Origin of the sequence: Stackebrandtia sp., assembly GCF_035643755.1 — a bacterium.
Classification (GTDB): Bacteria; Actinomycetota; Actinomycetes; order Mycobacteriales; family Micromonosporaceae; genus Stackebrandtia.
The window spans coordinates 1-54802 of record NZ_DASQPW010000186.1 but is presented as its reverse complement, the minus strand read 5'-3'; the positions used below and the strand labels follow the sequence as shown (position 1 = coordinate 54802).

The window sequence follows — 54802 nt, the reverse complement described above, 5'->3', positions numbered from 1 at the left end:
GGCCGACCGGAGGTCTGGTCCTGGTGCGCGACGCCGTGAAGGCGGCCACGTCCAAGGGTGATGCGTAATGACTCTGGAAATCGACGTCACCGACGCCTCCGGCAAGAAGACCGGGACGGTCACGCTTCCCGCCGAGCTGTTCGAGCGCGAGGTGAACATCCCGCTGATGCACCAGGTGGTGACCGCCCAGCGGGCCGCCGCGCGTCAGGGAACGCACTCGACCAAGACCCGCGGCCTGGTGGCCGGCGGTGGCACCAAGCCTTACCGCCAGAAGGGAACCGGCCGGGCCCGTCAGGGCTCGATCCGCGCGCCGCAGTACGCCGGCGGTGGCACCGTTCACGGTCCCCAGCCGCGCGACTACTCGCAGCGGACGCCCAAGAAGATGATCGCCGCCGCCCTGGCGAGCGCGCTGTCGGACCGGGCCGCCAACAACGTGGTTCACGTCGTCACCGAGTTCATCGACGACGAGACCCCGAAGACCAAGACCGCGCTGGCCGCGCTGCACGCCAACACCGACGCCAAGCGCGTCCTGGTGGTGCTGGGCCGCGACCAGGAGGTCGCCTGGAAGAGCCTGCGCAACGAGCCGTCGGTCGACCTGATCCACCCGGATCAGCTCAACACCTACGACGTGCTGGTCAACGACGCGCTGGTCTTCTCCAAGTCCGCGTTTGACGCCTTTGTGAACAGCAAGGCGGGCAAGAAAGAGGAGGCCGCGGCATGAGCAAGGTGCGCATCCCCGACCCGCGTGATGTGATCATCAAGCCGGTCATCTCCGAGAAGAGCTACGGCCTTCTCGATCAGAGCAAGTACACCTTCGAGGTCCGCCCGGACGCGAACAAGTCGCACATCAAGCTCGCCGTCGCCGAGATCTTCGGCGTCAAGGTGACGAGTGTGAACACGCTGAACCGGCAGGGCAAGCGCCGCCGCACCCGTCAGGGCTGGGGCAAGCGCAAAGACGTCAAGCACGCGATCGTGACAGTGGAAGGCGACGCGTCCCGGCTGAGCGACATCTTCGGCGGCTCGGTCGCATAGCGGCAGACGGGATATAGGAACAAATGGGTATTCGCAAACACAAGCCGACGACCCCGGGTCGTCGCGGGTCGAGCGGCTCCGACTTCTCCGAGGTCACCCGCTCCACGCCCGAGAAGTCGCTGCTGCGTCCGCTCACCAAGACCGGTGGCCGTAACTCGCGGGGCAAGATCACCTCGCGGCGTCGCGGTGGCGGACACAAGCGGGCCTACCGGCTCATCGACTTCCGGCGTCACGACAAGGACGGCGTGCCGGCCAAGGTCGCTCACATCGAGTACGACCCGAACCGCACCTCCCGGATCGCGCTGCTGCACTACGCCGACGGCGAGAAGCGGTACATCCTGTGCCCGAAGGACCTGGCGCAGGGCGCCCGGATCGAGAACGGGCCGCACGCCGACATCAAGCCCGGCAACAACCTGCCGCTGCGCAACATCCCCGTGGGCACGATCATCCACGCCGTGGAGCTGCGTCCCGGCGGCGGAGCCAAGCTGGCCCGCTCGGCCGGTTCCGGCATCCAGCTGCTGGCTCGCGAGGGCAAGTACGCGCACCTGCGCATGCCCTCGGGCGAGATCCGGCTGGTGGAGACCAAGTGCCGCGCCACGGTCGGCGAGGTCGGCAACGCCGAACAGTCGAACATCAACTGGGGCAAGGCCGGCCGGATGCGCTGGAAGGGACGTCGTCCCAAGGTGCGTGGTGTCGTCATGAACCCGGTCGACCACCCGCACGGTGGTGGTGAGGGTAAGACCTCCGGCGGTCGCCACCCGGTGAACCCGCAGGGTAAGCCCGAAGGCCGCACACGTACCAAGGGCAAAGCCAGCGACCGGCTCATCGTCCGGCGCCGTTACGCCAACCGGAAGAGGGGTTAAGGCATGCCACGCAGTTTGAAGAAGGGGCCCTTCGTCGACGACCACCTGATGAAGAAGGTGGAGAAGGCCGTCGAGTCGAAGAGCCGCAACGTGATCAAGACGTGGTCGCGGCGTTCGACGATCACCCCGGAGATGATCAACCTGACGATTGCCGTCCACGATGGACGCAAGCACGTCCCGGTCTTCATCTCCGAGAACATGGTCGGTCACAAGCTGGGCGAGTTCTCGATCACCCGGACGTTCCGCAGCCACGACAAAGACGACCGTAAGAGCCGCCGGCGCTAGCCGCGGGTGACGAAACGAGATAGGACAAACGATGGCAAGCAACGAGGCCGTAGCGGCCCCGGGCGCGAGGGCGGTGGCGCGGTTCGTTCGCGTCTCGCCGATGAAGGCGCGCCGTGTCGTCAACCTCGTTCGTGGCCTGACCGCGGACGAGGCGCTGACGGTGCTCCAGTTCGCCCCGCAGGCGGCGAGCGAGCCGGTGTACAAGGTGGTCGCCTCCGCGATCGCCAACGCCGAGAACAACGAGAAGCTCGACCGGGAGTCGCTGCTGGTCTCCGAGGCCTACGTGGACGAGGGACCGACCATGAAGCGCTACCGGCCGCGCGCGCATGGACGTGCGTACCGGATCCGCAAGCGCACCAGCCACATCACCGTGGTTCTGGAGAGCGTGCAGGCGGGCGCCCAGGCGTCCAGCGGACCGACGATGCGTCGTCCCAAGCGCCGCACCCAGGCCGCCGAGGAGGCCCCGGCTGCCGCCGAGACCACCACGGAGACCACCACCGAGGAGGAGACCGAGTAATGGGTCAAAAGATTCACCCGCACGGGTACCGGCTCGGCATCAGCTCCGCCTGGACCTCGCGCTGGTATGCCGACAAGAACTACTCCGAGTACGTCGGCGAGGACGTCAAGATCCGCAACCTCATGTCCAAGGGCATGGAGCGGGCCGGCATCGCCGAGGTGGACATCGAGCGCACCCGTGACCGGGTCCGCGTCGACATCCACACCGCCCGCCCGGGCATCGTCATCGGACGCAAGGGCGCCGAGGCGGAGCGGTTGCGCGGCAAGCTGGAGAAGCTCACCGGCAAGCAGGTGCAGTTCAACATCATCGAGGTGAAGAACCCCGAGTCGAACGCTCAGCTGGTGGCCCAGGGCATCGCCGAGCAGCTCGCCAGCCGCGTGAACTTCCGTCGCGCCATGCGCAAGTCGATCCAGTCGGCGATGCGCAACCCGACGGTCAAGGGCATCAAGGTGGCCTGCAGCGGACGACTCGGCGGCGCCGAGATGTCCCGCTCCGAGTTCTACCTCGAGGGCCAGGTGCCGCTGCACACGCTGCGCGCCAACATCGACTACGGCCTCTTCGAGGCCCGCACATCCTTCGGCCGCATCGGCGTGAAGGTGTGGATCTACCGGGACGAGGAGCGCGCCGGGCGTGCCCCTCAGGAGAACGTGCAGCGTCGTCGCGACGACCGCGACCGCGGTGGACGCGGCGAGCGCCGCGGCCGGGTGCGCTCGGGCGCCTCCGGCACCACGACCACCGGCACCGACGCGGGACGCGCCGCCTCGAGCGCCGCGGCCCAAAACACTGGTCAGGAGGGCTGAGCACAATGCTTATGCCGCGTAAGCCCCCGAAGGGCTTCCGTAAGCCGCACCACCCCAAACGTGGGGGCAAGGCCAAGGGCGGAACCCGCGTGACGTTCGGCGAGTTCGGCATCCAGGCGCTGGAGTCGGCCTACGTCACCAACCGCCAGATCGAGGCGGCTCGTATCGCCATGACCCGTCACATCAAGCGTGGCGGCAAGGTGTGGATCAACATCTTCCCCGACCAGGCACTGACCAAGAAGCCCGCCGAGACCCGGATGGGTTCCGGCAAGGGCTCGCCGGAATGGTGGATCGCCAACGTCAAGCCAGGGCGCGTGATGTTCGAGCTGTCGTTCCCCAACGAGACGACGGCGCGGGAAGCGATGCGCCGTGCCATACACAAACTTCCGATGAAATGCCGCATCGTGACACGCGAGGTGGGTGACTGATGGCCGCTGGTATCGAAGCCGCCGAGCTGCGCGAAACGTCCGATGAGGAACTGCGTACTCGGCTGCGGGAAAGCAAGGAAGAACTGTTCAATTTGCGGGTGCAGTCGGCGACCAGTCAGCTGGACAACAACCGGCGGCTGCAAACCGTCCGCCGGGACATCGCCCGGATCTACACGATCATGCGCGAGCGCGAGCTGGGTCTGTCCGCCGCGCCGACGGAGGTGGCCTGATGAGCACGCAGACGCGTACCAGCAGCCGCAAGGTCCGCGAGGGCCTGGTGGTGAGCGACAAGATGGACAAGACCGTGGTGGTCGAGGTCGAGGACCGGGTGAAGCACCCGCTCTACGGCAAGGTCCTGCGCCGTACGAAGAAGTACAAGGCGCACGACGAGCAGAACGACTGCGGCGTCGGAGACCGGGTCCAGATCATGGAGACTCGTCCGCTGTCGGCGACGAAGCGCTGGCGGATCGTCGAGATCCTCGAGAAAGCCAAGTAAGGAGATCGCGACGTGATTCAGCAAGAGTCGCGGCTGCGGGTCGCCGACAACACCGGAGCGCGGGAAGTCCTGTGTATCCGGGTGCTCGGCGGTTCCGGCCGTCGTTACGCCGGCATCGGCGATTTGTTCGTGGGAACGGTCAAGGACGCGATCCCCGGCGCCGGTGTCAAGAAGGGCGATGTGGTCAAGGCCGTGGTCGTGCGCTCCGCCAAGGAGCGCCGCCGTCCGGACGGGTCCTACATCAAGTTCGACGAGAACGCCGCCGTCCTGATCCGGGACGACGGCGAGCCGCGCGGGACCCGCATCTTCGGACCGGTCGGTCGCGAGCTGCGCGACAAGCGGTTCATGAAGATCATCTCCCTCGCGCCGGAGGTGCTGTAACCAATGAAGATCAAGAAGAACGACCGCGTGCGGATCGTCAGCGGCAAGGACAAGGGCTCCGAGGGCCGGGTCATCGAGACCCTGCCCGAGCGCGGCAAGATCATTGTCGAGGGCGTCAACCAGATCACCAAGCACACCAAGGTGGGTCAGAGCAACCGCGGGTCCAAGACCGGCGGCATCGTGACCCAGGAGGCGCCGATCGACGTCTCCAACGTGATGGTGCTGGACGCCGACAACCAGCCGACCCGCGTGGGTTACAAGTTCGACGACGAGGGCCGCAAGGTGCGCGTCTCTCGGCGTACGGGTAAGGAACTGTGATGGCGACCGCTACTGAAACCAAAGTCGCGCCCCGGCTCAAGGAGCGCTTCAGGTCGGAGATCGCTCCGGCCATGAAGGAGCGCTTCAGCTACGGCAACCCGATGGAGATCCCGACCGTTCAGAAGGTCGTGGTCAACATGGGTGTCGGCGATGCCGCGCGGGACTCCAAGCTGATCAACGGCGCGCTGAGCGACCTGGCCCAGATCACGGGCCAGAAGCCGCAGATGCGCCGGGCCAAGAAGTCCATCGCCCAGTTCAAGCTGCGCGAGGGCATGCCGATCGGCGCCAAGGCGACGCTGCGCGGCGACCGGATGTGGGAGTTCCTCGACCGGTTGCTGTCGCTGGCGCTGCCCCGCATCCGCGACTTCCGCGGCCTGTCGGACAAGCAGTTCGACGGCAGCGGCAACTACACCTTCGGTCTGACCGAGCAGTCGGTGTTCCTGGAGATCGACCAGGACAAGATCGACCGGGTGCGCGGCATGGACATCACCGTGGTCACCACCGCCAAGACCGACGACGAGGGCCGGGCGCTACTGAAGCTGCTGGGCTTCCCGTACAAGGAGAACTGACATGGCCAAGAAAGCACTGATCCACAAGGCGCAGCAGAAGCCGAAGTTCTCCTCGCGTGCCTACACCCGCTGCCAGAAGTGCGGGCGGCCCAAGGCCGTCTACCGCAAGTTCGGGCTGTGCCGCGTGTGCATCCGGTCGATGGCGCACCGGGGCGAGCTGCCCGGCGTGACCAAGGCTTCCTGGTAACAACTCAAACGGTATCGCCACAGGCCGTCCGAAAAGGACGGAACCGGGGCGAGAAGGGTATCAACAGCTATGACAATGACGGACCCCATCGCGGATATGTTGACGCGACTGCGGAACGCCAACCGCGCGTTCCACGAGGTCGTGTCCATGCCGCACTCGAAACTGAAGGCGAATGTCGCCGAGGTTTTGAAGCAGGAGGGCTACCTCTCCAACTGGCGCGTCGAGGAACCGGGTGAGGGCGAGGTCGGCAAGAAGCTGGTCATCGACCTGAAGTTCGGTGCCAACCGGGAGCGCAGCCTGGCGGGCATCCGCCGGGTGTCGAAGCCGGGTCTTCGGGTGTACGCCAAGTCCACCGAGCTGCCGCGAGTGCTGGGCGGCCTGGGAGTGGCGATTATTTCCACATCGCAGGGACTGCTGACCGATCGGCAGGCTCGCAAGCGCGGAGTGGGCGGGGAAGTCCTCGCCTACGTCTGGTAAGGGAGGTATCAGAACATGTCTCGTATCGGACGTAAAATCATCACGGTGCCCAGCGGCGTCGAGGTCTCGATCGACGGGCAGGACGTGAAGGTCAAGGGTCCCAAGGGAGAGCTCTCCCAGACCCTGGTCGACCCGATCACGGTGTCCAAGAACGACGACGGCACCCTGCAGGTCCACCGGCCGGACGACGAGCGGCGCAACCGCGCCATGCACGGCCTGTTCCGCTCGCTGGTCAACAACATGGTGGTCGGCGTCTCCGAGGGCTACAAGAAGAGCCTGGAGATCAACGGCACCGGTTACCGCTGCCAGCTGAAGGGTTCCAACCTGGAGCTGGCCCTCGGGTTCTCGCACCCGGTGGTGGTGACCCCGCCGGACGGCATCAAGTTCATCGTCGAAAGGCCCACGCTGTTCCACGTCGAGGGCATCGACAAGCAGGCCGTCGGCGAGATCGCCGCGAAGATCCGCAAGATTCGTCCGCCGGAGCCCTACAAGGGCAAGGGCGTGAAGTACGTGGACGAGCACATCCGCCGCAAGGCGGGGAAGGCAGGTAAGTAAATGTCGGCCACGCTCTCCAAGCGGCGCAAGTCGGCCAACGCGTCGCAGGCCCGTCGGGTCGCGCGCGGACGCCGCCACTTCCGGGTCCGCAAGAACATCTTCGGCACGCAGGAGCGCCCCCGTCTGGTGGTGACCCGCTCGCTGAAGCACATCGTGGCGCAGTTGGTGGACGACGACAAGGGCCACACGCTGGCCTCGGCGTCGTCCATGGACACCACGATTCGCGGTCTCGAGGGTGACAAGAAGGCCAAGGCCACCGCCGTCGGCAAGCTCATCGCCGAGCGCGGCAAGGCCGCGGGCATCGACGCGGTCATCTTCGACCGGGGCGGAAACGCCTACCACGGACGGATCGCGGCCCTGGCCGACGCCGCCCGCGACGGCGGACTGTCCTTCTAGGATGGTTCGCCAGCGAGTCGGCGCACCGCTTCATTCGTGGGGCGGCGCGCCGGCGTTATAGCCAACAAACAGAAAGAGGTAGTACCTGATGGCGGAGAGGCGCCAGGGCGGGAACACCGAGGGCGGCGGTCGCGAAGGCGGCCGCGGTCGCCGGGACCGCCGCGAGGGTGGACGGGGCGGTAAGGACGCCGCGGACAAGACCCCGCACATTGAGAAGGTCGTCACGATCAACCGTGTCGCCAAGGTCGTCAAGGGCGGTCGCCGCTTCAGCTTCACCGCGCTGGTCGTGGTGGGCGACGGCAACGGCCAGGTCGGCGTCGGCTACGGCAAGGCCAAGGAGGTGCCCGCGGCGATCGCCAAGGGCGTCGAGGAGGCCAAGAAGAACTACTTCACCGTGCCGCGCATCGGCGGGACGATCCCGCACCCGGTGATCGGCCGCGAGGCCGCCGGCGAGGTGCTGCTGAAGCCGGCCAGCGCCGGTACCGGTGTCATCGCGGGTGGTTCGGTGCGTGCCGTGCTGGAGTGCGCGGGCATACACGACGTGCTGTCCAAGAGCCTCGGCTCGGACAACGCCATCAACATCGTGCACGCCACGGTGACGGCCCTGAAGTCCCTGGAGGGACCGGAGAAGGTCGCCGCCCGCCGTGGGCTTCCCATTGAGGACGTCGCGCCGGCCGCCATGCTGCGGGCCCGTGCGGGCGTCGAGGCGTGAGGGGGTCGGTGACATGGCACGTTTGAAGGTCACGCAGACCCGGTCCAAGATCGGCACCAAGCCGAACCAGCGCGAGACGCTGCGCAGCTTGGGCCTCAAGCGCATCAACGACATAGCGATCAAAGAGGACCGTCCAGAGATCCGCGGCATGATTCACACCGTGCGGCACCTGGTCGCGGTCGAGGAGGTGGAGTAGTCGATGACTATCAAGATTCACCACCTGCGCCCGGCGCCCGGATCCAACACCCCCAAGACCCGGGTGGGTCGCGGTGAGGGTTCCAAGGGCAAGACCGCCGGTCGCGGTACCAAGGGAACCAAGGCCCGCAAGAACGTCCCGATGTTCCTGGAGGGCGGCGGCGTGCCGCTGCACATGCGGCTGCCGAAGTTGAAGGGGTTCAAGAACCGCTTCAAGGTCTACTACCAGGTCGTGAACCTGGACAAGCTGGCCGAGCTGTTCCCGAAGGGCGGCAGCGTCGGCCCCGCCGAACTGGTGCGCGCCGGTGCCGTCCGCAAGGGGCAGCTGGTGAAGGTGCTGGGCTCGGGAGACCTCGCCGGCGTGAAGCTGGAGATCTCGGCGCACGCCTTCTCCCGCAACGCCAAGGACGAGATCCTCGCGGCCGGTGGCACCGCCACCGTGCTGGACAAGCGGAACTGACTCCACAGTGGTGGGCCGGTCGCCTGACATGGCGGCCGGCCCACTGCCATATGGGTCAAACCGGGCATACGCGCTCCGCCAACGGCTCGCGAACGGCGGGTGCTGTGTCCTCACATAGCCGGACTGTTAAAGTCCACCACGCGGCTCGTATGTGCGGGTCGGCACAATACGACGCCCAAGGCCACTGACCCCGGTGGCGGCAGTTGCTGGAGGAACCTTAAGTTGCTCACCGCATTCTTCAGTGCGTTCCGCACGCCTGATCTGCGCAAAAAACTCCTCTTCACCTTGTTCATCCTGGTGCTGTATCGGCTGGGGGCGTCGATCCCGAGCCCGGGCGTCGCGTACGGCAAGGTCGAGGAGTGCATCCAGCTGGAGAAGGAGAGCAGCGTCTTCACGCTGCTGAACCTGTTCTCCGGCGGCGCGCTGCTGAAGTTGTCGGTGCTGGCGTTGGGCATCATGCCCTACATCACCTCCAGCATCATCCTGCAGCTGTTGACCGTGGTGATTCCGCGGCTGGAGCAGCTGAAGAAGGAAGGCCCCGCGGGGCAGCAGAAGATCACCCAGTACACGCGGTACCTGACCCTGGGACTGGGCGTCCTTCAGGCCTCGGGCTACATCGCGCTGGCGCGTTCCGGTCAGCTGTTCAGCCCCGGTAACGCGGGCAACGCGCCGCAGTCGTGTAAGGAGATCATCGCCGACACCAGTTCCAAGAGCGTCGGTCTGCCCATGCCGATCACCCTGATCATGATCGTGGTCGTCATGACCGCCGGAACCGCGATGATCATGTGGTTCGGTGAGCTGATCACCGACAAGGGCATCGGTAACGGCATGTCCGTGGTCATCTTCTCGTCGATCGCCGCGCAGCTGCCCGGCCAGATCTGGAACATCAAGCAGTCGGAGAAGGGCTCGGGCTGGTTCATCTTCGCCGCCATCATCGTGGTGGGTATCGCGATCATGGCCGCGGTGGTCTTCATCGAACAGTCGCAGCGCCGGATTCCGGTGCAGTACGCCAAGAAACAGGTGGGGCGGCGGATGTACGGGGGCTCGTCCACCTACATCCCGCTGAAGGTCAACCAGGCGGGCGTCATCCCCGTGATCTTCGGTTCCTCGCTGCTGTACATCCCGACGCTGATCTCGCAGTTCTACCGGTCGGACGCCAAGCCGCCGGCCTGGGTCGTGTTCATCAACACCTACCTGGCGAATCAGAGCAGCTGGGTCTATACAGTCTGCTATTTCCTGCTTATCATCTTTTTCACATACTTCTACGTTTCGATCAACTTCAACCCGAATGAAGTCGCCGATAACATGAAGAAGTTCGGCGGTTTCATTCCCGGTCGGCGTCCAGGCAAGCCCACTGCCCAGTACCTCGAGCACGTGTTGTCGCGTCTGACATTGCCCGGAGCGGTCTATCTTGGTCTGATCGCGGTACTTCCCAACCTCGCGATCATCGCCTTCGGCGGTGCTCAGGTGTTCCAGAAGTTCCCGTTCGGCGGTACCTCGGTGCTGATCATGGTCGGTGTCGGCCTGGAGAGCGTCAAGCAGATCGAAAGCCAGCTGATGCAGCGAAACTATGAGGGTTTCCTTAAAAAATAGGGAGGCTGGTGTTTATGAGGTTGGTACTTGTAGGGCCGCCTGGGGCGGGCAAGGGCACGCAGGCGGAGTACATCGCCACCCAGCTCTCCGTGCCCAAGATCTCGACGGGCGACATCTTCCGGGCCAACGTCACCGGAGGGACGCCGCTGGGCCTGGAGGCCAAGCGGTACATGGACGCCGGAGACCTGGTGCCCGACAAGGTCACCATCGACATGGTGCGCGACCGGCTGGCCGAGCCGGACGCCGCCGACGGTTTTCTGCTGGACGGCTTCCCGCGCACCGTGCCGCAGGCACAGGCGCTGGACAAGCTGCTGGCCGACATGGGCAGCGGGCTCGACCTGGTGCTGGAGCTGGTCGTCGACAACGACGAGGTGGTCCGGCGGCTGTCGGGGCGGCGCACCTGCCACGGCTGCGGCAAGATCTGGCACGTCGAGTTCGACCGCACCCAGGTGGAGGGGCGCTGCGACCGCTGCGGCGGCGAGCTCTACCAGCGCGACGACGACAAGCCCGAGACCATCACCAAGCGGCTCGAGGTGTACGCCAACGAGACCGCGCCGCTGATCGGCTTCTACGGCAAGGCCGGGAAGCTCGTCGGCATCGACGCCACCGGCCCGGTGGAGGACGTCACCGCCCGAGCCCTGGACGCCCTGTCGTCCTACGAGACCTGATGTTCTCCCGCGACCGCATTCAATACAAGACGCCCGAGCAGTTTCGCCGGATGCGCGCCGCCGGCCTGGTGGTGGCCGCCGTGCACGACGCGATGCGCGAGGCCGTCAAGCCCGGCGTCTCCACCAAGGACCTCGACGTGCTGGCCGAGAAGGTGATCCGCTCCAGCGGCGGCGTCCCGTCGTTCCTGGGCTACGACATCGGCAACGGGCCGTACCCGGGCTCGATCTGCTCGTCCGTCAACGACCAGGTGGTGCACGCGATCCCTTCGCCCACACAGGTTCTGGAAGACGGCGACCTGATCTCCATCGACGTCGGCGCGATCGTCGACGGCTGGCACGGAGACGCCGCCATCACCCTGGGGGTGGGCGAGGTCGCCAAGGAGCTCACCGCGTTGGTGAGCGCCTGCGAGGAGGCGATGTGGGCCGGCATCCGGGCCGCCGCCACCGCGCGCCGGCTCGGCGACATCTCCTTCGCCATCCAGACCTCGATCCAGGACGCCGGAGACTACGGCATCGTGACCGGCTTCGGCGGGCACGGCATCGGCACCGAGATGCACCAGGACCCGCACGTGCTGAACTACGGGCGCAGCGGGGTCGGCCCGAAGATCCGGCCCGGCATGGCGCTGGCCCTGGAGCCGATGATCACCCTGGGCGAGGCCGAGATCGTCGAGGACGACGACGGCTGGACCGTCTCCACCGCCGACGGCACCCCCGCCGCCCACACCGAGCACTCCATCGCCGTCTGCGACGACGGCATCTGGGTGCTGACGGCCCCCGACGGGGGAGCCGAGCGCCTGGGTGAGTCCCTGGCGTCCCTGGCGCGGCAGTGACGATGGCGGCCGCGAGAATTGTGTGGCCGTACGGATATCGACGCCGCCTCGCGGTAATGGCAGGATGATTTCATGTCCAGCGAGGAGCCACTGCCCGATGTCCGGCCGGGGGATAAGCGTGCGTCGGATGCCGACCGTCAAGCCGTCGCCGATCGGCTGCGCGTCGCCCAGAACGAGGGCCGCCTCGACCTGTCCGAGTACGACGAGCGCCTGCAGCAGGCATACGGTGCCAAGACCTACGCCGAACTCGACGCGCTGATCGCCGACATCCCCGGGGTCGCCTCGGTCAGCAAGTCGCAGGTGGAGCCCGCGCCGCCTCCCACGCCGCCGAGCGAGGGCCGCGGAGACCGCTGGGAGCGCCGCCGCGACCGGCGCCGCGATCGTCGGCGCACCCTGACGGGCATCTGGTCGGGCTTCGGCTCGATATTCATCATCACCAACGGCATCTGGCTGCTGCAGTGGGTCACCTCCGACCACCTGCGTCCGCCGGGCTACTGGCCGATCTGGGTCTGGGGCATCATCGCCGTGTTGAGCTTCGCCGGCTCCTGGGACCGCCACGGCAGACGCTGATCCGCTTTAATGGACGCGACCGTGTAGTGGCAGCCCCCGACATGAGAGAACCCTGGTGAACGACAAAGACAAGCTGCGCATCGGCGATTCCGACCGCGAGTTGGTGTCGCGACTGCTGAAGTCGGCCGTGGACGAGGGGCGGCTGAGCCTGGCCGAATACGACGACCGCCTCCAGCAGGTGTACGAGGCCAAGACGGTCGGCGACCTCGACCCGATCACCGGCGACCTGATGGGGGCCGGACGCGGCGTCCTGGCGGTCACCGAGTCCGGTGATCTGGCGCCCCGGGTGGAACGGCCGCAAGGCTCGCCCCCGCCGCAGCGGCGCCGGCGCCCCCGCCACGACCGCACCCCCGACTGGATCAAGTGGATGTGGTTCGGCGGCGTCGTGCCCATGGTGATCTGCACCGTGATCTGGGTGATCAGCCAGGTGGCCGGCAGCGGCGACCCGGACTTCTGGCCCATCTGGGTGATCGGGACGGTCGCGGCGCCGATGCTGTGCGTCACGGGCATGGAGCGCTTCCTGATCCGCCCGTCGCTGCAACAGCGTGACGGGAATCGCGCGCCCGGCACCGAATAATCGGCCGCCGCACCGTGTAGATAAATACCGTGGACTCCCTCGTCGAATCCGGGCTCACGATCGCCGGACAGCACGTCTCCTGGGCGGAGCTGTTCGGGCAGATCGCCGCCGTCACCGTGGTGTTGTTGGCGGCCAAGCGGACCCTGTGGGTGTGGCCGGTGCAGATCCTGGCGACGGTGCTGCTGTTCGTGGTGTACACCGACGCCCACCTGGGCGGCCTGCGCGACCGCCAGGTCGCGATCCTGCTGATCTCGCTGTACGGCTGGTGGGTGTGGTGGCGGCACCGCCGCGACGTCTTCGGCATGCCGGTGCGGCGCGCCACCCGCGGGGAGTGGTTCCTGGTGACCGGCGCGATGGTCCTGGGCACCGTCGGCTACGCCCTGTACCTCACCTGGGCGGGCGGCTCCTGGTCGCCGTGGCCCGACGCGTGGATCTTCATCGGCACCGTCGTGGCCTTCGCCGCGCAGGGGCGCGGGCTGGTGGAGTTCTGGTTCGTGTGGCTGGCGGTGGACGCCGTCGCCGTGCCGCTGCAACTGGCCAGCGGGCTGTGGTTCTCCGCGCTGATCTACGTGGTGTTCGCCGTGCTGGTGATCCGCGGCTACGTCGCCTGGTCGCGCAGCGCGCGCAAGCTCGAGGCGCTGGCGGGTCAGGGGACACCCTGAGTTCCCACCTATTCCACCGGCACGATCCCCTGCCGGCCGGCTTTGTCCTGTAACTTCGTCCGGAATGACTCCCGGAACCCCTGAACCCCGACCGCCGAGTTACATGCGTGACACCGCGGTATTCGTCGGCTCCTGGCTCCGCGCCCCCGGCAAGACCGGGGCCGTGTGGCCGTCCTCGCGCTTCCTGGCCCGCCGGCTCGCCTCCGTGCTGGAGGGCCACGCCGAGCCCACCGTCGCCGAGCTGGGGCCGGGAACGGGGCCCACCACCGCGCAGATCCAGCACCGCCTGCGCGGCAAGGGAAGGCACGTCGCCATCGACCTGAACGAGGAGTTCGTCACCCGCTTGCGAACCCGCTTCCCCGATGTGGAGGTGGTGTGCGAATCCGCGGCTGAACTGCCGCGCATCCTCAAGGATCGCGACATCGGCGCGGTCGACGCGGTGATCAGCGGCCTGCCGTTCGCGGCCTTCCCCGAGGGCCTGCAGCGCGACATCCTGGACGCGGTGGTGGCGGCGCTGCACCCCCGGCACGGGGTCTTCACGACGTTCAACTACGTCGGCTCGTACGCGTTCCCCCCGGGGGAGCGGTTTCGCAGGCTACTGGGCGAGCGATTCAGCGACGTGTGCGTCCGCGGCCCGGAGATGCGCAACTTCCCGCCCGCGCACGTCCTGACGGCCCGCGGGCCCCGAATCGCGGCGTGACACGCCCGACCACGGGGCGGGTGGTCGACGCCTGGGGAGGGCGAGTAGACTCTCCAGACGGTGCTGAGCGCCTGGTCCGTCATGCCCGTGCGCGCTTCCTCGGGAGACGGCCGCGGCTGAGGGCGTTCGACATCAGAGTATTCAGATCCGACAAGTCACGGTAGCGGAGGACATGCCGAAAAAAGACGGCGCGATTGAGATAGAGGGCCGGGTCATTGAACCCCTCCCGAACGCCATGTTCCGGGTGGAGCTGACCAATGGTCACAAGGTCTTGGCGCACATCAGCGGCAAGATGCGTCAGCACTACATTCGCATTCTTCCGGAGGACCGGGTGGTGGTGGAGCTTTCGCCATACGACCTGTCCCGTGGGCGAATCGTCTACCGGTACCGCTGATTTCCAACCACAAGTAGGGCTCGTGAAGGTCAAACCGAGCGTCAAGAAGATCTGCAAGAACTGCCGCACCATTCGCCGCAACGGCCGGGTCATGGTCATTTGTTCCACCGACCCGCGCCACAAGCAGCGTCAGGGCTGACAGTGGTTCGCGCGGACTTCGCCGAAGGACGCACCACATAAGACACAAACACTGTTCGCGAGCGGGCGTCACGCGCCCGCTTCGCCCCCGGATCGTCAGGCCGGGGCCCCGCCCGGGCTGGCGGGGAATCAGCGAACGGTGCAGACCTGGCGACGATTCAAGGAGACAACGCCCGCACATGGCACGTTTGGTTGGTGTCGATCTGCCGCGCGAGAAGCGCGTCGAGATCGCCCTTACTTACATCTTCGGTGTCGGCCGCACTCGTGCCGTCGAGACCTGCGTGACGACGGGCATCAGCCCGTCCAAGCGCGTCCACGAACTCACCGACGCCGAGCTCGTGCAGCTCCGCGATCACATCGAGGCGAACTACCAGGTGGAGGGTGACCTGCGCCGCAGCGTCGCCGCCGACATTCGCCGCAAGGTTGAGATCGGTTGCTACCAGGGAATCCGGCACCGCCGCGGTCTGCCGGTTCATGGTCAGCGCACCCGCACCAACGCGCGCACCCGCAAGGGTCCGAAGCGCACGGTCGCGGGCAAGAAGAAGCCCGGCAAGAAGTAATAGACGTTTAGGAGCGCACTCAGTCAATGGCTGGTCCGAAGCGCGGCGGATCGAAGGTCCGCCGCAAGGAAAAGAAGAACATCGCGGCGGGACACGCCCACATCAAGAGCACCTTCAACAACACGATCGTGTCGATCACCGACCCCACGGGCGCGGTGATCTCGTGGTCGTCGTCCGGCCAGGTCGGGTTCAAGGGCTCTCGTAAGTCCACGCCGTTCGCCGCGCAGATGGCCGCCGAGGCCGCCGCGCGTCGCGCCATGGAGCACGGCATGCGCAAGGTCGACGTGTTCGTCAAGGGCCCGGGCTCGGGCCGCGAGACCGCGATCCGTTCGCTCCAGGCCGCCGGCCTCGAGGTCGGGTCGATTTCCGATGTCACTCCGCAGCCGCACAACGGCTGCCGTCCGCCCAAGCGGCGCCGGGTCTGAGGGGGTTAGCTGAAATGGCTCGTCACACTGGAGCGGATTGCCGCCGTTGCCGACGCGAGAAGATGAAGCTGTTCCTCAAGGGCAGCAAGTGCGAGAGCGCGAAGTGCCCGCTGGAGTCGCGGCCCTTCCCGCCCGGGCAGCACGGACGCGGTCGTCCCAAGGAGACCGAGTACCTGCTGCAGCTTCGCGAGAAGCAGAAGGCCAAGCGCACCTACGGTGTGCTGGAGAAGCAGTTCAGCAAGTACTACGTCGAGGCCAACCGGCGCACCGGCAAGACCGGTGAGGAACTGCTGAAGATCCTCGAGTCCCGTCTGGACAACGTGGTTTACCGCGCCGGATTCGCCAAGTCGCGCGACATGGCGCGGCAGCTGGTCAAGCACGGCCACTTCAAGGTCAACGGACGCAAGGTGGACATCCCGTCCTTCCTGGTCACCCCGAAGGACATCATCGAGGTGCGGCCCAAGTCGGTGGAGATGACGCCGTTCGTGGTGGCGCGCGCCGAGGCCGGCGAGAAGATCATTCCCGCCTGGCTGGAGCCGATCCCGTCCAAGATGAAGATCCTGGTCCACAACCTGCCCGAGCGCCAGGTCATCGACACCCAGGTGCAGGAGCAGCTCATCGTCGAGCTCTACTCGAAGTAGTAGCGCGGCCCGCGCGGCGCGTTCACATCCTTTGTGGACGCTCCGCGCATCCCATTGTTCATGACGTCATATAGCGGGCGTCAGAAACGCAAAGGAAGTACGAAGTGCTCATCACTCAGCGGCCCAGTCTGGCCGAGGAGAACCTGTCGGAGACCCGTTCCCGGTTCGCCATCGAACCGCTGGAGCCGGGATTCGGTTACACGCTCGGCAACTCGCTGCGGCGCACCCTGCTGTCGTCCATCCCGGGCGCGGCGGTCACGTCCATCAAGGTCGACGGCGTGCTCCACGAGTTCACCACCATCCCCGGCGCCAAAGAGGACGTCGTGGAGCTGGTGCTCAACGTCAAGCAGCTGTGCGTCAGCTCCGAACACGACGAACCCGTGACCATGTACCTGCGCAAGCAGGGCCCCGGCGACGTCACCGCCGGAGACATTCAGCCGCCGTCGGGCGTCACCGTCCACAACCCGGAGCTGAAGCTGGCCACCCTCAACGGCAAGGGCCGCCTCGACATGGAGCTCATCGTCGAGCGGGGACGCGGTTACGTGTCGGCGCCGCAGAACAAGCAGGCGGGGGCGGGCATCGGCCGCATCCCCGTCGACTCGATCTACTCGCCCGTGATCAAGGTGAGCTACCGGGTGGAGGCCACCCGCGTCGAGCAGCGCACCGACTTCGACAAGCTCATCATCGACGTCGAGACCAAGCCGTCGACCAGCCCGCGCACCGCGCTGGCGTCCGCGGGATCCACCCTGGTGGAGCTGTTCGGGCTCTACCGCGAGCTGGACTCCGCCGCCGAGGGCATCGACGTGGGCCCGTCCCCGGCCGACGCCCAGCTGGCCGCCGACATGGCGCTGCCGATCGAGGAGCTGGAACTCACCGTCCGCTCCTACAACTGCCTGAAGCGCGAGGGCGTCGACACCGTCGGCGAGCTGGTCACCCGCACCGAGGCCGACCTGCTGGACATCCGCAACTTCGGCCAGAAGTCGATCGACGAGGTCAAGATGAAGCTCGCGGGTCTCGGGCTGGCGCTCAAGGACTCCCCGGGCACCTTCGACCCGGCCGAGGCCGCCGCGGCCTACGACGACAACGAGTACGACGAGTTCGACGACGGAGAAGACCTCCGCGAGACCGAACAACTCTAAGAGCCCGGCTCTTTGGAACGGCGAGTTTCGCCACGACGATTCAGTACTAAAGGAGCAAAGCAATGCCACAGCCGACCAAGGGCCCCCGTCTCGGTGGTTCCCCGGCGCACCAGCGGCTCATGCTGGCGAACCTGGCTACCTCGCTGTTCAGGCACGGCAAGATCACCACGACCGAGGCCAAGGCGAGGCGGCTGCGCCCGTACGCCGAGCGGCTGGTGACCTTCGCCAAGCGGGGCGACCTGTCCTCGCGGCGCCGCGCCATCGCGCGCATGACCGACCGCGACGTCACCCACGACCTGTTCGACGAGATCGCGCAGCGTTACGCCAACCGCGACGGCGGCTACACCCGCATCGTCAAGGTCGGCCCCCGCAAGGGCGACAACGCGCCGATGGCCGTCATCGAGCTGGTCGAGGAGCTCGCCGAGGCTCCCAAGCCCAAGCGCAAGAGCACCCGCAAGGCCGCCAAGGCCGAAGCGGTGGAGGCGCTGGCCGGTGGTGACTCCGAGGAGGAGACCACCGAGTCCAAGACCGACGACGAGTAAGTCGACGTGACCGATCGAGGCCGCGAGCCCGACTCCACCACGGAGGACGGGCCCGCGGCCTCGACGCGTCTGCGGCTCGACATCGCCTACGACGGCACCGACTTCGCGGGCTGGGCCTTCCAACCGGGCCAACGCACCGTGGCGGGCGAGATCCGGCGCGCCCTCGAATGCCTGTTCGCCACCCCCGACCGGCTCACCGTGGCGGGCCGCACCGACGCGGGCGTCCACGCCAGGGGCCAGGTCGCGCACGTCGACGTCCCCTCCGAGACCTGGCAACGCGTCGGGCCCCGCGTGCTGTGGCGCCTGCGCGGCATCCTGCCCCCCGACGTGCGCGTGACGGGCGCCCGCGAGGTCAGCACCGCCTTCGACGCGCGGTTCTCGGCGCTGTCGCGCCGCTACGTCTATCGCGTCTCCGACGCCGAATGGGGCACCGATCCCTTGCGGCGCATCGACACCGCGGCGTGGCCGCGCGCGATCGACCTGGACGCCATGAACGCCGCGGCCGCGGTCCTGCTGGGCGAACACGACTTCGCGGCATTCTGCAAGCGCCGCGAGGGCGCCACCACGATCCGCGCCCTGCGCCGCGTCGACTGGGCCCGCGACCCCGACGGCGTCGCCGAGGCCACCGTGGTGGCCGACGCCTTCTGCCACTCCATGGTGCGCAGCCTGGTCGGCGCGATGCTCGCCGTCGGCGAGGGCAAGCGCGACACCGCCTGGCTGGCGGGCCTGTTGACCCGCGACAGCCGCAGCGGCGAGGTCACGGTCGCCCCCGCCCGCGGCCTCACCCTGGTCGAGGTCGAATACCCCGACGACCCGACACAGTGGAGCGAACGGCAGGCCCTGACGCGCCGCAGGCGCGGATCACTCGCGGCGGGGTTCTAGCTTCTTGACCAGGTACGTGTCGACCAGGTCGGAGACCATGGTGGACACGGCGGGTTCGTCGCGGGCGGGGGTGCGGTCGTCGGTGCGGCCGATGACGACGTACAGCAGGTAGTGGCCGTAGGTGTTGAAGCCCAGGACCGTGGGCTTCAGGCCGAGGCTCTTGCTGGGGCCCGTGGCGCGGTAGGCGGTGAAGCCGCCGCCGTTGTCGCCGTGTTCGATGTCGTGGCGGAGGGTCGTGGCGGCCTTGGCCGTGGCGAGGTTGACGACGCCGAGGGTGGCCACGTGGGTGGCGTCGGCGTTGGCGACGGTCGCGCGGACCACCTGGGTGCAGTGGCCCTGCCGGAGGGCGCGGGCGAGTTCGGCGGTGGCCGCCTTGCGACAGTCGTCCAGCGACTGAGTGCCCAGGACGGGGTAGGTCGCGGCGTGGGATCGCAAGGGGGAGTCGCCGAACAGGGCATTCGGCGTGAGCGGTTGGGGATCGGTGGTGCGGGAGGAGAGCGGGTCGGCGTGGGCCGAGGCGTGCGGGGCCGAGGGCTCGGCGGTGTGCTGCTGGTGCGGAGCGGTGGTGTTGGTGGAGTCGTCGCGCAGCACGTACCAGATGCCCGTGCCGCAGGCGGCGATCGCGATGGTGCCCACGACGATCGCCAGGATCGCCAACCAGTTGTGGCGCTTGCGATTGGCGCGCTTGGCCGCGCGTCGCAGGGGGATCGAGGCGAGGTCTCGGGCGGTGCGGGGTCGGCGCGGGACCTCGGCGCGGCCGCGATGCGCCGCGATGCGGCGGCGGGTCGGCGGGGCCTCGGGAGGGTCGATGACCTGGGAAGTCGTTGGGGGAGTACCAAACGGTGACTGACTGCGTACCACGCGCACTGACGGTAGGCGACCGCGGCGCCCCGGGTGGGGAGTTCGGTGAAAGTCCCTCGATCGGTTAACCCACAATGACCATGTGACCGAACAGCAACATTACTTTTCGTCCGACCCGCACGCCGACGCGAAGCAGCACACCGTCGCGTTCTCGGTGGGGCAGCGGGAGTTCCGCCTCGCCGCGGCGCCGGGGGTGTTCTCGGCGTCGCGCCTCGACCCCGGAACGGCGGTGCTGCTGCGCAAGGCGCCGCTGCCGACGGGCGACGGCACCTACCTGGACCTGGGCTGCGGGTGGGGGCCCGTGTCGGTGGCGCTGGCCAGCTTCAGCTCGGGGACGGTGCACGCCGTGGACGTCAACTCGAGGGCCCTGGAACTGGTGGCGGCCAACGCGAAGCGCCTGGACCTCGGCGACCGGATACTTCCGTCCACTCCGGACGACATCCCCGAGGGGCTGGAGTTCGACGAGATCTGGTCCAACCCGCCGATCCGCGTCGGCAAGGAGGCGCTGCACGAGCTGCTGGCGGCCTGGCTGCCGCGGCTGCGCCCCGACGGCACGGCATGGCTCGTGGTGGCGCGGCACAAGGGCGCCGACTCGCTGGTGCCGTGGATCGCCGACCGGGGCTTCGCGGTGGTCAAGCACGCCAGCCAGAAGGGCTTTCGGGTGCTGCGGGTGCGGCGATCCTGACCTATGGGCAAGAACTCACCGTGGCGGTGTTGGTGGCGCCGAACCCATCCAGTACGCTCGTACTGTTAGCGCTCGGTCAGCGCACGGCTGGACCTGCGGGCGCCACCCTCAGCAGTACTAGGAGAATCGGTCGCATGGCCAAAATCAAGGTAGAGAACCCGGTCGTCGAGCTCGACGGCGACGAGATGACCCGCATCATCTGGCAGCAGATCAAGGACCAGTTGATCCTGCCGTATCTCGACGTCGACCTGAAGTATTACGACCTGTCCGTCCAGAAGCGGGACGAGACCGACGACCAGATCACGATCGACGCCGCCAACGCGATCAATCAGCACAGCGTCGGCGTCAAGTGCGCCACCATCACCCCCGACGAGGCGCGGGTCGAGGAGTTCGGCCTGAAGAAGATGTGGCGCTCGCCCAACGGGACGATCCGCAACATCCTGGGCGGCGTGATCTTCCGCGAGCCGATCATCATGTCGAACGTGCCGCGGCTGGTGCCCGGTTGGACCAAGCCGATCGTGGTCGGCCGTCACGCGCACGGCGACCAGTACAAGGCCACCGACTTCAAGGTGCCCGGTCCCGGAACCCTCACCGTCACCTTCACCCCCGCCGACGGCAGTCAGCCGATGGAGTTCGAGGTCGCGCAGTACCCCGAGGGCGGCGGCGTGGCGATGTCGATGTACAACTACCGCAAGTCTATTGAGGACTTCGCGCGGGCGTCGTTGCGCTACGGCCTGGACCGCGAGTACCCCGTGTACATGTCCACCAAGAACACCATCCTGAAGGCCTACGACGGCATGTTCAAGGACGTGTTCCAGGAGATCTTCGACGCCGAGTTCAAGGCCGACTTCGACGCCAAGGGCCTGACCTACGAGCACCGCCTCATCGACGACATGGTCGCCGCCGCCCTGAAGTGGGAGGGCGGCTACGTGTGGGCCTGCAAGAACTACGACGGCGATGTGCAGTCCGACGTGGTGGCGCAGGGCTTCGGCTCGCTCGGCCTGATGACCTCGGTCCTCATGACCCCCGACGGCAAGACCGTCGAGGCCGAGGCCGCCCACGGCACCGTGACCCGCCACTACCGCCAGTGGCAGCAGGGCAAGAAGACCTCCACCAACCCGATCGCCTCGATCTTCGCGTGGACCCGCGGCCTGTCGCACCGCGGCAAGCTGGACAACACCCCCGCCGTCTCCGACTTCGCCGAGAAGCTGGAGCAGGTCTGCGTCGAGACCGTCGAGGGCGGCCAGATGACCAAGGACCTGGCGCTGCTGGTCGGCGGCGACGCCGCGTGGCTCAGCACCGACGAGTTCATGGGCGCGCTGGCCGACAACCTCGCGAAGAAGCTGGCGTAAACCCCGCAAGTCAGAAATATCGGACTTGGCCGTTACCTCCCCGTCGCCCCCTCCGTTGAACAGGGCACGGAGCCCGCGACAACTCGCGGCCTTCGGTGACTGGTGAGAGCCTGCCGTCCCTTCCCAGTAGCGGCCCCGAGACCTACAAGTCTCGGGGCCACTGCTCTTCGGCAGGCCGCGGCGCGCCCAGACGCTTCGCCGCACGAAGAGTCGTTTCTTTTTGCGGAGGGTCGCGTCCTTTTACTCCAGCATCGCCTCGGGGAGCGGGCGGGTGTGCAGCACCGTCAGGCGGGAGACCGCGCGGGTCAACACGACGTACAGGCGCCGCAGCCCCATCGGCTCGGCGTCGACGATGTCGGCGGGCTCGACGACGATCACGTGGTCGAACTCCAGCCCCTTGGCGATCGAGGCGGGCACGAACTCCACGCGATCGTTGGCGCCGTAGGCGTCCCGCAGCGCCGCGACGCGGGCGTCGGGGGCGATGACCCCGACCGAGCCCTCCGCGGCCAGGGCCTTGTCGATCGCGACGGGGACGTCGGCGGCGAGGTCGGTGGAGTCGAGGATCTCGAGCAGACCGTCGGTGCGCAGCGAGCGGGCGGGCGGGACGTCGACCTCCAGGTGGGGGAGCAGGCGGTTGGCCACCGCGATCACGTCGGCGGGCACGCGAAAGCCCGTGGTGAGGGTGACCTGTTGGCCGTCGGTCTTTCCCATGTGGCGCAGGGACTGCGACCATTGGCTCGCCGCCCACGGCGCGGTGCCCTGGGCCAGGTCGCCCAGGACCGTCAGGGAGCCGTGGGGGCTGCGGCGGGCGATGGCGCGGCACTGCATGGCCGACAGGTCCTGGGCCTCGTCGACCACGACGTGGCCGAAGCCCTCGGTGCGTTCCAGCAGGCCCGCCACCTCGTCGACGAGGACGGCGTCGGCGGCGGTGTGGCGGGGGACCTTGGTGCGGCTGGCCAACAGTTCCTGTTCGTCGGGCGACAGGATGCCGCGGCAGGCGTCGGCGCGGTATTCGGCGTCGGTGAGCAGGCGGGACACGAGCTTCCTGGGATCCAGCTTCGGCCACACCCCGTCCAGGAACGCCTGCACCGTCGGGTGTCGACCCACCTTGCGGGTCCACGCCTCGGACGGCGAGTCGCCGCTGCGCAGCTCGACCTGGCGCCGCAGCCCCGCGACCACCTGGGCGCGCACGCGTTCCCGCCCCACCAGGTACGGCAGGTTCTCGCCGATCGCCTCCTCGACGGCGCGGCGCAGGTAGTCGGCGCCGAGCCGCCAGCGCCAGCTGCCGTCGGCGATCATCAGGGAGTCGTCGGGGAGGGTCACGTGGCCCCACACGGCGCGGCGCAGCACCTCGGCCAGCCGCGCGTCGTGCTTCAGCCGCGCGGTGGCCACGGTGTCCTCGCCGCGCACCGCGACGCCGTCGAAGAGCTCGTCGACGGCCTTTTGGGTCACGTCGACCTCGCCGAGGGTGGGCAGCACGTTGTTGATGTACGACATGAACGCGGTGTTGGGGCCGACGATGAGGACGCCGCCGCGCTTCAGCTGGTCGCGATACGCGTACAGCAGGAACGCCGCGCGGTGCAGGCCGACCGCGGTCTTTCCCGTGCCCGGGGCCCCCTGGACGCACAGGCTGGTGTCGAGGTCGGCGCGCACCAGGTCGTCCTGTTCGGGCTGGATGGTGGCCACGATGTCGCGCATCGGGCCGACGCGGGGGCGTTCGATCTCGGCGGCCAGGATCGCGGACGACTCCCCGAGTTCGCTGCCCGCGTCGAGCTGTTCGTCCTCGAAGCTGGTGAGTTCGCCGCCGACGAATCCGAAGCGCCGCCGCCGCGCCACGCCCTGGGGGTCGCGCACGGACGCCTGGTAGAAGGTGCGCGACAGCGGCGCCCGCCAGTCGAGCACCATCGGGTGGCCCGCGTGGTCCACCACGTGGCGCCGTCCGATGTGGAAGTCCTCCCCGGGCAGCCAGATCCGCCCGAAGAACAGCGGGATGTCGGGGCGGTCGGCGAGGTCGGCTAGCCGCAGCATGCGCAGCCGCCCCAGCGCCCAGGCGGTGAGCTGGTCGCCGGCGTTGTCGCCGATGGCTTCGGTGCGCTTTCGCATGTGCCCCAGGGCGACCCGCGAGTCGTCGAGGTGTTGGCGTTCGGAGAGCAGGGCGGGGTCAAGGCTGTGGTTCATGAAGTGTGAGGACCTTCGCATCGTGGATGTTCCACGCCAGTGGCCTCGGCCGTGCGGAGGCTCCGCGACCTCCATGGGATGACACGTCCGCTTCGCCCGCCTGGACGGGCCGCGCCCCCGATCTCGGCGCGGACGCAACAGCCTACCGTCGCGCATGTGACTTGTCATCCGTAATTTCCCCGACATCGGGGCGCGGCGGTGTCCGTGTAACGTCGCGTCCGTGAGCGGTCTTCAACGCCCCCGAGTCGGGCACATCGAGTTCCTCAACTGTCTGCCGATCTACTGGGGTCTGATGCGTTCGGGTGCGCTGCTTGACATCGCGTTGACGAAGGACACGCCCGTGAACCTGAACGACGCGCTGGTGGCGGGGGAGCTGGACATCGCGCCGATCAGCCTGGTGGAGTTCCTGCGTCACCACGAGGACCTGCTGCTGTTGCCGAATCTCGCGGTGGGCAGCGACGGGCCCGTGCTGTCGGTCAACGTCGTCCACGAGCGTCCGTTGTCCGAACTGGACGGCGCACGCGTGGCGCTGGGCTCGGCCTCGCGCACCGGCGTGCTGCTGGCCCAGATGTTGTTGTCGGAGCGTTACGGCATCGACGCCACCTACTTCCGCCGCACCTCCGACGTCCCGCAGATGATGCGCGAGGCCGACGCGTGCGTGGTGATCGGGGACGTGGCGCTGCGCGCCATGTACGAGGCGCCCACCCAGGGCCTCACCGTCACCGACCTGGGCGCGCAGTGGCGCGAGTGGACGGGGCTGCCCATGGTGTTCGCCGTGTGGGCGGTGCGCCGCGACTTCGCCGCGGCCAGCCCCGGGCTGGTCAAGGACGTCCACCTGGCGTTCCAGCGCTCGGTCGAGCTGTGCCTCACCGAGATCGACGACGCCGCGACGGCCGCCGCCCGCTGGGAGCCGTTCGACGCGCCGACCCTGGCCGGGTACTTCCGCACCCTGGACTTCTCGCTGGGCGAGCGGCAGCTCGACGGCCTGCGCGAGTTCGCCCGCCGCGCCGCCGCCCGGGGCGAGGCCCCGGCGCTTCCCGCCGACGGCCCGCTGCTGTTTTCCGACTGAACCGCCTGGGGCGCTTGTCGTATCGGGACAAACTGCAACGCATTGGTGTTCACCCGCGTGTCATGTCTGATTCAAACGTGCCCACGCCCACCAGGGCGGTCTCAAGGAGGACAAGAATGCGGGTTTCGCCCCGTACCCTCATCGCCGCTGTCGCGGCGTCCGCGGCGGTGGTAATCGCCGTCCCTACCCCCGCGCTCGCCGCCGACGCGTTGTCGGTTGATGCGGGACTTCCCCTTACCGTCCCCGGCGCCATCGACGACTCCAGCGACGGCGTCAACTGGGTGACCCACCTGCATGCCCCCGCCGATTTCGACGGCGCCACGCAGCTCAGGCTCGCGTTCTCGACCACGAAGCCCATCGAAGTCAACCTGGGCGACGATCGTTGCAACTCCGACGGCACCGACATCGTCTGCGCTCTGCCTGCGGGGGACGCCGCCGGTGACCAGCAGGTCGAGATCCTGTTGCGGGACAACTGGCGCAGCGACGACAACGGCCCCGTCCACGTCACGGCGACATACTCCGCGAAGGGCCTCGACACCGTCAAGGACTCCGGCGACATCACCATCGCCCCCGACGACCGCGCCGGCCGCGTCAAGTTCGACGCCCCGTCCCAGATCGAATCCGACCAGGTCCCCGGCGGCAAGGGCGTCGACATGCCCGTCACCGTCACCAACAACTCCTCCGACACGCTGGGCGCCATCACCCTGAAGTTGTCGCACGCCAAGGAGGAGGAGCAAGACGGTGTCATCCTGTCCAGCCATGACAAGGGATGCACCGGCAAGGAAGACCTGGAGTGCACGATCAACGGCCTGATCCCGGGCGAGTCGAAGACCGTCCACGTCACGCTGTACGCCAACCCCGACCTCAAGGTCTTCGGCGAGCCCGAGACCATCAGCGGCTCCATCAACGTCGACTCACAGCTGTGGGGTTACCACGACGACGAGACCCAGGTCGTCAAGGCCAAGGGCGGCGACAACGACGTCCTGCCGATCACCGGTTCCAGCCTGACGCTGCCGCTGGCCGGCGGCGCGGCCGCCATCGTGCTGGGCGGGGTGTTGTTCCTGGTGGCGCGGCGCCGCCGCTCCGTCGAGGACTGATCAACCCTTTGCTGAACGCCTCCCCGCTCGCCGGGGAGGCGTTCTTCGTGTTACACCCCATTGCTCGTCCGACACGCGTCTGTAACACTTGGGATGTGTACGGAAACGATGTCCCGATACCGGATCAGCCCGGGGAGGGCAGCCTGCTGGAGCAGGTGGCGGCCGCCGAGACCGAGCTGGCCGAAGCCGCGCGCCGCGACGCCCCCGACGCCTCCTTCGACGCCGTGATCGCCGCCGACCAGAGGATCGAGCCGCGCGACGCCATGCCCTCCGCGTACCGCGAGACCCTGATCCGCCAGATGGCGCAGCACGCCCACTCCGAGATCATCGGGATGCAGCCCGAGGGCAACTGGCTCACCCGCGCCCCCAGCCTGAGCCGCAAGGCGATCCTGTTGGCGAAGGTGCAGGACGAGGCCGGGCACGGGCTGTACCTGTACGCCGCCACCGAGACCCTCGGCGTGGACCGCTCCGAGCTGTACGCGCAACTGTTGAGCGGCAAGCAGAAGTATTCGTCCATCTTCAACTATCCGACCGTCACCTGGGCCGACGTCGGCGCGATCGGCTGGCTGGTGGACGGCGCCGCGATCGTCAACCAGGTACCGCTGTGCCGCTGCTCGTACGGGCCGTACGCCCGCGCCATGATCCGGGTGTGCAAGGAGGAGTCGTTCCACCAGCGGCAGGGGTTCCAGTCGCTGTACGTGCTGGCGCACGGCACCGACGCCCAGCGCGCGATGGCGCAGGACGCGGTGAACCGTTGGTGGTATCCGTCCCTGGCGATGTTCGGTCCACCCGACGCCGACTCCACGCATTCGCGCCAGTCGATGGCGTGGAAGGTCAAGCGCTATTCCAACGACGACCTGCGGCAGCGCTTCGTGGACATGACGGCGCGGCAGGCCGAGGTGCTGGGGCTCGAGCTGCCCGACGAGAACCTGAGGTGGAACGCCGAGCGCGGCCACTACGACTACACCCAGCCCGACTACGAGGAATTCATGCGGGTGGTCAAGGGGGACGGCCCCTGCAATCGGCAACGCATGGCGCACCGCCGGGGGGCGGACACCGAGGGCGCGTGGGTCCGCGAGGCGGCGGTCGCCTACGCGCGCAAGCGACAGGAGAGGGCGGCATGAGGGACAATCCACTGTGGGAGGTATTCGTGCGGCCGCGCCGCGGGCTGTCGCACACGCACGTCGGCTCGCTGCACGCGCCCGACGCGGACCTGGCGCTGCGCAACGCCCGCGACCTGTACACCCGCCGCGAGGAGGGCGTGTCGATCTGGGTGGTACCGGCCGCGGCGATCACCGCGTCCAGTCCGCAGGAGAAGGACGCCTTCTTCGCCCCGGCGGGCGACAAGATCTACCGCCACCCGACGTTCTACGAGATGCCCGAGGGCGCTGAGCACATATGAGCGACGTGAACCACGTGCTGGGGCTGGGCGACGACGCGCTGATCACCGCGCAGCGGCTCGCCGAGTGGTCGGCGCGCGCCCACGAGCTCGAGGAGGACATCGCGCTGTCCAACATCGCCCTGGACCAGCTCGGGCAGGCACGCCTGCTGCTGACGCTGGCCGGGGAGCTGGAGGGCGCCGGGCGCGACGAGGACGCGCTGGCCTATCTGCGCGACGAGCGGGAGTTCCGCAACGTCCAGCTGGTGGAGCTGCCGCGCGGCGACTTCGCGTTCACCATGGTGCGGATGCTGTTCGTCGCCGGCTACCAGGCCGAGCTCTATCTGAAGCTGGCCGACGACGACGCCGACACGGTGGCGGCGCGGCCGCTGGCCGAGATCGCGGCCAAGGCGATCAAGGAGGTCGCCTACCACCTCGACCACTCCTCGCAGTGGACGGTTCGGCTGGGCGACGGAACGGAGGAGTCCCGTCGCCGCGCCCAGGACGCCGTGGACGCGTTGTGGCCCTACACCTTCGAGCTGTTCGAGACCCACCCGGAACTGCGCGAGGGCTGGCTGGGGCGCGTCGATCCCGTGCTGGACACCGCGACCCTGACCCGGCCCGCCGACGCGGACGTGACGTTTCGGCCGCGCGGCGGCCGCGACGGCGTCCACACCGAGCACCTGGGATACCTGCTGGCCGAGCTGCAACACCTGCACCGCAGCCACCCGGGGGCGACATGGTGACGCGGGCGTGGGAGGTCGCCGGGTCGGTTCCCGACCCGGAGCTGCCCATGCTGACCATCGCCGACCTGGGCATTCTGCGCGAGGCTCACGCCGAGGGCGACCGCGCGGTCGTCACCATCACGCCCACCTACTCGGGCTGCCCGGCGATGGAGGCGATCCGCGCCGACGTCGCCAAGGCGCTGTCCCGCGAGGGCTTCGGCGACGTGGAGATCCACACCGTCTACTCGCCCGCCTGGACCACCGACTGGATGTCGGCCGAGGCCAAGGCGAAGCTGTCGGCCGCGCGGGTGGCGCCTCCCGGCGCGGTGCCGGCGTCGCGGCGGCTGCCGCTGCTGTCGCCGGACGCGCCGCACTGCCCGCGCTGCTCGGCGTCCGATGTGGAGGAAATCAGCCGCTTCGGGCCCGCCGCCTGTCTGTCCCTGTGGCGCTGCCGTTCCTGCGCCGAACCCTTCGAACACTTCAAGGCGCACTGATGGCCGTCACCCTGTCCCGTCCCCAGCGCCACCGTCCGCAGTGGCACAAGCTCCCGGTGTCCGGCGTCGAGCGGCTCACCGACGAGGCGGTGTGCGTCGCCTTCGCGGTGCCGCCGTCGCTGCGCGGCGCCTTCGACTTCAGCCCCGGCCAGCACCTCACCCTGCGGCGCTTCGAGGACGACGAAGAGGTTCGCCGCTCGTACTCGATCTGCTCCACGCCGTCCACGCTGAAGAGCGACGGGCTGCTGCGGGTCGGCATCAAGCAGGTGCCCACGGGTTCCTTCTCCGGGTACGCCAACACGGGCCTGGCCCCCGGCGACGTCGTCGAGGTGCTGCCCCCGCTGGGGAACTTCACCACCGCCCTGGATCCCAAGCGTTCCCGCCACTACGCGGGCATCATCGCCGGCAGCGGCATCACCCCGGTCCTGTCGATCGCGGCGTCGGCCCTGGAGGTCGAGCCCGAAAGCCGCGTCACCCTGGTTTTCGGCAACAAGCGCGCGTCCACGGTGATGTTCGCCGACGCCCTGGCCGACCTCAAGGACCGCTTCGCCGAGCGCCTCCAGCTGATCCACGTGTTGTCGCGCGAACCCCAGGCCGCCGAGCTGATGCACGGCCGCCTCGACCCGGCCCGGCTGGCGCGGCTGTTCGACACGCTGGTGCCCGCCGACACGGTGGACGACTGGTTCCTGTGCGGCCCCTACGGCATGGTCACCGGCGCCCAAAAGGCCCTGGCCGACGCCGGGGTCGACGCCTCGGCCGTCCACACCGAGCTGTTTTTCGCCGACGAGATCCCGCCCCCGCCGCCCGAGGAGGGCGAGTCGGGCGAGGCCGAGGCGACGATCGTCCTGGACGGCCGCTCCACGACCGTCACGATGCGCCGCGACGAGCGGGTGCTGGACGCGGCGCTGCGGGCCCGCCCGGAGTTGCCGTACGCCTGCAAGGGCGGGGTGTGCGCGACCTGCCGCGCCAAGCTGCTCCACGGCGAGGTCCACATGGCCCGCAACTTCGCGCTCGACGACGCCGACCTGGACGCGGGCTACGTGCTGACCTGCCAGTCCACGCCGAAGACCGAGCGGATCACTGTGGACTACGACGCCTGAAACCGCGGGCGCCCCGGAGTACCTGGGAGGCAACGGAAGGTAGTTTCCGTGCGAGCCCCCTTGGCGTTCTGTTACGGTCACCGACCATGTCCGGGTCGCACATGGCCCGGAAAGGTCATGTCCCCTATGGTCGGAGCTCGTCATCGTTTCCGAGGCAATACCTCAGCAGCCCACCCCGCCGTCCCAGCCGCCCGCGCCGTCGGCCATCAGACGCGCCGTCGCCGCCGCGGCGATGGGAAACTTCATCGAGTGGTACGACTTCGGCGTCTACGCCTACCTGGCCGCCACGATCGCCAAGGTCTTCTTCCCCTCCGAGAACTCGCAGCAGGGCCTGCTGTTCGCGTTCGGCTTCTTCGCCGTGTCGTTCCTGGTGCGGCCCTTGGGAGGGCTGTTCTTCGGGCCGCTGGGTGACCGGATCGGCCGCCAGCGGATCCTGGCGCTGACGATCGTCCTGATGTCGGGCGCGACCATGCTGGTCGGTCTGATTCCGTCGTTCTCGGTGATCGGATGGGGTTCCCCGATCCTGCTTTTGGTGTGCCGCCTGGTCCAGGGCTTTTCCACCGGCGGCGAGTACGGCGGCGCCGCCACCTTCATCGCCGAGTACGCGCCCGACCGCAAGCGGGGCTTTCTCGGCAGCTTCCTGGAGTTCGGCACCCTGGCCGGCACCATCGTGGCCGCCGGCATGACGGTGCTTCTCACCAGCGGCCTCTCCGACGCCGCCATGCTGTCGTGGGGCTGGCGGATCCCGTTCCTGATCGCCTGTCCGCTGGGGCTGTTCGGGCTGTACCTGCGGTACAAACTCGAGGACACCCCGGCCTTCAGGGACCTCGAGAACAAGCACGAGGTCGCGCGGTCCCCGCTGCGGGACTGTTTCGTCAAGGACTGGCGCCCGCTGTTGATCTGCGTCGGCATCGTGCTGATCGTGAACGTCGCGTATTACACGGTGTTGACGTACATGCCGACGTACCTCACCAAGACCCTCAAACTGTCCGATACGGAGAGTCTGTTGGTCAGCATCCTGATGATGGCCATCATGATGCTGATCATCACGCCGATCGGCGCGATGTCGGACTGGATCGGCCGCAAGCCGATGCTGATGATCGCGGCCGTCGGGTTCGTCGTGTTGGCCTACCCGGCGTTCATGCTGATGCAGCTGCGTACGGCTCTGTCGATCTCCCTGGGCATGCTCATCATCGGCCTGCTGCTGGTGGTGCTGCAGGGGACGATCCCCTCCGCGCTGCCCGCGCTGTTTCCCACCCAGGTCCGCTACGGCGCCTTCGCGATCAGCTACAACGTGTCGACGTCGCTGTTCGGCGGGACCGCGCCGCTGATGATCACCTTCCTCAGCGGACGCCTGGGCAACGCCTCGTTCATGCCCGCCTTCTACCTGATGGTCGCCGCGGCGATCGCGGTCGTCCCGATCCTGCTGTCGCCGGAGACGGCCCACAAGCCGCTGCGGTCGCGGACGGTGCCGACCGGGCCGCGAGCGGCCCAGGTCGAACCGATCTGAGCGCGGCAGGAAAAAAATCGAATTCCTCTTCCGCGGGATGTCAAAATCGCGCCAACCGCTTCGACTTGGGGGCGACAACCAACGCAGGAGAGGCAGCGATGAAATTCCTACTCATCATGAACGTCAACCCGAAGGTCCTCGACGCGCTCACCGAGGAGGAGCAGAACGCCATCGGCGCCGGGCACGGCGAGCTGTTGAAGGAGCTGGCCGCCACCGGCGAGATGATCGCCTCGCAGGCGCTGGCCGACCCGTCGACCAGCGTCACGGTCAAGGCGGTCGACGGGGTGCCGACGCCCACCGACGGACCCTTCGTCGAGGCCAAGGAGTTCATCGGCGGGTATTACCTCGTCGACGTCGAGAACCGGGAGCGCGCCGTCGAACTGGCGACCAAGATCCCCGACGCGAGGATTCCCGGGCTCGGCATCGAGGTCCGCCAGGTCATGTTCGACGCCGGAGCGGAGATGTGAACGGTGTCGAGGACGCGCTGCGCACGGCCGCGCCGCGCGTCCTCGGCGCGCTCACCCGGCGGTACGGCGACTTCGCGGCCTGCGAGGATGCGGTGCAGGAGGCGCTGCTGGAGGCCAGCCGGGCCTGGGGCGCCGGGGGCCCGCCCGACAACCCGAACGGCTGGGTGTACCGGGTGGCCGCGCGCCGCATGGTCGACCGGATCCGGGGCGACGAGGCGCGCCGCCGCCGCGAGGAGACCGCGGCGTCGCGGGAGCTGCCGGTCGAGGCGCCCGAACACGACGACACCGTGACGCTGCTGTTCCTGTGCTGCCACCCGGCGCTCACCCCGGCGTCCCAGATCGCGTTGACCCTGCGGGCCGTCGGCGGTCTGAGCACCGCCGAGATCGCGAACGCCTTCCTGGTGCCGGAGGCCACGATGGGGCCGCGCATCAGCCGCGCGAAGGCCAAGCTGGTCGGCGCCCGGTTCGCGGAGCCGCCCGCCGAGGAACGGCCGCAACGGTTGCGGACCGTGCTGCGGGTGCTGTACCTGATCTTCAACGAGGGCTATACCGCCAGCGCGGGGCGGCGGCTGCAGCGCCGCGACCTCGCCGTGGAGGCGATCCGGCTGACCCGGACGCTGCGCGACGCGCTGGGCGACGACGGCGAGGCGACCGGTCTGCTGTCGCTGATGCTGCTGACCGAGGCCCGCAGCGCCGCCCGGGAGGCCGCGGACGGGGCGTTGATCCCGCTGGACGAGCAGGACAGGTCGCTGTGGGACCGGGAGCTGATCGCCGAGGGGACCCGGCTGGTGGAGAACGCGATGCTCACCAGCGAGCTGGGGCCGTACCAGCTGCAGGCCGCCATCGCGGCGCTGCACGTGGAGCCCGGCGACGCCGCCGACACCGACTGGGAGCAGATCGCGGTGCTGTACCGGATCCTCAATCGGCTCGACCCGGCCCCTGTCGTGACCCTGAACCGCGCGGTGGCCATCGGGATGAGTCAGGGGCCGCAGGCGGGCCTGGACCTGTTGCGGCAGTTGGAGAAGCCGTTGGCGCGCCACCACCGCTTCCACGCGGTGCGCGGGTTCCTGCTGGACCGGGCGGGCCGGAGCGACGCCGCCCGGGACGCGTTTCGCACCGCCGCCCGGCTCACGGCGAGCCTTCCCGAGCGGCGGTACCTGCGGCGGCGGGCCGATTCCCTATAGCCGCTCGATGACCATGGCCATGCCCTGGCCGCCGCCGACGCACATGGTCTCCAGCCCGTAGCGGCCGCCGGTGCGCCGCAGGCCGTGCAGCAGCGTGCCGGTGATGCGGGCGCCGGTCATGCCGAAGGGGTGGCCGACGGCGATGGCTCCACCATGGACGTTGAGCTTCTCCAGCGGGATGTTCAGGTCCCGGTAGGACGGGATCACCTGGGCGGCGAACGCCTCGTTGATCTCCACCAGGTCCATGTCGTCGATGGACAGGCCGGCGCGGGCCAGCGCCTGCCGCGACGCCTCCACCGGGCCGATGCCCATGATCTCCGGGGACATCGCGGTGACGCCCGTGGACACGATGCGGGCCAGGGGAGTGATGCCGAGCTCGGCGGCCTTGGTGTCGCTCATGACGATCACGGCGGCGGCGCCGTCGTTGAGGGGGCAGCAGTTGCCCGCGGTGACGCGGCCGTCGGGGCGGAACACCGGCTTCAGCCCGGCCACGGCCTCCAGGGTGACGCCGGCGCGGGGGCCGTCGTCGGCGGACACCACGGTTCCGTCGGGCAGGGTCACGGGGGTGATCTCCTCGGCCCAGAAGCCGTCGGCGATCGCCTTTTCGGCGAGGTTCTGGGAGCGGACGCCGAAGGCGTCCATGTCCTCGCGGGTGATGCCGCGGGCCAGCGCGAGGTTCTCGGCGGTCTGGCCCATCGCCAGGTAGACGTCGGGGACGTCGCCGTCGGCGCGCGGGTCGTGCCACTCGTCGCTTCCCTTGGCGCGCAGGGATGAGCGTTCGTGTGCCGAGGTGAAGGCGGGGTTCTGCCAGCCGCCGCCCACCAGGGCCTGGGCCTCGGCGGGCAGGCCGTCGGAGCTGCCGCGCGCGTACCGCGACACCGCCTCGACGCCCGCGGAGATGAACACGTCGCCCTCGCCGGCGCGGATCGCGTGGGCGGCCATCCGGGTGGTCTGCAGCGAGGACGCGCAGTAGCGGGTGATGGTGGCGGCGGGCAGGTGGTCGTATCCCAACAGGACGGACACGACCCGTCCCATGTTGAATCCGGCCTCGCCGCCGGGCAGTCCGCAGCCCAGGTACAGGTCGTCGATGATGGTGGGATCGAAGGCGGGCAGCTTGTCCAGCGCCGCCCGCACCGCCGTGGCGGCCAGGTCGTCGGGCCGCAGCTCGCGCAGCGAGCCCTTGACGGCGCGTCCGATGGGGGTGCGGGCGGTGGAGACGATCACGGGTTCCGGCATGTCTCGGAGCATACCCGCGGGTAACCAAACGGTCGTTCAGGAGGCGAGGTCGCGCAGCTCGATGGCGTTGGCGGCCTTGGTGAGGATCTCGGGGTCGGGCTGGCCGTTGGCCGCGGCGTTGAGCTCGGCCAGCGCCTGGTTGGCGTCGACGAAGGGCCGCAGCGCGGTCTCGTACGAACGCAGCCCCGCCTCGGGGTCGTCGGACGCGGCGAGCTCGGCCGCCAGCACGTACCCGCCGACCAGTGCCATGCTGGAGCCCTGCCCGGTCAGCGGGGAGCCGCAGTAGCCCGCGTCGCCGACCAGGCCGACGCGCCCGGCGTGCCAGGAGTCCATGTGGATCTGCGCGGCGGAGGTGAAGTAGAAGTCGTCGGCGTTTCGCATGTGGCGCAACAGGTTCGGGATCTCCCAGCCGACGGCGGCGAAGTGCCTGTCCAGCAGGTCCATGGCGGTGGCGGCGTCGACGGCGGCCATGTCGTCGTCGCGGAAGCCGATGATGGCGCGGGCCTGCCGGGGGTCGCGGGCGCTGTAGAGCACCGCGGTGGTGTCGGGCAGGTTCTGGATGATCTGCCAGCGGTCGAGGCCGAGGTAGTTGGGCAGCGAGAAGATCCCGATGTGACCGCCCATCGGTCGCAGGTACGTCTCGTGCGGACCGAAGGCGATCTTGCGGGTGCGCGAACGCAGGCCGTCGGCGCCGATGACCAGGTCGAAGTCGCGGGAGGCGGCGTTGTCGAAGTCGACGCGGACGCCGTCGCCGGAGTCGGCGAGGGCGCTGATCGAGTCGCCGAAGACGAACGCGACGCCGTCCAGTGTGGAGTGAATGATCTGGTTGAGGTCGTCGCGCATGATCTCGATGTCGTCGCCCGCGATCTCGCCGCCGGTGAAGGTGACCTCCTCGGAGCGGAACAGCTCGGCGCCGTCGGCGTCCACCATGGTCATGCCGCGGAAGCCGGTGGCGTGCTCGCGGACCCGCTCGACGATGCCCATGCGGGCGGCCACCTCGACGGCCGCGCCGCGCACGTCGACGGCCTGACCGCCGGGGCGCAGGCCGTCGGCGCGTTCGACGACGGTGACGGCGAAGCCGTGGCGGTGGAGCCAGTGGGCCGTGGTGAGGCCCGCGATGCTGGCGCCGGAGATGAGGACGGTGCGGGGGTTCATGGTTGCTCCTGTCGTTGATCGTGTGCGTACACCGTATCCGCGTTGCGTACGAAGTACAACTCCAGAAGGTCGTGTTAAGCAGTAATAACAGCAGAAACGAAAGATACTGTACTAGTACAGATGAGCCGATCATCGGCATCGAATCGCATGGACTACGCTTCTGTCCTAGTACAGATCGAGGTGACCGAATGCCCGAGAACCCCGCGCCCCCCTACGCTCGCATCGTGGCGGACATCACGGCCCGCATCGCCGACGGGCGCCTCGCCCCCGGCGAGGCCGTGCCGTCCACCCGCGCCCTGGCCGCCCAATGGGGCGTCGCCCTGGCCACCGCCACCAAGGCGCTGGCGGCCTTGCGCGCCAAGGGATTGGTGCGCGCCATTCCCCGCAGCGGCACGGTCGTCGCCGACGGGGTCGGGCCCGCCCGCCCCTCGACCGGCGGCGAGGCGAACCGCCGGGGCATCGTCGCCGCCGCGATCGCCCTGGCCGACTCCGACGGCCTGGCAGCCGTGTCGATGCGCGCGGTCGCGCAGCGGCTGGGCTCGGCGCCGATGTCCCTGTACCGCCACGTCGAGGGCAAGGCCGACCTGGTGGCGTACATGACCGACGCGGCCTTCGCCGAGCTGGCGTTCGACCCCGAACCCAGCGGACGGTGGCGCGCCGACCTGGAGGCGGTGGCCCGCCAGCTGTGGCGCCTGTTTCGCCGCCACACCTGGCTGCCCCAGGTGGTGTCGCTGACCCGCGTCCAGCCGCTGTCCCAGGTGTTTCGCTACGTCGACGCCGTGATGCGCGCCCTGCGCGGCCTCGACGCCGACGCCCACACCAAGCTGCGGATTCACATGGCGCTGTACGGCTACGTCCAGGGCCTGGCGGCGGGGCTGGAAAACGACCGCACCCCGGCGGGCGCGGTCGGCCTCGGCGAGACCGAATGGGACGCCGACGCCGAATCCACCATGGCGGGCCTGCGGGAATCGGGCGACTACCCCGACTTCGTGGCCGTGATCGACGCCCTGGAGTCCGACTACGAGCAGGATCTCGACGCCATCTTCGAGTTCGGATTGAGGGTCTTCCTGAACGGCCTTTAAGCTCATCCCATGCGTTACGTCAACTCGGTCGTCGACCTGATCGGAAACACGCCGCTCGTCAAGCTCAACAAGGTCACCGAGGGGCTCCAACCCCTGGTGCTGGTGAAGCTGGAGTACGTCAACCCCGGCGGCAGCGTCAAGGACCGCATCGCCTCGCGGATGATCGCCGACGCCGAGGAGGCGGGCCTGCTGAAGCCCGGCGGGACCATTGTGGAACCCACCAGCGGCAACACCGGCGTCGGCCTGGCCATGGTGGCGCAGCAGAAGGGCTACAAGTGCGTCTTCGTATGCCCCGACAAGGTTTCGCAGGACAAGCGCGACGTGCTGAAGGCGTACGGCGCCCGCGTCGAGGTGTGCCCCACCGCCGTGGCCCCGGAGGACCCGCGCTCCTATTACAACGTCTCCGACCGGCTGGTCGCCGAGATCCCCGGTGCCTGGAAGCCCGACCAGTACTCCAATCCCGCCAACCCCCGCTCGCATTTCGAGACCACCGGCCCCGAGCTGTGGGACCAGACCGAGGGACGCATCACCCACTTCGTGGCGGGCGTGGGCACCGGCGGCACTATCACCGGCACCGGCCGGTATCTCAAGCAGCAGGGTCCGGTGCGCGTGGTCGGCGCCGACCCCGAGGGCTCGGTCTACTCCGGCGGAACCGGGCGCCCGTACCTGGTCGAGGGCGTCGGCGAGGACTTCTGGCCGGCCAACTACGACCGCGACATCTGCGACGAGATCGTCGAGGTCTCCGACGCCGACTCCTTCGCCATGACCCGCCGCCTGGCCCGCGAGGAGGGGCTGCTGGTCGGCGGCTCCTGCGGCATGGCCGTGACCGCCGCCCTCGACGTGGCGCGCCGCGGCGGACCCGACGACGTGATCGTGGTGCTGCTGCCCGACGGCGGGCGCGGTTACCTGTCCAAGATCTTCAACGACGACTGGCTCACCGAGTACGGCTTCCTGCCCGCGGGCGAGGCCGACACCACCGTGGCGGAGGTGCTGGCGGGCAAGGGAAGCAACATCCCCCAGTTCGTGCACGTCCACCCCACCGACACCGTCGCCGACGCCATCGCGATCCTGCGCGAGTACGGGGTGTCGCAGATGCCGGTGCTCAAGGCCGAACCGCCCGTGGTCACCGGCGAGATCGCCGGCGCCGTCGGCGAACGCGAACTCCTGGACGCCCTGTTCACCGGCGCCGCCCACCTGCACGACCCCGTGGAGCGCCACACCGGACCCGCGCTGCCGATGATCGGCGGCGGCGAGCCCGTGGGACGCGCCGTGGACCTGCTGGCCAAGAACGACGCCGCGACGGTGCTGGTGGACGGCAAGCCGCGCGGCATCGTCACGCGGCAGGACCTGCTGAGCTACGTCACCACCCGGTAATCGACGTACGTGGATGTCTCGGGGGTCGTTCCCATAGGATTCTCGCCATGAGCGCGCCCCCCGAGCCCACCGTCCTGATGGCACGGCGCCAGACGCTGTCGGCCGCGACCTGGATCTTCCTGGGCGCCGTCGTCGTGTTCTGGCTGGCGATCATCGTCTTCGCGCTGCTCAACACGCCCGCGGATCAGCTCGGAACCGTGCTGCCCTCCCTGTTGATTCCCGTGGGAATGTGCGCGATATTCGTCCCCCTTGTCCTGTGGATGCGGAAGGCATCGGTGCGGCGATTGCTGCCCGAACGCCTGGTCATCGGGCCCGACCGCATCACCCTGGTCCAGCGCCGCGGCACCGGCCGCGAATGGCGCAAGGCCGACGGCGACCTGGTGCGGGCGGTGGGGCGCAATCAAAAGCGCCAGATCCGCATCGGCACCGACAACCTGGGCATCACCGCCCTGCACGCCCGTCTGTTCGATATGGACGATATTCGGGCGGCGTGCATCGAGCACGGCTGGTCCTGGCAGGAGGGGAGGGGAGAGGTGTTCCAGGCGGTGCCGCAAGACGTCAGGCGGGAGTATGACGGCGAGGCCGCGCCCACGCCATCAACGCCGCCCGACACCGCGTTGCTGTTGCGCGAGGGCAAGACGGCGATGCCCAAGAACGCCCGACTCGTCTATATCGCGATGTCCGTGGCGTGGCTGGCCGTGGTCATCGGGATGACCACGATGGACGTCGTCACGAACGATCGAACCTTCGGCGGGCTGCACCCGTTCGTGTTCGCCCCGGTGTTGATCGTCGCCATCATCGTCTACACCTGGGCCGTGGTCAGGAAGCTGCGCGTCCGCGTCCTGGTGAATCCGCAACGCCTCGCCGTCGAATACGGCTCGCGCACCGTCACGGCGCAACGCGAGGCCGTCGACCTGGTGACGTTGAGCGCCAAGCGCCTGGTGATGCACGGCGGCGGACGCCGGGTGCTGGCGGTCGGCCACCAGGGCCACGCCGAGGAGCTGCGCGCCGTCCTGATCGCCAACGGATGGCCCGCCGGTTAGGGGCGGCTCGCCAGACCCGAAACCGAGATGACGGCCACACCGGCGGGTTCGTAAACTGTGCTGGTGACAAACGAAGCGAACACCCAGGCCCGTACCCAGCTACCTCCGCAGTACGCGCCCGCCGACGTCGAGTCGCGGCGCTACGCGCAGTGGGTAGCCGATGGCCGGTTCGCCGCTTCGGACGACAGCGACAAGCCCCCCTACACGATCGTGATCCCGCCGCCGAACGTGACGGGGCAGCTGCATCTGGGGCACGCGCTGGACCACACCATCATCGACGCGTTGACGCGGCGGGCCCGGATGCGGGGCTACGAGGCACTGTGGATGCCGGGCATGGACCACGCGGGCATCTCCACCCAGAACGTGGTGGAGCGGCAGCTGGCCGAGCAGGGCCTGTCCCGCCACGACCTGGGCCGCGAGGCCTTTGTGGAGCGCGTGTGGGAGTGGAAGAGCGAGTACGGCGGCAAGATCCTCGGCCAGATGCGCCGCCTCGGCGACGCCGTGGACTGGGACCGGGAACGGTTCACCATGGACGAGGGCCTGTCTCGGGCGGTGCAGACCATCTTCAAGCGGCTGTACGACGACGGCCTGATCTACCGCGCCGAGCGCATCATCAACTGGTGCCCGCGCTGCATGACCGCGCTGTCCGACATCGAGGTGGAGCACTCCGACGACGACGGCGAGCTGGTGAGCGTCCGCTACGGCGAGGGCGACAACTCCATTGTGGTCGCCACGACGCGGGCGGAGACCATGCTCGGCGACACCGCCGTGGCCGTGCATCCCGACGACGAGCGCTACCGCCACATGGTGGGCACCGATGTGGAGCTGCCGCTGACCGGGCGGCGGATCCCGATCATCGCCGACGAGCACGTCGATCCGGAGTTCGGCACCGGCGCGGTGAAGGTGACCCCGGCCCACGACCCCAACGACTTCGAGATCGGCCAGCGCCACGACCTGCCGTCGCTGTTGATCATGGACGAACACGCCACGATCACCGCGCACGGCCCGTTCCAGGGGCTGGACCGCTTCGAGGCGCGACCGGCCATTGTGGCCGCGCTGCGCGCGGAGGGGCGGATCGTGGCCGAGAAGCGGCCGTACGTCCACGCCGTGGGCCACTGCGAGCGGTGCAAGACCACCGTGGAGCCGCGGCTGTCCAAGCAGTGGTTCGTGAAGGTGGAGTCGCTGGCCAAGGCCGCCGGCGACGCGGTGCGCGGCGGCGAGGTGCGGATCCACCCGCCCGAGCAGGAGAAGCGCTACTTCGGTTGGGTGGACAACCTGATGGACTGGTGCATCTCCCGCCAGCTGTGGTGGGGGCACCGGATCCCGATCTGGTACGGCCCCGACGGCGACACGGTGTGCGTGGGCCCGGGCGAGACCGCGCCCGAGGGGTACACGCAGGACCCCGACGTCCTGGACACCTGGTTCTCCTCGGCGCTGTGGCCGTTCTCCACACTGGGCTGGCCCGAGCGGACCGAGGCGCTGGAGAAGTTCTATCCGACCGCGGTGCTGTCCACCGGCTACGACATCATCTTCTTCTGGGTGACCCGGATGATGATGTTCGGCATCTACGCCACGGGGCAGCCGCCGTTCGCCGATGTGGTGCTGCACGGGCTGATCCGCGACGAGAACGGCAAGAAGATGTCGAAGTCGGCGGGCAACGGGATCGACCCGATCGACCTGATGGACGTCTACGGCTCCGACGCGCTGCGGTTCTTCCTGGCCCGCAGCTCCACCCCCGGCGGGGACCTGGTGGTCAACGAGGAGTGGGTGGCCGGTTCCCGCAACTTCTGCAACAAGCTGTGGAACGCCACGCGCTTCGCGATGATGTCGGGCGCCACCCTGGACGGTCCACTGCCGACAGAACTGTCCACCATCGACCGTTGGATCCTGTCGCGATTGTCGCGCACCATCTCCGAGGTGGACGCGCAGTACGCCACCTTCGAGTTCGCCAAGGCGACCGACGCGATCTACCACTTCGCGTGGGACGAGGTCTGCGACTGGTACCTGGAGCTGGCCAAGCCCGTGCTGGCCGCGGGCGGCGAGGCCGCCGCGGGCACCCGGCGGGTGCTGGGCCACGTGCTGGATTCGCTGCTGCGCCTGCTGCATCCCGTGACGCCGTACGTCACCGAGGAACTGTGGCTGGCGCTGACGGGCGGCGAGGCCGCGGGCGACTCGATCATGGTCGCCGAGTGGCCCACGGCCGAGGCGTCCGCGATCGACACCGGGGCCGAGCGCACCGTCGCGGCCCTGCAGAACCTGGTGACCGAGATCCGCCGCTTCCGCTCTGACCAGGGCCTCAAGCCCGGCCAGCGGGTGGCGACCCGCCTCAGCGGCCTGGACGCCGCGGGCCTGGCCGAGCACGAGTCGCTGGTGCGGTCCCTGGCCCGCCTCGACGCCCCCGCCGCCGACTTCGCCGCGACCGCGCGCCTGGCCGTCACCGACCAGGTGACCGCCGAGCTCGACACCCGGGGCACCATCGACGTCGGCGCCGAGCGCGCCCGCCTCGACAAGGCCCTGTCCGCCGCCCGCAAGGAGCTCGACGGCACCGAGCGCAAGCTCGGCAACGAGTCGTTCCTGGCCAAGGCGCCCGCCGAGGTGGTCGACAAGATCCGCGAGCGCAAGGCCGCCGCCGAGTCCGACATCGCCCGGGTCCTGGCCCAGCTTGAGTCCCTCCCGCCAGCCTGATGGTCGCGCGGCCCCGCTCCCGCGAGCGAGTTGTCGCGGGAGCGGCGTCCCCGCCGCGGGGCCCCGTTGGGGAACGCCGCTACGGGTTGAGCGCCGTTGTGCTCGACGTGTGGCGCGCGGGAGGGAGCCGATGATGACTTGTCGTGTGTACCGCGAGCCACCCCGCACCAACCCCGGCGCGGGGTGGCTCGCGCGCAAGTACATGATCTGTACGTGACACCGACGACGGGGAGGCCGCGTTGACCACAGCCGAACAGCACGCCGAGTTTCTGGCGGTGTCCGCGGCGCTGGAGGCGCGCGGATTCTCGCGGTGGAACTTCGAGATGGGCCGCATCCGGATGCTGCTGGAACTGATGGGGGACCCGCAGAAGTCGTTTCGGGCCGTGCACCTGACGGGCACCAACGGCAAGACGTCCACGACCCGCATGGTCGAGGCCCTGCTGCGGTCGCACGGCCTGCGCACGGGCAGGACCACCAGCCCGCACCTCGACAGCGTCACCGAGCGGGTGACCATCGACGGCGAGCCCGTCAGCGAGGAGCGCTTCGTCGAGCTGTACCGCGAGATCGCGCCGCTGGCCGCGCTGGTGGACGACAAGTTCGACGAGCCCCTGACCTACTTCGAGCTGACGACCGCGCTGGCGTTCGCGGGCTTCGCCGACGCGCCCGTGGACGTCGCCGTGGTCGAGGTGGGCCTCGGCGGCCAGACCGACGCCACCAACGTGCTGGGCGCCGAGGTCGTGGTGATCACCCCGATCGGCCTGGATCACACGCAGTGGCTGGGCGACACCCTCACCGAGATCGCCACCATGAAGGCGGGGATCATCCACCCCGGGGCGACCCTGGTGACGTCCGAACAGGACCCCGAGGCGATGATCCCGTTGGTGGAGCGCTGCCACGAGGTGGGGGCCAAGCTGGTCGCCGAGGGGCGGCGGTTCGAGGTGCTGGATCGCGCCATGGCCCTGGGCGGGCAGCAGATCACGGTGCGCACCCCCAGCGACTCGGTCTACGAGGGCATCTTCCTTCCCTTGCACGGCAAGCATCAGGCGCACAACGCCGCCGCGGCGCTGTCGGCGGTGGAGGTGCTGCTGGGCGCGGGGACGCCCAAGACCCTGGACGCCGACGTGGTGGGGGAGGGCTTCGCCCAGGTCACCTCGCCGGGCAGGCTGGAGAAGGTGCGCTCGGCGCCGACCGTCCTGTTGGACGCCGCCCACAATCCCGCGGGCATGAAGGCCACGATGGAGTCCCTCGGCGAGGAGTTCTCGTTCGTCAAGCTGATCGCCGTCGTCGGGATGTTCGGCGACAAGGACGCCGCGGGCATGCTGCGGCTGCTGGAACCCGTGGTGGACACGATCGTGGTCACCCAGTCCCACACCGCTCGGGCGCGGCCCGCCGCCGAGCTGGCCCGCCTGGCCGCCGAGGTCTTCGACGACGAACGGATTCGGGTGGAACCCGATCTGCCCGAGGCGATCGCGACCGCGGTGAACCTGGCCGAGGAGGGCGACGGCGCCTATGGTGGCGGGGGAGTCCTCGTCACGGGGTCCGTGTATCTCGTGGCGGATGCCCGAAAACTGTTGGTGCGGTGAGAAAGACGGTGACGATGAACGCTCCCGCTCGGCCCGAGGACGGGCCCTCGTCCGGCGAGGCTCCCGACGACGACCAGTCCGAGGTGTCGGGGCTGCGCGACCCGAAGCGGGCGATCGCGGCGCTCGGCGGCATCATCCTCGGCCTCGAGGCCCTGGTCCTGCTGCTTGCCATTGTGCCGCTTCGCATGATGGGCGTGCGGCATCTCGGTGCGGCGATCACCCTGGTCCTGATCATGGTGGTGGCCGCGATCGTCCTGGCGGGAATGTGTCGCCACGACTGGGCCTGGTGGGCGGGAGTCGGCCTCCAGACCGCCGTGCTGGTGTCGGGTCTGTTCTTTCACTGGGCCCTGCTCGGGGTCGGCGTCATCTTCGGCGCGACCTGGCTCTTCGCGCTTTCGGTGCGAGGCAAGCTATCCCGCCCGCCAAAGAGGTAAGATTTCTCGGCCCCCACAAGGGGGTTGGTGTCCATCCCCGACGGTTGCTACCCGCGCCCGCGGGGGGAATACTTGACGTGACGGGCATCTCTGTCCGAAATGCGACAACTGCATAGACAGATTGCGGATAGGCCGTCTCGGGTCCGCGGTCGACTCTGGGGAAAAGAGCCGTATCGCAGACCGAATTTACTCGTTTGAATGAGGGGGGACGGGGGCGCATCCGCCCTGTGAGACCATAGCTGACCTGGGAGTCGAGAAGGATGTCGAGCACAGCCGCAGCGCTGAACGCGGACTTCGATTGGGACAAGTTCAATTCAAAGTCCTATCAGGAACACAACTATCAGGATCTGCGATCGGACGATCTCGAGATACTCGAGATCGTCCGTGATCATTTCGCCTCCCACGCCTTTCCGCGGGCAACGCTGAAGGGCATCGACGTCGGGGCCGGGCCCAACCTCTACCCCACGCTGTCGATGCTGCCGTTCTGCTCCAGCCTCCTGCTGTACGAGTACTCCGCGTCCAATGTGAAGTACCTCGAATCCCAGGTGCGCGACCTGGACCCGTCCTGGGACAAGTTCTGGCGGGTGCTGGAGAAGCGCACCGAGTACAACGGCGTGGAGCCGCGCCGCCGCCTCGCCGAGATCGGGACGGTGCGCCAGGGCAACATCTTCGAGCTGCCGCGCCGCCAGTGGGACATCGGGACGATGTTCTTCGTGGCCGAGTCGCTCACCCCGGAGATGGACGAGTTCGACCACGCCGTGGCGTGTTTCGCCCGGTCGCTGGTGGACGGCGCGCCCTTCGCCGCGGCGTTCATGAAGGACTCCGCCGGGTACTATGTGGACGACCGCTGGTTTCCCGCGGTTGCGATCAACGCTTCCCATGTGTCACAGTGTTTGAAGGGCATCGCTCGCGATGTGGAGATTCAGGAAGTTACCTTCAACACCAATAATCCGCTGCGGGACGGATATGGCGGCATGCTGATCGCTACCGGCTTCGCCGTCGCCGCAGGCGACGAAGCGGAAAAATAATGGCGGAGCTATGAAGATTCAGCCTCGGCAGGCAATGCTCGACGTGTGGCGCTCGCTGATCAAATCGTCCTATATCGACGGATCTTGGCAGTGGGCGAGTGGCGGCAGGGCCGACTCGGTCGTCAACGCGCAGCAGCTCATGTGCCTGATGACGCCGGTGATGGAGATCGAGTCGCTGCGTTTCAGCCGCCCCGACGAGACCGCCGCCGATGTGCTGCAGGCCCTGCGCGGACTGGGCGACGCCGTCGAGCTTCCCCGCGCCGTGGTCAAGATCCTCACCGAGTTCTACGAGCTCCACAGCGTCGACGAGATCCCGCTGTTCAACGGCGGCGGCCACTTCACCCGGATGGAGGGCGACAGACTCCACCCCGAGGTGGAGCAACTGGACATTGTGGAGAGCTTCGCGCTGTCGGTGTCGCTGTCGCTGTCGGTGCTCACCTTCGCCCGCGAGTTCCGCAGCGTCGTCAGCCGCGAGGAGCTCATCAACCAGACCCTGCGCCTGGAGCGCCTGGCCAGCGACCGGCTCACCGCCTCCATGGTCGGCCTGCTGCGCAGCTTCACCGTGTTCACCTTCGACAACGACTCGGTGCCGGGCCAGATCATGCTGGAGACCGCCAACCAGTCGCGCCAGCCCGTCAACCGGGCGCAGGACCAGCTGCGCTCCGACCTGCGGGACGTCACCGCCGGCCTGCGCGACCTGCGGCTGGGGTCCGGAGACCCCGGCGACCTGGACGCCCCCAGCCGGCTCTACGAGGTCGGCTGGTCCTGGGGCGTCATCAAGGGAGCCCCGAAGATCGAGTTCGTCAAGGACGCCCACTCGCAGCGCGACGGCGTGGCCCTGGACGCCCCGTACCTGTACTTCACTGTCGTCGTGCTGGACATGGCCTCCGACCTGTTCACCGAGCGCACCCGGCTTCTGGCCCTTTTGGACGAGGACCAGCAGCGGCTGGCGGCGGCGCTCCAGTTGCGGTGGGACCTCACCCAGCGGTACTGGTCCATCCTGGCCAGTTATTCCGAGGGCCAGTGGCCCATCGAGGACCTGCCCTGGCGCACCACCGACGGCGCGGCCGAGGACTACTTCAGCCTCCTGGTCACCTCGATCTCCCTGCGCGAGATGGGTATCCGCAACGTCCCCGACCGCGACGTCCGCCGGCTCGGAGAGGTGCTGCGCGAGCTGGGAAACCGGGGCCGCATCACCCGGCGCCCCATGAAGGGCGACGACCACGCGATCGCGGTGCACGCCGACGGCCTGGACACCGAGCTGTCGGGCATCGAGACCACCGGCAGCGAGCTGCTGGGCTGGAAGATGCTGGACTACGCGGCGCTGCTGTTCAAGCGGGTCGTGGACGTGACGCGCAAGTTGCAGGACAGCCAGCTGCGCAACGACATGGCCGACCTCACCGACTCCATCTGGGATCACCTGTCGGCGCGCCAGATGGGCGGCGACACCTACCGTTCCCTGTGGGACCGTCCATCCTCGATCTTCAAGTCCCTGGTGCGGGACCGCCCGGACCCGACCTGGCAGATCACCCTGCGTTCGGTGGAGGCGCTGGTCTACGCGTGCGACCTGGCCTCCGGCGAGCCGCTGCGCAGCGACACGCTCATCACCCACGCCGAGGAGCTGCTGACCGAGGCGCAACAGCTGTACGACCAGGAGCTGCTGCGCGGCGGCGCCAGGGTGGCACCGTCCATTCAGGAGACATTGAGCCAGTCGAACGCCCGGCTGCTGCGGGCCGCGGAGATCATCGACCGCCGCCCCGGCAGCGCCGTGGCGATCACGCTGGACATCCTGCGGGACCTGGACCGCCTGGCCGCCGCCCGCCAGGACCGCGGCTGGAGCGAGTGATGTTGGTCTTCGCGACCTCCGACAAGGGAGGCACCGGCCGCTCGGTGACCAGCTGCAACATGGTCTACCGCTACGCCCTGCGCGGAGAGAACGCGTGCTATGTGGACTTCGACTTCGGCTCCCCGACGGCCGGAGCGGTCTTCGCGATCGAGGGCGTGGCGAGGGGAACCGAGGCGGGCGGGGTGCACGAATACCTGCTGGGGCACATCCCCGAACCCGACCGCCTCAACATCTGGGACAAGTCGGAGCGCGAGTCGATCCGGCGCCGCCCGGACCGCGCGGGCGAGCTCGTGCTGATCCCCGGCGACCGGGGCGGCGGCGAGTTCGCCGCCACGCCGGACATCGTGGATCGCTGCGCGGACCTGTTGCTGCGCCTGGAGGAGCAGTTCTCGCTCACCCTTGTGGACCTCTCGGCCGGGCGCTCGTACGCCGCCGAGATCGTGCTGACCGTGCTGGCCCGCCCCGAGTTCGCCGAGGTGCGTTCCCGGTGGCTGATCTACCACCGCTGGACCCGGCAGCACATCATCGCCGCCGCCGGACTGCTGGAGGGCGAGCGCGGCATCCTGCACACCGGCGCGGAACTCGGACACGACGAGCGCGCGCTGCGTGAGTCGATCCGCTTCGTGCGCACCGCCGTGGTGGACCCGGAGTCCGATGAGCTGTCGGGATTGCGGGCCCCGCAGGTGGCCTGGCTGCACGAGTGCAACAGCAACCTCCACAAGCTGGCCAGCGCCGAGCACATCGGACAGGCCACCACCCTCGGCATCGTCCCGCTGGACCCGGTGTTGCAGTGGCGGGAGCAGATCATCACCGAGTCCGACACCCACAACCGGGGCATCGCCAACCTCGCGACGGTTCGGGCCTTCGAGGGCCTGGCCGACCGGATCGACTCCGAAGACGCCTGGGTGCCGCTGTGACGCCCAAGCCCGCCGAGTTCTCCGAGGAGACCGCCCACCCCCGCGTGGAGTCGGTCCCGCTGTCGCACCTGTCCATCGAGGTGGGTCACCTGTACAGCGAGGACTACGAGCGCTCGGACGAGGCGCTCGTGGAGTACTTCCGGCGAATCGCCGCCTGGTCGCAGGCGGTGCGCCGACTGCACGCCGAGACACTGCGCCCGGTGCGTCCCCGCATCAGCACCTGCTTCCTCGTGGACGACTACTTCGGCAACATCGCCGGGCCGTCGGAGCTGATCACCCGGATCGAGGCCCTGGCCAAGCGCGCCGACCTCACCATCGACTACCTGGCCCGGGAGTCCTCCTGCGCCAACGGAAGCGGCCACCAGCCCGCCCGGCTCATGGAGTCGCGCATCGTCGCCGAGCCCTCCCCGGGCGACAACGGGGTGCGCCCGGCGATGACGGTGTCGGGCTGGCTCAGCAACGGGCAGCGCTCGCCGTCGACGTCCGGCGGCAACCCGGCGATGGCGGTGCGACCGGGTTGGAAGCCGCCCCGGGAGAACGCCGCCAACGCCCACTCCATCTTCGCCGACATTCAACTGTGGAGCGAAGACGACGGCCAGCGCCTCTGGTCCTGCGCGTTCCTGGCCTCGGTGTGGCAGCTGCTGCGGCTGGGATTGTTGCGCGACAACGGCACCGCCATGCACCAACCGGTGGGCCGCCTCCCCTCGCTGCCCGACCGCTGGGACGAGATGCCCCCGGTGATGCGGCTGTCGGAGCGCGCCGCCCCCTTCTGCGCCTACCGCGCCATGTCGATCATGGACAGCCGCTTCCTGCACGTCGAGCACGCGGTGCGCACCGTGCTGGGCCAGGTGAACGTCGAGCCCGTGGTCGCCGATCAGCTGCGCGAACGCGTCGAGGCCGAGAACCTCCCGCATTCGCCCGAGGCCGTCGACCGGCTGGAGTACGTGTTCACCGCGGGGGTCCGGGGCGGATAATTCCCGGTCCGGAGGCGGCGTCGCCTGGGCCCACAGGTTGTCGAACAGGTTGGTGAGCTGTTGCAGCGCCACCGGTTTCGTCGTGACGCGTGTGGACAGCTTCATCGCGTACGGCCGGGCCGCGGCGGTGGTCTCGTACACCAGCTCGTCGTCGAAGATGATGAAGTCGTGGGCGCCCTTGGCATCCACGCCGCGGGCGCTGGAGGGGTCGAGCACCCGGACGTCGACGCCGATGGCGCGCTGCTGCGAGATGATGTCCATGACCGCGCCGTCCATCCGCTTGTTGGGGACGTCGGCGATGAAGATGCGCTGAACGGTGACGCCGCGCTTGACGATCGCCTCCTCCTGAAGCTGGAGGTAACGCAGCCCCAGGTCGGTGGTCCACAGGCCACCGTCCACAAGGCCGACGTCCACGGTGGCCAGGCTGGTGGCCCGGATCGACCGCTGGGTGTTCTCCGCCAGCGCCAGGATCCAGTCCCGGTCCTCGCCGAGGTAGGTGACGTCGCCGTCGCGACCCAGGGTGGCCAGGAACTCCACGGCGCGGGTCAATTCCTTGCGCGCCAAGCGGGTCGCCAGGTCCGGCTCGTCGTTGCCCAGCGCGATGGCGCGGCGCATGTTCGCCTGCGCCATCTCGTCCTGGCTCAGGATTCCCGACATCACGGTCGCCTGGTACAGCTCGGTGGTCTTGAGCCGCTCCACGCTCTCCTTGACGCGCTTGTCCACCTCGGCCAGATTGGTGCTGATCTTCTCGTCCACCTCGACCAGCTCGCGCTGCTGGGCGACCTGGAGGTCGTCCACCTGATCCTGTACCTCGTAGAGGAACTGGCCCATGAAGATCACGCCCGCGACGAACACCGACGTCATCGCCGACATCGCTCCATTGTCGCCGATCACCTTCTCGGTCACGAAGAACGTGAGGGTGCCCAGCACGAGCGAGATGCCGATCTTGCGGAGCATGGCCATGGCGTTGTGGGGGTGCTCGGTCGAGGGGGTAAGCGGCACGGCTCGTCTCACAATCGGAAGGTGGGGGCGTACATGGTCACCGTCGCCACCGTGAACTGGTCGCGGACCCTTTGCACCAGGTTGTCCCATTGGCGGGCGAAGCCGGGGTTGGCCTCCAGCGCCTGCCACAGTTCGGTCAGGAGCCGATCGGTGCGGGCGGCGGGCATCCACAGTGGGATGAGGTGGTCGACGGCCGGTTGCAGCCGCTCGATGACCTCCGCGCGGGTGTGGCTGCCGATGCCGGCGCGGGAGACCACGCCGAGCACGGTGGTGATGAGCCAGTCGTGGACGGCGATGTCCTCGCACAGGGCGGCGATGCGGGACGCCGAGGTCACCGGGGTGGTGAGCCGCAGAACCCGCAGCGGGGAATCCTTGATGGTCAGGGAGATCGCGGCGGAGTCGTCGGGGGCGAAGGTGGAGTCGTCGGGAGTGTGCGCGGCCCAGCGCAGCCGGGTGCGGATGCCGCGCAGCGGCGGCTTGCGATCCAGCGCTGCGTTGCGCTGGATGAGATCCACGGTGCGGCCACTCACGGCTCCCAGGTTGAGGGATTGCGGCGAGACCGGTCCCTCCAGGACGCGTTCGTCCAGCCGCGACAGGTCGGCGGCGCGCACGGTCTCCAGCACCCCGGGCCGGGCCATGTAGTAGGACCACGGCAGCCGGCGCCCGTGTGTGCCGCGGCGGATCTCGGCGAAGGTGGAGCCCTGCACGACGTGTCCACCCACGACGGTGGCGCGCCCGATCGCGGTGCCTACCACACGAACCGCGCGGCCGGTGCCGGGAAGTTGACAGTCCAATCCGGCGAGAAACCGGGGGGAACGGGCGTAGGCCAAGGGGCGCGCGGAAAGCCGCACCCGCTCGCCGACGGCCAGACTGAGCAACTGCGTGACATCGTGGCTGTCCAGGGCGTGGGAGTGCTGCAAAAGGCCGGTTTGAACCTCACCAACCAGGACCATGAGATGCTCACACCCTTCGCGAGAATCCAAACCCCGCAACATAAAGCATATGCGCCCCACATATTTACCACTGTCAAATTAGTGACAGTTAAGGCGAACACGTGTCTATAGTCTGACGCGATGGGTGATCATCAGGGCAGCGACGCGCTGGTGATAGGCGCGGGAGTTTCCGGGCTCACCACGGCGGTGGTACTCGCCGAGGCGGGCTTCGACGTCAGGGTCATGACCAGTCTATCTCCACACCGGACGGTATCGGCGAAGGCGGGCGCCAGTTGGGGCCCCTTCATGTCGGGGCACAGCGAGATCGAGCGCTGGAGCGCCGCGAGCCGCACGACGTTCGTGCGGCTCGCCGGCGAGGACGGCAGCGGCGTGCATCTCAACGGCGGCATCGAGGCGTACGAGAACATGGCTCAGATCCCCGGCTGGGCGCGCGCGGTTCCCGGGTTTCGGCTCTGCCGCCCCGAGGAGATCCCGCGGGGATACACCGGGGCCTGGCGGTACACGATCCCGCTGATCGACATGCCGACGTACCTGGATTACCTGGCGTCCCGGCTCACCGCGTGCGGGGGCTCCCTTGAGGAGATCTCGCCGCTGACGTCGCTGGCCACGCCGCTGCGGGCGGCGAGCATCGTGGTGAACTGCACGGGGCTGGGCGCGCGCGAACTGGTCGGCGACGAGAAGGTGGTTCCCTGCCGCGGCCAACTGGCCATCGTGGACAACCCCGGGATCACCGAGTTCTTCCAGGACAACGTTGACGACGACGAGATCACCTGCATCTTCCCGCACGGCGACACCGTCGTGCTGGGCGGCATCTCGCAGTCCGAGGTGGACGACGAGGAGTACGACCTGGTGCAGGAGCGGCGTTTCCTCGACCGCTGCGCCATGATCGACCCCCGCCTGGCCTCCGCCCGGGTGCGGGAACGCCGCGTGGGCCTGCGGCCCCAGCGCGAGACGATCCGCGTCGAGCGCGACCGCCGCGAGCCGCGGCTGATCCACAACTACGGTCACGGCGGCTCGGGCGTCACGCTGTCGTGGGGCTGCGCGATGGACGTGCTCACCCTGGCCCAACAGAGCCGCGGCTGAGCCTCACGTCATCGCGTTGACGTGGACGGCCATGACCCCGCCCGCGGGAACGGTGGCCGACAGGGTGCCCGAGGAGTCCACCGTGTACGTCGGACCCGAGCAGCCGCCGTCGGACGGATCGCCGTTGGCCACGTCGCAGTAGGTGCCCGCGGGCAGGCCGGTGGCGAAGGTCGTGGTGAGGTCGGAGTCGGAGGCGTTGAACGCCGCGAAGGCCCTGTCGCCGCGGCCGAAGGCGATCTGGTTGGAGCCGTTGGACCACCAGTTGGTCAGGGCCGCGTCGCCCGCGGTGGTGCGAAAGGCGCCCATGTTCAACACGGTGCGCTTGCGGTGGGTGCAGTCCCAGCCGTCAGCGCACTGTCCACTGTCGTCGACGGCGGGTTTGGTGGTGCCGTCGGCGTTGGCGGGCGGGCCCGCGTCGGCGTTGTCGAAGGTGAAGCCCGACAACACGTGCGGCGTTCCGTACGGGTGGGCCATCTCGAACGCCTCGGCCATCTGGTACCGCGCGCCGTCCTTGTAGGTGAGCTTGGCGCGCCCGTTGCGCTGGGTGTCGTGATTGTCGATGAAGGACATCGCGTCGGAGGACTTCAACAGCATCCGCGAATCCAGGCTGGACAACGAATCCAGGGAACCGTTCTTGAAGGCGTCGCCCACCACGTCCCCGTAGCGGAACTCGGTGACGCGGCCGAGCCCCGTGTAGTCGGTCGGGCTCACCTCGCCCTGGCCGCCCTCGCTGACCTCCTGGAAGATCTTCGGGTCGCCGTGCAGCCCACCGTAGATCGCGCTCAGGTCGTCCACGGCGATGTGCTTGGCGGCGTCGACGCGGAAACCGTCGACGCCCAGGTCGATGAGACCGTTGAGGTAGTCGGTGATCTTGCCGCGCACGTAGTCGGTGTCGGTGGCCAGGTCGGCCAGGTCCACCAGCTCGCAGTTGCGCACCTCCCACTGGTCGGTCCAGTTGACGATGTCGTCGTTGCCGTTGCGCCCGCAGTGGTGGAAGTCGTTGGTGCCGTACGGGACCGAGGGGTAGTCGTAGTGCGAGTAGGTGCTTCCCGCGCTGCCGTTGCCGGTGGAGGCGCCGCCGGCCATGTGGTTGATGACGGCGTCGACGTAGACGTCCACGCCCGCGGCGTCGCAGGTCTTCACCATGTCGGCGAAGTCGGCCGCCGAGCCCCGGCGACTGTCCAGTTTGTAGCTCACGGGCTGGTAGTCCTGCCACCAGGGATAGCCCTGGTCGGGAAGCACCACGTGCTCCTGGGGCGGCGAAACCTCGATGGCCGGGAACTTCGCCGGCCCCAACACGTTGGTGCACTCGCCCGCCACCGACTTCCACGGCCACTGGAACAGGTGCAGCACCGCCCCGGAGTTGCCGATCGCCGCGGAGGCGTGGGGCTTGTCGGTGGTGTCGGGGTAGGCGACGCCGGTGGTGCCGGCGGCGACCAGCATGGTCGCGGCGGCGGCCACCAGGGCCTTGTACTTGGTACGCATGGTTCCTCGCTTCGGGTTCGATCCCGGCGCCGGGGCGGTATCGCAAGTTCTTGCGCGAGTTTTCAGGCACGCTATCGACATGCCTCCATGCGGTCAAGGGGGCGAATCGAGGCATTGGTCCAGTTCGGCCGGGATCTTGCAGCCGACGGTTGCGGTGTGACATCGCCCGCCTACGCATGGTCGTTTCGCCAGGCGACGGGCGCGCGGTCGCGGCGGCGGGCCCGCAAGATTTTTCAGTCCGGCACAAGAACTTGGCACACTCGGTGTAGCGTCGGGCGCGTTTGAAACCATCGTGAGGAGTCGACAATGAGTCTGCGTCAGGTGAGTCTCGGAAGCCAGGGCCTGCGGGTCTCCGCCCAGGGGCTGGGCTGCATGGGCATGAGCCAGTCCTACGGCGTCGGCAACGACGTGGAGTCGATCGCCACCATCGAGCGCGCCCTCGACCTCGGTCTGACCATGCTGGACACCGCCAACGTCTACGGGGCCACCGGCCTGTACGGCGTGGGCGCCAACGAAAAGCTGCTGGGCTACGCGCTGCGGAACCGCCGCGACGACGTGGTGCTGGCCACCAAGTTCGGCATCGTCGGCATTTCCCCCGACATCGGCTTCGAGCTGCGCGCCGACCCCGACTACGTCCGCGCCAGCGTCGACGCGTCGCTGAAGCGCCTGGGCACCGACCACATCGACCTGTACTACCTGCACCGCGTCGACCCGAACGTCCCGATCGAGGACACCATCGGCGCCATGGGCGAGCTGGTGGCCGACGGCAAGGTCGGCTACCTCGGCGTCTCCGAGGTCACCGCCGAACAACTCGAACGCGCCCACCGCACCCACCCGATCAGCGCCATCCAGAGCGAATATTCACTGTGGACCCGCGACATCGAGGACGCGGTGCTGCCCACCGCCCGCCGCCTCGGCATCGGCGTGGTTCCCTTCTCCCCGTTGGGGCGCGGCTTCCTCACCGGCTCGGTCAGCACCGCGTCCTTCGCCGACGGCGACATGCGCGCCAAGCTGCCCCGCTTCCAGGGGGAGGCGATGGACGCCAACCTGCGCGTCGTCGAGGTGGTGCGCGCCGTCGCCGAGGAGAAGGACGCGCTGCCCGGCCAGGTCGCCCTGGCCTGGGTCCACGCGCGGGGAGAGGACCTGGTCCCGATCCCGGGTACCAAGCGGGTGAAGTACGTCGAGCAGAACATCGCCGCCGCCGACCTCGCCCTGGGGGCGTCCGAACTGGAGCGTCTGGACGCCGTCGCCGCCCAGGTCACCGGTTCCCGGTACTGAGCCCCATCTCGGAATCGACGCCGAGACCCGCTCAACCGATGGCGCGCAACAGCTCCGCGAGCGAATCGGCGGTGTGGTCGAAGGCGTCGTCCGCGCGGGGCGGGTCGCCGTGGAGGCGCGGGACGTAGGCCGTGCGCAACCCGACGGCCTGGGCGCCCCGCAGGTCCCACGCGTGCGCGGCGACCAGCAGCACCCGCTCGGGCGCGTACCCGAGCAGGTCGGTAGGCAGGCGGTAGATCGCGGCGGCGGGCTTGTAGGCGCCCGCGTCCTGCGCCGACAGCACGAAGTGCCACCGCAGCCCCGCGTGGGCGTTGAGCGCCGCCAGCGTCGCGCGGCTGGCGTTCGACAGCCCCGCGATCGGCCAGCGGCCCGCGAAGGCGTCCAGTCCGTCGACGGTGTCGTCCCAGGGCCGCAGGCGGCGCTCGGCGGCGGCGAGCCGAGCGATCGCTGCGGGATCGGTGACGCCGCAACGGGAGGCGACCAGCTCGGCGGCCTCGCGGTCCACCGTGTCGCTGGCGGCGAAGGCCCGCTCGCCATTGAGCATCCTGGTCT

67 protein-coding genes and 1 pseudogene (1 of these 68 cut by a window edge) are annotated in these 54802 nt (G+C 68.7%); 60 read left to right on the top strand and 8 right to left on the bottom strand.

All coding sequences use genetic code 11. The features are described from left to right. The 35 genes from rplC to truA all read left to right on the top strand — a co-directional run. Positions 1–68 carry the 3' end of a 50S ribosomal protein L3 gene (gene rplC, locus VE172_RS14165; protein WP_324802569.1) on the top strand. The gene continues 595 nt to the left of window position 1, outside the view, so only the last 68 of its 663 coding nucleotides appear in the window; its start codon lies beyond the left edge, outside the window; the stop codon is at positions 66–68. Beyond that, on the top strand, positions 68–721 hold the full coding sequence (gene rplD / locus VE172_RS14160) for a 50S ribosomal protein L4 (RefSeq protein ID WP_324802568.1): 654 nt from the start codon (positions 68–70) through the stop codon (positions 719–721). The genes rplC and rplD overlap by 1 nt, the downstream gene beginning before the upstream one ends. Then, positions 718–1032: a 50S ribosomal protein L23 gene (gene rplW, locus VE172_RS14155; RefSeq protein WP_324802567.1), complete on the top strand. Its 315-nt coding sequence runs from the start codon at positions 718–720 to the stop codon at positions 1030–1032. Before rplD ends, rplW begins: the two co-directional genes overlap by 4 nt. Positions 1033–1055: 23 nt before the next feature. Then, positions 1056–1895: a 50S ribosomal protein L2 gene (gene rplB / locus VE172_RS14150; RefSeq protein ID WP_324802566.1), complete on the top strand. Its 840-nt coding sequence runs from the start codon at positions 1056–1058 to the stop codon at positions 1893–1895. A 3-nt stretch (positions 1896–1898) separates the two neighbouring features. Further along, positions 1899–2180, top strand: a complete 282-nt coding sequence (rpsS, locus tag VE172_RS14145) for a 30S ribosomal protein S19 (RefSeq protein ID WP_324802565.1) — start codon at positions 1899–1901, stop codon at positions 2178–2180. Between the two features lie 31 nt (positions 2181–2211). Beyond that, positions 2212–2697: a 50S ribosomal protein L22 gene (rplV, locus tag VE172_RS14140; RefSeq protein WP_349258377.1), complete on the top strand. Its 486-nt coding sequence runs from the start codon at positions 2212–2214 to the stop codon at positions 2695–2697. Next, a complete protein-coding gene (gene rpsC / locus VE172_RS14135; RefSeq protein ID WP_324802564.1) occupies positions 2697–3497 on the top strand; it encodes a 30S ribosomal protein S3 in 801 nt (266 codons plus the stop codon). The genes rplV and rpsC overlap by 1 nt, the downstream gene beginning before the upstream one ends. Before the next feature lie 5 nt (positions 3498–3502). Then, positions 3503–3925: a 50S ribosomal protein L16 gene (rplP, locus tag VE172_RS14130; RefSeq protein ID WP_324802563.1), complete on the top strand. Its 423-nt coding sequence runs from the start codon at positions 3503–3505 to the stop codon at positions 3923–3925. Next, a complete protein-coding gene (gene rpmC / locus VE172_RS14125) occupies positions 3925–4155 on the top strand; it encodes a 50S ribosomal protein L29 (protein ID WP_324802562.1) in 231 nt (76 codons plus the stop codon). Before rplP ends, rpmC begins: the two co-directional genes overlap by 1 nt. Then, positions 4155–4421 (top strand): 30S ribosomal protein S17, encoded by a 267-nt coding sequence (gene rpsQ, locus VE172_RS14120; RefSeq protein ID WP_324802561.1) that lies wholly within the window; start codon positions 4155–4157, stop codon positions 4419–4421. The genes rpmC and rpsQ overlap by 1 nt, the downstream gene beginning before the upstream one ends. 12 nt (positions 4422–4433) lie before the next feature. Beyond that, a complete protein-coding gene (rplN, locus tag VE172_RS14115) occupies positions 4434–4802 on the top strand; it encodes a 50S ribosomal protein L14 (protein WP_324802560.1) in 369 nt (122 codons plus the stop codon). Between the two features lie 3 nt (positions 4803–4805). Further along, a complete protein-coding gene (gene rplX, locus VE172_RS14110) occupies positions 4806–5120 on the top strand; it encodes a 50S ribosomal protein L24 (RefSeq protein WP_324802559.1) in 315 nt (104 codons plus the stop codon). Next, positions 5120–5689 (top strand): 50S ribosomal protein L5, encoded by a 570-nt coding sequence (gene rplE, locus VE172_RS14105; RefSeq protein ID WP_324802558.1) that lies wholly within the window; start codon positions 5120–5122, stop codon positions 5687–5689. Before rplX ends, rplE begins: the two co-directional genes overlap by 1 nt. Position 5690: 1 nt before the next feature. Next, positions 5691–5876, top strand: coding sequence for a type Z 30S ribosomal protein S14 (locus VE172_RS14100; protein ID WP_013016479.1), 186 nt, complete (start codon positions 5691–5693; stop codon positions 5874–5876). Positions 5877–5945: 69 nt separating this feature from the next. Further along, positions 5946–6353, top strand: a complete 408-nt coding sequence (rpsH, locus tag VE172_RS14095) for a 30S ribosomal protein S8 (RefSeq protein ID WP_324802557.1) — start codon at positions 5946–5948, stop codon at positions 6351–6353. A gap of 15 nt (positions 6354–6368) precedes the next feature. Further along, positions 6369–6908, top strand: coding sequence for a 50S ribosomal protein L6 (gene rplF, locus VE172_RS14090; protein WP_324802556.1), 540 nt, complete (start codon positions 6369–6371; stop codon positions 6906–6908). Next, positions 6909–7304 carry a 50S ribosomal protein L18 gene (gene rplR / locus VE172_RS14085; RefSeq protein WP_324802555.1) on the top strand — a complete coding sequence of 132 codons (396 nt, stop codon included), beginning with the start codon at positions 6909–6911 and terminating at the stop codon, positions 7302–7304. A gap of 88 nt (positions 7305–7392) precedes the next feature. Further along, a complete protein-coding gene (gene rpsE, locus VE172_RS14080; RefSeq protein ID WP_324802554.1) occupies positions 7393–8016 on the top strand; it encodes a 30S ribosomal protein S5 in 624 nt (207 codons plus the stop codon). Between the two features lie 13 nt (positions 8017–8029). Further along, on the top strand, positions 8030–8212 hold the full coding sequence (gene rpmD, locus VE172_RS14075) for a 50S ribosomal protein L30 (RefSeq protein WP_324802553.1): 183 nt from the start codon (positions 8030–8032) through the stop codon (positions 8210–8212). Between the two features lie 3 nt (positions 8213–8215). Next, complete coding sequence (rplO, locus tag VE172_RS14070; protein ID WP_324802552.1) at positions 8216–8671, top strand: 50S ribosomal protein L15; 456 nt, start codon at positions 8216–8218, stop codon at positions 8669–8671. 222 nt (positions 8672–8893) lie between these two features. Continuing rightward, positions 8894–10264, top strand: a complete 1371-nt coding sequence (secY, locus tag VE172_RS14065) for a preprotein translocase subunit SecY (RefSeq protein ID WP_324802551.1) — start codon at positions 8894–8896, stop codon at positions 10262–10264. A gap of 14 nt (positions 10265–10278) precedes the next feature. Then, complete coding sequence (locus VE172_RS14060; RefSeq protein WP_324802550.1) at positions 10279–10932, top strand: adenylate kinase; 654 nt, start codon at positions 10279–10281, stop codon at positions 10930–10932. Continuing rightward, entirely contained in the window at positions 10932–11762 is an 831-nt protein-coding gene (map, locus tag VE172_RS14055; RefSeq protein ID WP_324802549.1) for a type I methionyl aminopeptidase, read from the top strand. The genes VE172_RS14060 and map overlap by 1 nt, the downstream gene beginning before the upstream one ends. 72 nt (positions 11763–11834) lie before the next feature. Then, positions 11835–12332: a DUF1707 SHOCT-like domain-containing protein gene (locus VE172_RS14050; protein ID WP_324802548.1), complete on the top strand. Its 498-nt coding sequence runs from the start codon at positions 11835–11837 to the stop codon at positions 12330–12332. Between the two features lie 55 nt (positions 12333–12387). Next, a complete protein-coding gene (locus tag VE172_RS14045) occupies positions 12388–12909 on the top strand; it encodes a DUF1707 SHOCT-like domain-containing protein (RefSeq protein WP_324802547.1) in 522 nt (173 codons plus the stop codon). A 29-nt stretch (positions 12910–12938) separates the two neighbouring features. Further along, positions 12939–13571, top strand: coding sequence for a nicotinamide mononucleotide transporter family protein (locus tag VE172_RS14040; protein WP_324802546.1), 633 nt, complete (start codon positions 12939–12941; stop codon positions 13569–13571). Positions 13572–13674: 103 nt separating this feature from the next. Continuing rightward, the gene (locus tag VE172_RS14035) at positions 13675–14271 is read left to right on the top strand and encodes a class I SAM-dependent methyltransferase (RefSeq protein ID WP_324802545.1); all 597 of its coding nucleotides are present in this window, start codon (positions 13675–13677) and stop codon (positions 14269–14271) included. Between the two features lie 172 nt (positions 14272–14443). Next, positions 14444–14665, top strand: coding sequence for a translation initiation factor IF-1 (infA, locus tag VE172_RS14030; protein WP_013016493.1), 222 nt, complete (start codon positions 14444–14446; stop codon positions 14663–14665). A 22-nt stretch (positions 14666–14687) separates the two neighbouring features. Further along, on the top strand, positions 14688–14804 hold the full coding sequence (gene rpmJ, locus VE172_RS14025; protein ID WP_324802544.1) for a 50S ribosomal protein L36: 117 nt from the start codon (positions 14688–14690) through the stop codon (positions 14802–14804). A 178-nt stretch (positions 14805–14982) separates the two neighbouring features. Next, positions 14983–15363: a 30S ribosomal protein S13 gene (gene rpsM / locus VE172_RS14020; protein ID WP_324802543.1), complete on the top strand. Its 381-nt coding sequence runs from the start codon at positions 14983–14985 to the stop codon at positions 15361–15363. Positions 15364–15389: 26 nt separating this feature from the next. Beyond that, complete coding sequence (rpsK, locus tag VE172_RS14015) at positions 15390–15788, top strand: 30S ribosomal protein S11 (protein WP_324802542.1); 399 nt, start codon at positions 15390–15392, stop codon at positions 15786–15788. A gap of 14 nt (positions 15789–15802) precedes the next feature. After that, entirely contained in the window at positions 15803–16429 is a 627-nt protein-coding gene (rpsD, locus tag VE172_RS14010) for a 30S ribosomal protein S4 (RefSeq protein WP_324802541.1), read from the top strand. 104 nt (positions 16430–16533) lie between these two features. Next, a complete protein-coding gene (locus tag VE172_RS14005; protein ID WP_324802540.1) occupies positions 16534–17568 on the top strand; it encodes a DNA-directed RNA polymerase subunit alpha in 1035 nt (344 codons plus the stop codon). A 62-nt stretch (positions 17569–17630) separates the two neighbouring features. Further along, positions 17631–18110, top strand: coding sequence for a 50S ribosomal protein L17 (rplQ, locus tag VE172_RS14000; protein WP_324802539.1), 480 nt, complete (start codon positions 17631–17633; stop codon positions 18108–18110). 6 nt (positions 18111–18116) lie between these two features. Then, positions 18117–18992 carry a tRNA pseudouridine(38-40) synthase TruA gene (gene truA / locus VE172_RS13995; protein WP_324802538.1) on the top strand — a complete coding sequence of 292 codons (876 nt, stop codon included), beginning with the start codon at positions 18117–18119 and terminating at the stop codon, positions 18990–18992. Here truA and VE172_RS13990 read toward each other — a convergent pair. Further along, positions 18972–19853, bottom strand: coding sequence for a hypothetical protein (locus VE172_RS13990; protein WP_324802537.1), 882 nt, complete (start codon positions 19851–19853; stop codon positions 18972–18974). The two genes, truA and VE172_RS13990, sit on opposite strands and share 21 nt — an antisense overlap. Positions 19854–19935: 82 nt before the next feature. On the opposite strand from VE172_RS13990, the gene VE172_RS13985 reads away from it, so the two are divergent. Together VE172_RS13985 and VE172_RS13980 are read left to right on the top strand one after the other, a co-directional pair. Further along, entirely contained in the window at positions 19936–20538 is a 603-nt protein-coding gene (locus VE172_RS13985) for a class I SAM-dependent methyltransferase (RefSeq protein ID WP_324802536.1), read from the top strand. A gap of 134 nt (positions 20539–20672) precedes the next feature. Continuing rightward, entirely contained in the window at positions 20673–21890 is a 1218-nt protein-coding gene (locus VE172_RS13980) for an NADP-dependent isocitrate dehydrogenase (protein ID WP_324802535.1), read from the top strand. Positions 21891–22130: 240 nt separating this feature from the next. On the opposite strand, the gene VE172_RS13975 is transcribed toward VE172_RS13980, so the two are convergent. Beyond that, positions 22131–24068 (bottom strand): HelD family protein, encoded by a 1938-nt coding sequence (locus VE172_RS13975; protein WP_324802534.1) that lies wholly within the window; start codon positions 24066–24068, stop codon positions 22131–22133. Between the two features lie 220 nt (positions 24069–24288). Here VE172_RS13975 and VE172_RS13970 point away from each other — a divergent pair, with 220 nt between their 5' ends. The 10 genes from VE172_RS13970 to VE172_RS13925 all read left to right on the top strand — a co-directional run bounded on the left by VE172_RS13970 (position 24289) and on the right by VE172_RS13925 (position 33092). Beyond that, on the top strand, positions 24289–25137 hold the full coding sequence (locus tag VE172_RS13970; RefSeq protein ID WP_324802533.1) for a menaquinone biosynthetic enzyme MqnA/MqnD family protein: 849 nt from the start codon (positions 24289–24291) through the stop codon (positions 25135–25137). Between the two features lie 116 nt (positions 25138–25253). Next, on the top strand, positions 25254–26234 hold the full coding sequence (locus VE172_RS13965) for an LPXTG cell wall anchor domain-containing protein (RefSeq protein ID WP_324802532.1): 981 nt from the start codon (positions 25254–25256) through the stop codon (positions 26232–26234). 95 nt (positions 26235–26329) lie between these two features. Further along, positions 26330–27358: a 1,2-phenylacetyl-CoA epoxidase subunit PaaA gene (paaA, locus tag VE172_RS13960; protein ID WP_324802531.1), complete on the top strand. Its 1029-nt coding sequence runs from the start codon at positions 26330–26332 to the stop codon at positions 27356–27358. Continuing rightward, entirely contained in the window at positions 27355–27636 is a 282-nt protein-coding gene (gene paaB / locus VE172_RS13955; protein ID WP_324802530.1) for a 1,2-phenylacetyl-CoA epoxidase subunit PaaB, read from the top strand. Before paaA ends, paaB begins: the two co-directional genes overlap by 4 nt. Continuing rightward, positions 27633–28358 (top strand): 1,2-phenylacetyl-CoA epoxidase subunit PaaC, encoded by a 726-nt coding sequence (gene paaC, locus VE172_RS13950; protein ID WP_324802529.1) that lies wholly within the window; start codon positions 27633–27635, stop codon positions 28356–28358. The genes paaB and paaC overlap by 4 nt, the downstream gene beginning before the upstream one ends. Next, positions 28352–28831: a 1,2-phenylacetyl-CoA epoxidase subunit PaaD gene (paaD, locus tag VE172_RS13945; RefSeq protein ID WP_324802528.1), complete on the top strand. Its 480-nt coding sequence runs from the start codon at positions 28352–28354 to the stop codon at positions 28829–28831. Before paaC ends, paaD begins: the two co-directional genes overlap by 7 nt. Beyond that, positions 28831–29931, top strand: coding sequence for a 1,2-phenylacetyl-CoA epoxidase subunit PaaE (gene paaE, locus VE172_RS13940; RefSeq protein WP_324802527.1), 1101 nt, complete (start codon positions 28831–28833; stop codon positions 29929–29931). The genes paaD and paaE overlap by 1 nt, the downstream gene beginning before the upstream one ends. Before the next feature lie 232 nt (positions 29932–30163). Beyond that, positions 30164–31441, top strand: a complete 1278-nt coding sequence (locus VE172_RS13935; RefSeq protein WP_324802526.1) for an MFS transporter — start codon at positions 30164–30166, stop codon at positions 31439–31441. A gap of 98 nt (positions 31442–31539) precedes the next feature. Then, on the top strand, positions 31540–31908 hold the full coding sequence (locus tag VE172_RS13930) for a YciI family protein (RefSeq protein ID WP_324802525.1): 369 nt from the start codon (positions 31540–31542) through the stop codon (positions 31906–31908). Next, positions 31905–33092 (top strand): RNA polymerase sigma factor, encoded by a 1188-nt coding sequence (locus VE172_RS13925; protein WP_324802524.1) that lies wholly within the window; start codon positions 31905–31907, stop codon positions 33090–33092. The genes VE172_RS13930 and VE172_RS13925 overlap by 4 nt, the downstream gene beginning before the upstream one ends. Here VE172_RS13925 and VE172_RS13920 read toward each other — a convergent pair. Together VE172_RS13920 and VE172_RS13915 are read right to left on the bottom strand one after the other, a co-directional pair. Continuing rightward, complete coding sequence (locus tag VE172_RS13920; RefSeq protein ID WP_324802523.1) at positions 33087–34328, bottom strand: acetyl-CoA C-acetyltransferase; 1242 nt, start codon at positions 34326–34328, stop codon at positions 33087–33089. The two genes, VE172_RS13925 and VE172_RS13920, sit on opposite strands and share 6 nt — an antisense overlap. Positions 34329–34364: 36 nt before the next feature. Further along, positions 34365–35483 (bottom strand): FAD-dependent monooxygenase, encoded by a 1119-nt coding sequence (locus VE172_RS13915; RefSeq protein WP_324802522.1) that lies wholly within the window; start codon positions 35481–35483, stop codon positions 34365–34367. A gap of 188 nt (positions 35484–35671) precedes the next feature. Here VE172_RS13915 and VE172_RS13910 point away from each other — a divergent pair, with 188 nt between their 5' ends. The 10 genes from VE172_RS13910 (at position 35672) to VE172_RS13865 (ending at position 48449) form a co-directional block, all read left to right on the top strand. Next, on the top strand, positions 35672–36565 hold the full coding sequence (locus VE172_RS13910) for a GntR family transcriptional regulator (RefSeq protein ID WP_324802521.1): 894 nt from the start codon (positions 35672–35674) through the stop codon (positions 36563–36565). A 9-nt stretch (positions 36566–36574) separates the two neighbouring features. Continuing rightward, entirely contained in the window at positions 36575–37939 is a 1365-nt protein-coding gene (locus VE172_RS13905) for a cystathionine beta-synthase (protein ID WP_324802520.1), read from the top strand. A 47-nt stretch (positions 37940–37986) separates the two neighbouring features. Further along, on the top strand, positions 37987–38982 hold the full coding sequence (locus VE172_RS13900) for a YqeB family protein (protein ID WP_324802519.1): 996 nt from the start codon (positions 37987–37989) through the stop codon (positions 38980–38982). A gap of 63 nt (positions 38983–39045) precedes the next feature. Next, positions 39046–41667: a valine--tRNA ligase gene (locus VE172_RS13895; RefSeq protein ID WP_324802518.1), complete on the top strand. Its 2622-nt coding sequence runs from the start codon at positions 39046–39048 to the stop codon at positions 41665–41667. A gap of 239 nt (positions 41668–41906) precedes the next feature. Next, positions 41907–43250, top strand: coding sequence for a bifunctional folylpolyglutamate synthase/dihydrofolate synthase (locus VE172_RS13890; RefSeq protein ID WP_324802517.1), 1344 nt, complete (start codon positions 41907–41909; stop codon positions 43248–43250). Between the two features lie 14 nt (positions 43251–43264). Continuing rightward, complete coding sequence (locus VE172_RS13885) at positions 43265–43684, top strand: DUF4233 domain-containing protein (RefSeq protein ID WP_324802516.1); 420 nt, start codon at positions 43265–43267, stop codon at positions 43682–43684. Positions 43685–43944: 260 nt separating this feature from the next. Then, positions 43945–44712 carry an SCO2525 family SAM-dependent methyltransferase gene (locus tag VE172_RS13880; RefSeq protein ID WP_324802515.1) on the top strand — a complete coding sequence of 256 codons (768 nt, stop codon included), beginning with the start codon at positions 43945–43947 and terminating at the stop codon, positions 44710–44712. A gap of 10 nt (positions 44713–44722) precedes the next feature. Continuing rightward, positions 44723–46558, top strand: coding sequence for an SCO2524 family protein (locus tag VE172_RS13875; RefSeq protein WP_324802514.1), 1836 nt, complete (start codon positions 44723–44725; stop codon positions 46556–46558). After that, the gene (locus tag VE172_RS13870; protein ID WP_324802513.1) at positions 46558–47475 is read left to right on the top strand and encodes an SCO2523 family variant P-loop protein; all 918 of its coding nucleotides are present in this window, start codon (positions 46558–46560) and stop codon (positions 47473–47475) included. Before VE172_RS13875 ends, VE172_RS13870 begins: the two co-directional genes overlap by 1 nt. After that, entirely contained in the window at positions 47472–48449 is a 978-nt protein-coding gene (locus VE172_RS13865; protein WP_324802512.1) for an SCO2522 family protein, read from the top strand. Before VE172_RS13870 ends, VE172_RS13865 begins: the two co-directional genes overlap by 4 nt. 75 nt (positions 48450–48524) lie before the next feature. Here VE172_RS13865 and VE172_RS25715 read toward each other — a convergent pair. Continuing rightward, positions 48525–49064, bottom strand: a pseudogene (locus VE172_RS25715) (DUF6879 family protein); the annotation flags it as partial. On the opposite strand from VE172_RS25715, the gene VE172_RS13855 reads away from it, so the two are divergent. After that, positions 48970–49251 carry a hypothetical protein gene (locus VE172_RS13855; RefSeq protein WP_324802510.1) on the top strand — a complete coding sequence of 94 codons (282 nt, stop codon included), beginning with the start codon at positions 48970–48972 and terminating at the stop codon, positions 49249–49251. The pseudogene VE172_RS25715 and the gene VE172_RS13855 overlap by 95 nt on opposite strands. Before the next feature lie 208 nt (positions 49252–49459). Here VE172_RS13855 and VE172_RS13850 read toward each other — a convergent pair whose 3' ends face one another. Continuing rightward, on the bottom strand, positions 49460–50404 hold the full coding sequence (locus tag VE172_RS13850; protein ID WP_324802509.1) for an SCO2521 family protein: 945 nt from the start codon (positions 50402–50404) through the stop codon (positions 49460–49462). Positions 50405–50524: 120 nt separating this feature from the next. Between VE172_RS13850 and VE172_RS13845 the strand changes: the two genes are divergently transcribed. Continuing rightward, positions 50525–51487 (top strand): FAD-dependent oxidoreductase, encoded by a 963-nt coding sequence (locus VE172_RS13845; RefSeq protein WP_324802508.1) that lies wholly within the window; start codon positions 50525–50527, stop codon positions 51485–51487. Positions 51488–51490: 3 nt separating this feature from the next. On the opposite strand, the gene VE172_RS13840 is transcribed toward VE172_RS13845, so the two are convergent. Next, positions 51491–52972: an alpha-amylase gene (locus VE172_RS13840; protein ID WP_324802507.1), complete on the bottom strand. Its 1482-nt coding sequence runs from the start codon at positions 52970–52972 to the stop codon at positions 51491–51493. 312 nt (positions 52973–53284) lie between these two features. On the opposite strand from VE172_RS13840, the gene VE172_RS13835 reads away from it, so the two are divergent. Beyond that, positions 53285–54250 (top strand): aldo/keto reductase, encoded by a 966-nt coding sequence (locus tag VE172_RS13835; protein WP_414715101.1) that lies wholly within the window; start codon positions 53285–53287, stop codon positions 54248–54250. A gap of 31 nt (positions 54251–54281) precedes the next feature. Here the strand turns inward: VE172_RS13835 and VE172_RS13830 are convergent. Beyond that, a partial coding sequence (locus tag VE172_RS13830; protein ID WP_324802505.1) for a haloacid dehalogenase type II occupies positions 54282–54802 on the bottom strand: 521 nt, incomplete at its 5' end.

Bases quoted from the DNA above. Each gene is read 5' to 3' on its own strand.
- VE172_RS13840 (WP_324802507.1), bottom strand. From the start codon at position 52,972: ATGCGTACCAAGTACAAGGCCCTGGTGGCCGCCGCCGCGACCATGCTG.
- VE172_RS14035 (WP_324802545.1), top strand. From the start codon at position 13,675: ATGCGTGACACCGCGGTATTCGTCGGCTCCTGGCTCCGCGCCCCCGGC.
- VE172_RS13975 (WP_324802534.1), bottom strand. From the start codon at position 24,068: ATGAACCACAGCCTTGACCCCGCCCTGCTCTCCGAACGCCAACACCTC.
- rpsC (WP_324802564.1), top strand. From the start codon at position 2,697: ATGGGTCAAAAGATTCACCCGCACGGGTACCGGCTCGGCATCAGCTCC.
- VE172_RS13875 (WP_324802514.1), top strand. From the start codon at position 44,723: ATGAAGATTCAGCCTCGGCAGGCAATGCTCGACGTGTGGCGCTCGCTG.
- VE172_RS13905 (WP_324802520.1), top strand. From the start codon at position 36,575: ATGCGTTACGTCAACTCGGTCGTCGACCTGATCGGAAACACGCCGCTC.
- rplQ (WP_324802539.1), top strand. From the start codon at position 17,631: ATGCCACAGCCGACCAAGGGCCCCCGTCTCGGTGGTTCCCCGGCGCAC.
- VE172_RS13935 (WP_324802526.1), top strand. From the start codon at position 30,164: ATGGGAAACTTCATCGAGTGGTACGACTTCGGCGTCTACGCCTACCTG.
- map (WP_324802549.1), top strand. From the start codon at position 10,932: ATGTTCTCCCGCGACCGCATTCAATACAAGACGCCCGAGCAGTTTCGC.
- rpsE (WP_324802554.1), top strand. From the start codon at position 7,393: ATGGCGGAGAGGCGCCAGGGCGGGAACACCGAGGGCGGCGGTCGCGAA.
- rplE (WP_324802558.1), top strand. From the start codon at position 5,120: ATGGCGACCGCTACTGAAACCAAAGTCGCGCCCCGGCTCAAGGAGCGC.
- VE172_RS13885 (WP_324802516.1), top strand. From the start codon at position 43,265: ATGAACGCTCCCGCTCGGCCCGAGGACGGGCCCTCGTCCGGCGAGGCT.
- rplF (WP_324802556.1), top strand. From the start codon at position 6,369: ATGTCTCGTATCGGACGTAAAATCATCACGGTGCCCAGCGGCGTCGAG.
- VE172_RS14060 (WP_324802550.1), top strand. From the start codon at position 10,279: ATGAGGTTGGTACTTGTAGGGCCGCCTGGGGCGGGCAAGGGCACGCAG.
- rpsH (WP_324802557.1), top strand. From the start codon at position 5,946: ATGACAATGACGGACCCCATCGCGGATATGTTGACGCGACTGCGGAAC.
- rplD (WP_324802568.1), top strand. From the start codon at position 68: ATGACTCTGGAAATCGACGTCACCGACGCCTCCGGCAAGAAGACCGGG.
- rpmD (WP_324802553.1), top strand. From the start codon at position 8,030: ATGGCACGTTTGAAGGTCACGCAGACCCGGTCCAAGATCGGCACCAAG.
- paaC (WP_324802529.1), top strand. From the start codon at position 27,633: ATGAGCGACGTGAACCACGTGCTGGGGCTGGGCGACGACGCGCTGATC.
- VE172_RS14100 (WP_013016479.1), top strand. From the start codon at position 5,691: ATGGCCAAGAAAGCACTGATCCACAAGGCGCAGCAGAAGCCGAAGTTC.
- VE172_RS13845 (WP_324802508.1), top strand. From the start codon at position 50,525: ATGGGTGATCATCAGGGCAGCGACGCGCTGGTGATAGGCGCGGGAGTT.
- rplR (WP_324802555.1), top strand. From the start codon at position 6,909: ATGTCGGCCACGCTCTCCAAGCGGCGCAAGTCGGCCAACGCGTCGCAG.
- VE172_RS13850 (WP_324802509.1), bottom strand. From the start codon at position 50,404: ATGGTCCTGGTTGGTGAGGTTCAAACCGGCCTTTTGCAGCACTCCCAC.
- VE172_RS13910 (WP_324802521.1), top strand. From the start codon at position 35,672: ATGCCCGAGAACCCCGCGCCCCCCTACGCTCGCATCGTGGCGGACATC.
- VE172_RS13965 (WP_324802532.1), top strand. From the start codon at position 25,254: ATGCGGGTTTCGCCCCGTACCCTCATCGCCGCTGTCGCGGCGTCCGCG.
- rpsQ (WP_324802561.1), top strand. From the start codon at position 4,155: ATGAGCACGCAGACGCGTACCAGCAGCCGCAAGGTCCGCGAGGGCCTG.
- paaD (WP_324802528.1), top strand. From the start codon at position 28,352: ATGGTGACGCGGGCGTGGGAGGTCGCCGGGTCGGTTCCCGACCCGGAG.
- rplP (WP_324802563.1), top strand. From the start codon at position 3,503: ATGCTTATGCCGCGTAAGCCCCCGAAGGGCTTCCGTAAGCCGCACCAC.
- paaB (WP_324802530.1), top strand. From the start codon at position 27,355: ATGAGGGACAATCCACTGTGGGAGGTATTCGTGCGGCCGCGCCGCGGG.
- VE172_RS13900 (WP_324802519.1), top strand. From the start codon at position 37,987: ATGAGCGCGCCCCCCGAGCCCACCGTCCTGATGGCACGGCGCCAGACG.
- VE172_RS13870 (WP_324802513.1), top strand. From the start codon at position 46,558: ATGTTGGTCTTCGCGACCTCCGACAAGGGAGGCACCGGCCGCTCGGTG.
- rpmC (WP_324802562.1), top strand. From the start codon at position 3,925: ATGGCCGCTGGTATCGAAGCCGCCGAGCTGCGCGAAACGTCCGATGAG.
- rpsS (WP_324802565.1), top strand. From the start codon at position 1,899: ATGCCACGCAGTTTGAAGAAGGGGCCCTTCGTCGACGACCACCTGATG.
- rplX (WP_324802559.1), top strand. From the start codon at position 4,806: ATGAAGATCAAGAAGAACGACCGCGTGCGGATCGTCAGCGGCAAGGAC.
- rpsD (WP_324802541.1), top strand. From the start codon at position 15,803: ATGGCTCGTCACACTGGAGCGGATTGCCGCCGTTGCCGACGCGAGAAG.
- rplB (WP_324802566.1), top strand. From the start codon at position 1,056: ATGGGTATTCGCAAACACAAGCCGACGACCCCGGGTCGTCGCGGGTCG.
- rplV (WP_349258377.1), top strand. From the start codon at position 2,212: ATGGCAAGCAACGAGGCCGTAGCGGCCCCGGGCGCGAGGGCGGTGGCG.
- infA (WP_013016493.1), top strand. From the start codon at position 14,444: ATGCCGAAAAAAGACGGCGCGATTGAGATAGAGGGCCGGGTCATTGAA.
- paaE (WP_324802527.1), top strand. From the start codon at position 28,831: ATGGCCGTCACCCTGTCCCGTCCCCAGCGCCACCGTCCGCAGTGGCAC.
- rpsM (WP_324802543.1), top strand. From the start codon at position 14,983: ATGGCACGTTTGGTTGGTGTCGATCTGCCGCGCGAGAAGCGCGTCGAG.
- rpsK (WP_324802542.1), top strand. From the start codon at position 15,390: ATGGCTGGTCCGAAGCGCGGCGGATCGAAGGTCCGCCGCAAGGAAAAG.
- VE172_RS13880 (WP_324802515.1), top strand. From the start codon at position 43,945: ATGTCGAGCACAGCCGCAGCGCTGAACGCGGACTTCGATTGGGACAAG.
- VE172_RS13980 (WP_324802535.1), top strand. From the start codon at position 20,673: ATGGCCAAAATCAAGGTAGAGAACCCGGTCGTCGAGCTCGACGGCGAC.
- VE172_RS13930 (WP_324802525.1), top strand. From the start codon at position 31,540: ATGAAATTCCTACTCATCATGAACGTCAACCCGAAGGTCCTCGACGCG.
- VE172_RS13915 (WP_324802522.1), bottom strand. From the start codon at position 35,483: ATGAACCCCCGCACCGTCCTCATCTCCGGCGCCAGCATCGCGGGCCTC.
- VE172_RS14050 (WP_324802548.1), top strand. From the start codon at position 11,835: ATGTCCAGCGAGGAGCCACTGCCCGATGTCCGGCCGGGGGATAAGCGT.
- rplO (WP_324802552.1), top strand. From the start codon at position 8,216: ATGACTATCAAGATTCACCACCTGCGCCCGGCGCCCGGATCCAACACC.
- VE172_RS13920 (WP_324802523.1), bottom strand. From the start codon at position 34,328: ATGCCGGAACCCGTGATCGTCTCCACCGCCCGCACCCCCATCGGACGC.
- rplW (WP_324802567.1), top strand. From the start codon at position 718: ATGAGCAAGGTGCGCATCCCCGACCCGCGTGATGTGATCATCAAGCCG.